Source organism: Kitasatospora sp. NPDC003701 (assembly GCF_053587085.1).
This window is the reverse complement of record NZ_JBSFNM010000060.1, coordinates 1-56430: the sequence shown is the minus strand read 5'-3', so window position 1 is coordinate 56430 and position 56430 is coordinate 1. Positions and strand designations below refer to the sequence as shown.

53 protein-coding genes (1 of these 53 only partly in view) are annotated in these 56430 nt (G+C 72.1%); 24 read left to right on the top strand and 29 right to left on the bottom strand.

Annotated elements, in window-relative coordinates:
• Positions 1-132, bottom strand: the start of a protein-coding gene (locus tag ACWDRR_RS36205) for an alpha/beta hydrolase family protein (protein WP_449776521.1). It extends 1023 nt beyond the left edge of the window; only the first 132 of its 1155 coding nucleotides appear in the window; it begins with the start codon at positions 130-132; its stop codon lies off the left edge, out of view.
• Between the two features lie 224 nt (positions 133-356).
• The gene (locus tag ACWDRR_RS36200; protein ID WP_449776520.1) at positions 357-1085 is read right to left on the bottom strand and encodes a FadR/GntR family transcriptional regulator; all 729 of its coding nucleotides are present in this window, start codon (positions 1083-1085) and stop codon (positions 357-359) included.
• A gap of 434 nt (positions 1086-1519) precedes the next feature.
• Here ACWDRR_RS36200 and ACWDRR_RS36195 point away from each other — a divergent pair, with 434 nt between their 5' ends.
• From ACWDRR_RS36195 to ACWDRR_RS36175, 5 genes are read left to right on the top strand one after another with little or no spacing between them, the layout of a single operon-like run.
• The gene (locus ACWDRR_RS36195; protein ID WP_449776523.1) at positions 1520-2986 is read left to right on the top strand and encodes an amino acid permease; all 1467 of its coding nucleotides are present in this window, start codon (positions 1520-1522) and stop codon (positions 2984-2986) included.
• Positions 2983-4341, top strand: a complete 1359-nt coding sequence (locus tag ACWDRR_RS36190; RefSeq protein ID WP_449776519.1) for a glutamine synthetase family protein — start codon at positions 2983-2985, stop codon at positions 4339-4341. The genes ACWDRR_RS36195 and ACWDRR_RS36190 overlap by 4 nt, the downstream gene beginning before the upstream one ends.
• Positions 4338-5039 (top strand): gamma-glutamyl-gamma-aminobutyrate hydrolase family protein, encoded by a 702-nt coding sequence (locus ACWDRR_RS36185; protein ID WP_449776518.1) that lies wholly within the window; start codon positions 4338-4340, stop codon positions 5037-5039. Before ACWDRR_RS36190 ends, ACWDRR_RS36185 begins: the two co-directional genes overlap by 4 nt.
• Complete coding sequence (locus tag ACWDRR_RS36180) at positions 5036-6409, top strand: aldehyde dehydrogenase family protein (protein ID WP_449776517.1); 1374 nt, start codon at positions 5036-5038, stop codon at positions 6407-6409. The genes ACWDRR_RS36185 and ACWDRR_RS36180 overlap by 4 nt, the downstream gene beginning before the upstream one ends.
• The gene (locus tag ACWDRR_RS36175; RefSeq protein WP_449776516.1) at positions 6406-7188 is read left to right on the top strand and encodes a 3-oxoacyl-ACP reductase; all 783 of its coding nucleotides are present in this window, start codon (positions 6406-6408) and stop codon (positions 7186-7188) included. The genes ACWDRR_RS36180 and ACWDRR_RS36175 overlap by 4 nt, the downstream gene beginning before the upstream one ends.
• 156 nt (positions 7189-7344) lie before the next feature.
• Here the strand turns inward: ACWDRR_RS36175 and ACWDRR_RS36170 are convergent, their stop codons facing one another.
• Positions 7345-9795: an RICIN domain-containing protein gene (locus ACWDRR_RS36170; protein ID WP_449776515.1), complete on the bottom strand. Its 2451-nt coding sequence runs from the start codon at positions 9793-9795 to the stop codon at positions 7345-7347.
• A gap of 127 nt (positions 9796-9922) precedes the next feature.
• Entirely contained in the window at positions 9923-10129 is a 207-nt protein-coding gene (locus ACWDRR_RS36165; protein WP_449776514.1) for a hypothetical protein, read from the bottom strand.
• 515 nt (positions 10130-10644) lie between these two features.
• Here ACWDRR_RS36165 and ACWDRR_RS36160 point away from each other — a divergent pair.
• Together ACWDRR_RS36160 and ACWDRR_RS36155 are read left to right on the top strand one after the other, a co-directional pair.
• Complete coding sequence (locus ACWDRR_RS36160) at positions 10645-10950, top strand: hypothetical protein (RefSeq protein ID WP_449776513.1); 306 nt, start codon at positions 10645-10647, stop codon at positions 10948-10950.
• 146 nt (positions 10951-11096) lie between these two features.
• Positions 11097-11453 carry a hypothetical protein gene (locus ACWDRR_RS36155; protein ID WP_449776512.1) on the top strand — a complete coding sequence of 119 codons (357 nt, stop codon included), beginning with the start codon at positions 11097-11099 and terminating at the stop codon, positions 11451-11453.
• A gap of 113 nt (positions 11454-11566) precedes the next feature.
• Here ACWDRR_RS36155 and ACWDRR_RS36150 read toward each other — a convergent pair whose 3' ends face one another.
• Positions 11567-12811 carry an MFS transporter gene (locus tag ACWDRR_RS36150; RefSeq protein ID WP_449776511.1) on the bottom strand — a complete coding sequence of 415 codons (1245 nt, stop codon included), beginning with the start codon at positions 12809-12811 and terminating at the stop codon, positions 11567-11569.
• A gap of 126 nt (positions 12812-12937) precedes the next feature.
• Here ACWDRR_RS36150 and ACWDRR_RS36145 point away from each other — a divergent pair, with 126 nt between their 5' ends.
• Together ACWDRR_RS36145 and ACWDRR_RS36140 are read left to right on the top strand one after the other, a co-directional pair.
• Positions 12938-13495 carry a CGNR zinc finger domain-containing protein gene (locus ACWDRR_RS36145; RefSeq protein WP_449776510.1) on the top strand — a complete coding sequence of 186 codons (558 nt, stop codon included), beginning with the start codon at positions 12938-12940 and terminating at the stop codon, positions 13493-13495.
• A 188-nt stretch (positions 13496-13683) separates the two neighbouring features.
• A complete protein-coding gene (locus ACWDRR_RS36140; RefSeq protein ID WP_449776509.1) occupies positions 13684-14589 on the top strand; it encodes a hypothetical protein in 906 nt (301 codons plus the stop codon).
• Between the two features lie 22 nt (positions 14590-14611).
• Here the strand turns inward: ACWDRR_RS36140 and ACWDRR_RS36135 are convergent, their stop codons facing one another.
• The 4 genes from ACWDRR_RS36135 to ACWDRR_RS36120 all read right to left on the bottom strand — a co-directional run bounded on the left by ACWDRR_RS36135 (position 14612) and on the right by ACWDRR_RS36120 (position 17146).
• Positions 14612-15034, bottom strand: coding sequence for a hypothetical protein (locus ACWDRR_RS36135; protein ID WP_449776508.1), 423 nt, complete (start codon positions 15032-15034; stop codon positions 14612-14614).
• Positions 15031-15864, bottom strand: a complete 834-nt coding sequence (locus tag ACWDRR_RS36130; RefSeq protein WP_449776507.1) for an IS5 family transposase — start codon at positions 15862-15864, stop codon at positions 15031-15033. Before ACWDRR_RS36130 ends, ACWDRR_RS36135 begins: the two co-directional genes overlap by 4 nt.
• Before the next feature lie 246 nt (positions 15865-16110).
• Positions 16111-16317: a hypothetical protein gene (locus ACWDRR_RS36125; protein WP_449776506.1), complete on the bottom strand. Its 207-nt coding sequence runs from the start codon at positions 16315-16317 to the stop codon at positions 16111-16113.
• A 79-nt stretch (positions 16318-16396) separates the two neighbouring features.
• Entirely contained in the window at positions 16397-17146 is a 750-nt protein-coding gene (locus ACWDRR_RS36120; RefSeq protein WP_449776505.1) for a hypothetical protein, read from the bottom strand.
• Between the two features lie 516 nt (positions 17147-17662).
• On the opposite strand from ACWDRR_RS36120, the gene ACWDRR_RS36115 reads away from it, so the two are divergent.
• The 3 genes from ACWDRR_RS36115 to ACWDRR_RS36105 all read left to right on the top strand — a co-directional run bounded on the left by ACWDRR_RS36115 (position 17663) and on the right by ACWDRR_RS36105 (position 20075).
• Positions 17663-18649 carry a hypothetical protein gene (locus ACWDRR_RS36115; RefSeq protein WP_449776504.1) on the top strand — a complete coding sequence of 329 codons (987 nt, stop codon included), beginning with the start codon at positions 17663-17665 and terminating at the stop codon, positions 18647-18649.
• A gap of 40 nt (positions 18650-18689) precedes the next feature.
• Positions 18690-19697: a TauD/TfdA family dioxygenase gene (locus ACWDRR_RS36110; RefSeq protein ID WP_449776503.1), complete on the top strand. Its 1008-nt coding sequence runs from the start codon at positions 18690-18692 to the stop codon at positions 19695-19697.
• A gap of 165 nt (positions 19698-19862) precedes the next feature.
• Complete coding sequence (locus ACWDRR_RS36105) at positions 19863-20075, top strand: hypothetical protein (protein WP_449776502.1); 213 nt, start codon at positions 19863-19865, stop codon at positions 20073-20075.
• 144 nt (positions 20076-20219) lie between these two features.
• Here the strand turns inward: ACWDRR_RS36105 and ACWDRR_RS36100 are convergent, their stop codons facing one another.
• The gene (locus tag ACWDRR_RS36100; protein WP_449776501.1) at positions 20220-21536 is read right to left on the bottom strand and encodes a helix-turn-helix transcriptional regulator; all 1317 of its coding nucleotides are present in this window, start codon (positions 21534-21536) and stop codon (positions 20220-20222) included.
• 156 nt (positions 21537-21692) lie between these two features.
• Between ACWDRR_RS36100 and ACWDRR_RS36095 the strand changes: the two genes are divergently transcribed.
• Genes ACWDRR_RS36095 through ACWDRR_RS36085 form a run of 3 tightly spaced genes read left to right on the top strand, consistent with a single transcriptional unit; the run spans position 21693 to position 24372 of the window.
• Entirely contained in the window at positions 21693-22685 is a 993-nt protein-coding gene (locus ACWDRR_RS36095; RefSeq protein WP_449776500.1) for a Gfo/Idh/MocA family protein, read from the top strand.
• Positions 22682-23935, top strand: a complete 1254-nt coding sequence (locus ACWDRR_RS36090; protein ID WP_449776499.1) for a DegT/DnrJ/EryC1/StrS family aminotransferase — start codon at positions 22682-22684, stop codon at positions 23933-23935. The genes ACWDRR_RS36095 and ACWDRR_RS36090 overlap by 4 nt, the downstream gene beginning before the upstream one ends.
• Positions 23932-24372 (top strand): NUDIX domain-containing protein, encoded by a 441-nt coding sequence (locus ACWDRR_RS36085; RefSeq protein ID WP_449776498.1) that lies wholly within the window; start codon positions 23932-23934, stop codon positions 24370-24372. The genes ACWDRR_RS36090 and ACWDRR_RS36085 overlap by 4 nt, the downstream gene beginning before the upstream one ends.
• Positions 24373-24504: 132 nt before the next feature.
• Here the strand turns inward: ACWDRR_RS36085 and ACWDRR_RS36080 are convergent, their stop codons facing one another.
• The 3 genes from ACWDRR_RS36080 to ACWDRR_RS36070 form a co-directional block, all read right to left on the bottom strand.
• The gene (locus tag ACWDRR_RS36080) at positions 24505-25377 is read right to left on the bottom strand and encodes a hypothetical protein (protein WP_449776497.1); all 873 of its coding nucleotides are present in this window, start codon (positions 25375-25377) and stop codon (positions 24505-24507) included.
• Positions 25374-26123 (bottom strand): MerR family transcriptional regulator, encoded by a 750-nt coding sequence (locus ACWDRR_RS36075; RefSeq protein WP_449776496.1) that lies wholly within the window; start codon positions 26121-26123, stop codon positions 25374-25376. Before ACWDRR_RS36075 ends, ACWDRR_RS36080 begins: the two co-directional genes overlap by 4 nt.
• A gap of 337 nt (positions 26124-26460) precedes the next feature.
• Positions 26461-27432, bottom strand: coding sequence for a GlxA family transcriptional regulator (locus ACWDRR_RS36070; RefSeq protein WP_449776495.1), 972 nt, complete (start codon positions 27430-27432; stop codon positions 26461-26463).
• A gap of 265 nt (positions 27433-27697) precedes the next feature.
• Between ACWDRR_RS36070 and ACWDRR_RS36065 the strand changes: the two genes are divergently transcribed.
• On the top strand, positions 27698-28744 hold the full coding sequence (locus tag ACWDRR_RS36065; RefSeq protein ID WP_449776494.1) for a nuclear transport factor 2 family protein: 1047 nt from the start codon (positions 27698-27700) through the stop codon (positions 28742-28744).
• Positions 28745-28892: 148 nt separating this feature from the next.
• On the opposite strand, the gene ACWDRR_RS36060 is transcribed toward ACWDRR_RS36065, so the two are convergent.
• Both ACWDRR_RS36060 and ACWDRR_RS36055 read right to left on the bottom strand, forming a co-directional pair.
• Positions 28893-29312 carry a nuclear transport factor 2 family protein gene (locus ACWDRR_RS36060; RefSeq protein WP_449776493.1) on the bottom strand — a complete coding sequence of 140 codons (420 nt, stop codon included), beginning with the start codon at positions 29310-29312 and terminating at the stop codon, positions 28893-28895.
• A 378-nt stretch (positions 29313-29690) separates the two neighbouring features.
• Positions 29691-30839 carry a lactonase family protein gene (locus tag ACWDRR_RS36055; protein ID WP_449776492.1) on the bottom strand — a complete coding sequence of 383 codons (1149 nt, stop codon included), beginning with the start codon at positions 30837-30839 and terminating at the stop codon, positions 29691-29693.
• 784 nt (positions 30840-31623) lie between these two features.
• On the opposite strand from ACWDRR_RS36055, the gene ACWDRR_RS36050 reads away from it, so the two are divergent.
• Both ACWDRR_RS36050 and ACWDRR_RS36045 read left to right on the top strand, forming a co-directional pair.
• On the top strand, positions 31624-32154 hold the full coding sequence (locus ACWDRR_RS36050; RefSeq protein WP_449776491.1) for a hypothetical protein: 531 nt from the start codon (positions 31624-31626) through the stop codon (positions 32152-32154).
• A 313-nt stretch (positions 32155-32467) separates the two neighbouring features.
• On the top strand, positions 32468-34765 hold the full coding sequence (locus ACWDRR_RS36045; protein WP_449776490.1) for a helix-turn-helix domain-containing protein: 2298 nt from the start codon (positions 32468-32470) through the stop codon (positions 34763-34765).
• 77 nt (positions 34766-34842) lie between these two features.
• Here the strand turns inward: ACWDRR_RS36045 and ACWDRR_RS36040 are convergent, their stop codons facing one another.
• Positions 34843-37626, bottom strand: coding sequence for a helix-turn-helix transcriptional regulator (locus ACWDRR_RS36040; protein ID WP_449776489.1), 2784 nt, complete (start codon positions 37624-37626; stop codon positions 34843-34845).
• Between the two features lie 211 nt (positions 37627-37837).
• Here ACWDRR_RS36040 and ACWDRR_RS36035 point away from each other — a divergent pair, with 211 nt between their 5' ends.
• The gene (locus tag ACWDRR_RS36035) at positions 37838-38524 is read left to right on the top strand and encodes an alpha/beta fold hydrolase (RefSeq protein WP_449776488.1); all 687 of its coding nucleotides are present in this window, start codon (positions 37838-37840) and stop codon (positions 38522-38524) included.
• 116 nt (positions 38525-38640) lie between these two features.
• A complete protein-coding gene (locus ACWDRR_RS36030; RefSeq protein WP_449776487.1) occupies positions 38641-39489 on the top strand; it encodes an alpha/beta fold hydrolase in 849 nt (282 codons plus the stop codon).
• A gap of 188 nt (positions 39490-39677) precedes the next feature.
• Here ACWDRR_RS36030 and ACWDRR_RS36025 read toward each other — a convergent pair whose 3' ends face one another.
• On the bottom strand, positions 39678-40499 hold the full coding sequence (locus tag ACWDRR_RS36025) for a DUF1259 domain-containing protein (protein WP_449776486.1): 822 nt from the start codon (positions 40497-40499) through the stop codon (positions 39678-39680).
• A 708-nt stretch (positions 40500-41207) separates the two neighbouring features.
• On the opposite strand from ACWDRR_RS36025, the gene ACWDRR_RS36020 reads away from it, so the two are divergent.
• From ACWDRR_RS36020 to ACWDRR_RS36010, 3 genes are all read left to right on the top strand, one after another.
• Positions 41208-41792, top strand: a complete 585-nt coding sequence (locus tag ACWDRR_RS36020; RefSeq protein ID WP_449776485.1) for a TetR/AcrR family transcriptional regulator — start codon at positions 41208-41210, stop codon at positions 41790-41792.
• Positions 41793-41875: 83 nt separating this feature from the next.
• The gene (locus ACWDRR_RS36015; protein ID WP_449776484.1) at positions 41876-42856 is read left to right on the top strand and encodes a zinc-binding dehydrogenase; all 981 of its coding nucleotides are present in this window, start codon (positions 41876-41878) and stop codon (positions 42854-42856) included.
• Positions 42857-43223: 367 nt separating this feature from the next.
• Complete coding sequence (locus ACWDRR_RS36010) at positions 43224-44222, top strand: LacI family DNA-binding transcriptional regulator (RefSeq protein WP_449776483.1); 999 nt, start codon at positions 43224-43226, stop codon at positions 44220-44222.
• A 37-nt stretch (positions 44223-44259) separates the two neighbouring features.
• Here the strand turns inward: ACWDRR_RS36010 and ACWDRR_RS36005 are convergent, their stop codons facing one another.
• From ACWDRR_RS36005 to bla, 12 genes are all read right to left on the bottom strand, one after another.
• Complete coding sequence (locus ACWDRR_RS36005) at positions 44260-44664, bottom strand: nuclear transport factor 2 family protein (RefSeq protein WP_449776482.1); 405 nt, start codon at positions 44662-44664, stop codon at positions 44260-44262.
• A 484-nt stretch (positions 44665-45148) separates the two neighbouring features.
• On the bottom strand, positions 45149-45721 hold the full coding sequence (locus ACWDRR_RS36000) for a flagellin N-terminal helical domain-containing protein (RefSeq protein WP_449776481.1): 573 nt from the start codon (positions 45719-45721) through the stop codon (positions 45149-45151).
• 269 nt (positions 45722-45990) lie between these two features.
• Positions 45991-46161 (bottom strand): hypothetical protein, encoded by a 171-nt coding sequence (locus ACWDRR_RS35995; protein ID WP_449776480.1) that lies wholly within the window; start codon positions 46159-46161, stop codon positions 45991-45993.
• A 48-nt stretch (positions 46162-46209) separates the two neighbouring features.
• Positions 46210-47379, bottom strand: coding sequence for a GDSL-type esterase/lipase family protein (locus ACWDRR_RS35990; RefSeq protein ID WP_449776479.1), 1170 nt, complete (start codon positions 47377-47379; stop codon positions 46210-46212).
• Between the two features lie 403 nt (positions 47380-47782).
• Positions 47783-48634: a serine hydrolase gene (locus tag ACWDRR_RS35985; RefSeq protein WP_449776478.1), complete on the bottom strand. Its 852-nt coding sequence runs from the start codon at positions 48632-48634 to the stop codon at positions 47783-47785.
• Positions 48635-49018: 384 nt separating this feature from the next.
• Complete coding sequence (locus ACWDRR_RS35980) at positions 49019-49948, bottom strand: hypothetical protein (protein ID WP_449776477.1); 930 nt, start codon at positions 49946-49948, stop codon at positions 49019-49021.
• A 344-nt stretch (positions 49949-50292) separates the two neighbouring features.
• Positions 50293-51021: a hypothetical protein gene (locus ACWDRR_RS35975; protein ID WP_449776476.1), complete on the bottom strand. Its 729-nt coding sequence runs from the start codon at positions 51019-51021 to the stop codon at positions 50293-50295.
• Between the two features lie 427 nt (positions 51022-51448).
• Positions 51449-52582 carry a trypco2 family protein gene (locus ACWDRR_RS35970; RefSeq protein WP_449776475.1) on the bottom strand — a complete coding sequence of 378 codons (1134 nt, stop codon included), beginning with the start codon at positions 52580-52582 and terminating at the stop codon, positions 51449-51451.
• Positions 52572-53510, bottom strand: a complete 939-nt coding sequence (locus tag ACWDRR_RS35965; RefSeq protein WP_449776474.1) for a caspase family protein — start codon at positions 53508-53510, stop codon at positions 52572-52574. The genes ACWDRR_RS35970 and ACWDRR_RS35965 overlap by 11 nt, the downstream gene beginning before the upstream one ends.
• A gap of 7 nt (positions 53511-53517) precedes the next feature.
• The gene (locus ACWDRR_RS35960) at positions 53518-53871 is read right to left on the bottom strand and encodes an effector-associated constant component EACC1 (RefSeq protein WP_449776473.1); all 354 of its coding nucleotides are present in this window, start codon (positions 53869-53871) and stop codon (positions 53518-53520) included.
• A 183-nt stretch (positions 53872-54054) separates the two neighbouring features.
• Positions 54055-54279 (bottom strand): hypothetical protein, encoded by a 225-nt coding sequence (locus ACWDRR_RS35955; RefSeq protein ID WP_449776472.1) that lies wholly within the window; start codon positions 54277-54279, stop codon positions 54055-54057.
• 258 nt (positions 54280-54537) lie between these two features.
• Positions 54538-55461, bottom strand: a complete 924-nt coding sequence (bla, locus tag ACWDRR_RS35950; protein WP_449776471.1) for a class A beta-lactamase — start codon at positions 55459-55461, stop codon at positions 54538-54540.
• Positions 55462-55736: 275 nt separating this feature from the next.
• On the opposite strand from bla, the gene ACWDRR_RS35945 reads away from it, so the two are divergent.
• Positions 55737-56430 (top strand): phospholipid carrier-dependent glycosyltransferase (locus tag ACWDRR_RS35945; protein ID WP_449776470.1); only part of this gene is annotated, 694 nt, incomplete at its 3' end.

Sequence of the window (56430 nt, the reverse complement as noted above, 5' to 3'; positions counted from 1 at the left end):
GGTGGATCGCGAGGCCGCGACACCCGGTGGGGCCGGTGCCGCGAGGGCCGTTCCCGCCCCGGCGAGCGGGAGCAGGAGTGGTACGGCGAGCGCGGTGGCGATGGCGCGAGCGGCGGTCCGCAGGTGCTTCATGGCATGTCACGCTAGGTGCCCACGGCGGCGGTTGACGTCGCCTCAGATGCGGACGGTCCCGTCATCCCGCAGGGGGAGAGGGTCAACCCCGGGGAGGAGAGGGGCCGTTCGGTGATGCGTGCCCCGGGCCCGGTGGTGCCGGTGCCCGCCGGATCCGCTCGCCGGAGCCGTTGCTCCGGTGCGGGGGCGAGCTCCGCACCGACCCGTGGCCGATCGGCCGTCGCTCAGCCGAGGAAGGCGCGCAGCAGTGCGGCGGTCGCCTCCAGGTGCTCCTCGGTGGCCCGGCGGGCGGCCGAGGCGTCGCCGGCCAGGATGGCCCGGGTCATCGCCCGGTGCTGGTCGGAGGCGTGGTCGATGTTGCGGCCGAGCATCGGGATGGCGTTGAGCAGGTCGTTGAGCCGGATCCGGGCCTCGGCGATGCCGGCGGCGAGCGAGGGCGAGCCGGTGAGTTCGCCGATCGCCAGGTGGAAGCGGGAGTCGCACTGCCGGTACTCGTCGGGGCTCGCGCCGTCCGCGTCGGTGAGCCGTTGCCGCAGGTAGGCCTGCTGTTCGTCGGTCAGGTCGCGGCGGGCGGCGAGTTCGGCCGCGCCGACCTCCAGGACCAGGCGCAGGGTGAGCGCGTCCTCCAGTTCCGCGCCGAGGTCCCGGGCGGCGCGGCGCAGCTCGCCGACGTCGGGTGCGGGCAGCCGGTAGGTGACGAAGGTGCCGCCGTAGCGGCCGCGGCGGGCCTCGACCCAGCCGGCCTGCTGGAGCGAGCGCAGGGCCTCGCGCAGGGTCTCTCGACTGACGTTCAGCCGGGCGGCGAGATCGCGTTCGGCGGGGAGCCGGTCACCGTGGCCGACCACGCCGAGCTTGATCGCCTGGAGGATCCGCTCGACGGTCTCCTCGAAGGCGTTGCCGGTGCGGACGGGTCGGAAGACGCTGTCGAGCTGCCGGTCCACCTGTGCCTCCACGGGGTGATCGTACCCGGGGGCCGGTGGAACCCGGTCGGGGGAGTGCTCTTGACGTCGGGGTGGCCAGGGGTGAACGATGCTGCACACGGCTCCAATGGTCTGCTTTCGGGCCATTGGAGCGCAAGGGTGGCGCACCACGACGACGTGGGCGCCCGTGCCGGTCCCCGCCTCATTCCCCAGGGGTGCGCATGACGTCCGAAGAACAGGTCGGCTCCAGCCCGGCCGACCAACCTGTCAGAGCAGTGTTTCCCGCCGATTCCAAGACCGTTTCCGCCACCGCGCCCGTCACCGCATCCGCCTCCGCATCCGCAGTCGGGGCGCCCGCCTCCGCACCGGTCGCCACCGCGCCCGCCTCCGCATCCGTCGCCCCCGGGCTGTCCGAGGACGAGCAGCGGCTGCGCGAGCTCGGCTACACCCAGGAGCTGGCCCGCTCGATGTCGGGCTTCTCCAACTTCGCGGTCTCCTTCTCCATCGTCTCGATCCTCTCCGGGTGCCTCACCCTCTACGGAATGGGGATGAACACCGGCGGCCCCGCCATGATCGTCTGGGGCTGGCCGCTGGTCGGGCTGATGACCCTCTGCGTCGGCCTCGCGATGGCGGAGATCTGTTCCAGCTACCCGACCGCGGGCGGGCTCTACTACTGGGCCGCCCAACTGTCCCGCCGCAAGGGGCCCGCCGCCTCCTGGTTCACCGGCTGGTTCAACTTCATGGGCCAGGTGGCCGTCACCGCGGGCGTCGACTACGGAGCGGCCTTCTTCACCAACGCCTTCCTCGACCTCCAGTTCGGGTTCGCCGCCACGACCGCCCACACCGTGGAGATCTTCGCGGTGATCCTGCTGCTGCACGGGCTGCTCAACACCCGGGGCGTCCGGCTGGTGGCCCTGTTCAACACGGTCAGCGTCTGGTGGCACCTGGTCGGCGTGGCGGTGATCGTGGGCGCGCTGGCCCTGCTGCCCAGCCACCACGCCCCGGCGTCCTTCGTGTTCACCGAGTTCGTCAACAACACCGGCTTCCGGAACAACTTCTACGTCGGCATGCTCGGTCTGCTGCTCGCCCAGTACACCCTGACCGGCTACGACGCCTCCGCGCACATGACGGAGGAGACCCACGACGCAGCCCGCTCCGGACCGCGCGGCATCGTCAACGCCATCGTGGTCTCGCTGGTGGCCGGCTGGATCCTCCTGCTCGGCATCACCTTCGCGATCCAGGACTACGCGGGGGCGCTCGGCAGCTCCACCGGCGTCCCGCCCGCGCAGATCTTCATCGACGCGATCGGCCAGACCGGAGCCAAGCTGCTCCTGCTGATCGTGATCGGTGCCCAGTTCTTCTGCGGGATGGCCTCGGTCACCGCCAACTCCCGGATGATCTACGCCTTCTCGCGAGACGGCGCGCTGCCCGGCTCCCGGCTCTGGCACCGGATCGACCCCCGCACCCAGACCCCTACCAACGCCGTCTGGCTGGCCACCGGCGGCGCCCTGCTGCTCGGGCTGCCGGCCCTGTGGAACACCACCGCCTACACCGCCGTCACCTCGATCTCGGTGATCGGCCTCTACCTCTCCTACGTGATCCCGGTGTACCTGCGGCTGCGCCAGGGCCGGGCGTTCCCCCGCGGTCCCTGGCACCTCGGCCGCTGGAGCGGGGTCGTCGGCAGCGTCGCGGTCGGCTGGACCGCCGTGATCACCGTGCTGTTCATGCTGCCGACCGCCAGTCCCGTCACCGCCGCCGGCTTCAACTACACCCCCGTGGCGGTCGCCGTGGTCCTCGGGTTCGCCGGCCTCTGGTGGCTGGCCTCCGCCCGGCACTGGTTCACCGGCCCCCGGATCCAGGACGCCCCCGCGACCGGCAGCCAGGAACTGCCGGTCGGGAAGAACTCCCCGGCCGACGAATTGGAGACCTCATGACCGCCTCCCGGCTCACCCTCGACCGGCTGGAGGCGCTGGTCGCCGACGGCAGCGTCGACACCGTCGTGCTGGCCATGACCGACATGCAGGGCCGTCTGCAGGGCAAGCGGATCGCCGCCGAGTACTTCCTCAGCGACGTCGTCCCCAACTCGGCCGAGAGCTGCGGGTACCTGCTCGCCGTCGACATCGACATGAACACCGTGGACGGCTACCGGATCTCGTCCTGGGACAGCGGCTACGGCGACTTCGTCCTCACCCCCGACCTCACCACCCTGCGGGCCGTGCCCTGGCACCCCGCCACCGTCATGGTCCAGTGCGACGTGCACCACCACGACGGCCGACCGGTCAGCGTCTCCCCGCGGCAGATCCTGCGGCGCCAGCTGGACCGGCTGGCCGCCCACGGCTGGCACGCCTACGTCGGCACCGAACTGGAGTTCATCGTCTTCCGGGACAGCTACGAGCAGGCCTGGGACAAGGACTACCACGGGCTCACCCCGGTCAACCAGTACAACGTCGACTACTCCATCCTCGGCACCTCGCGGATCGAGCCGCTGCTGCGCCGGCTGCGCAACAGCATGGCGGGCGCCGGGCTCACCGTGGAGTCCGCCAAGGGCGAGTGCAACCCGGGCCAGCACGAGATCGCCTTCAAGTACGGCGAGGCGCTCACCACCTGCGACGACCACGCCGTATACAAGACCGGAGCCAAGGAGATCGCCGCGCAGGAGGGGGTCAGCCTCACCTTCATGGCCAAGTACAACGAGCGCGAGGGCAACTCCTGCCACATCCACCTCAGCCTGCGCGACGAGCAGGGACGGTCGGTGATGGCGGGCGACGGCCCGCACGGCTTCTCCCGCACCATGGAGCACTTCCTGGCCGGCCAACTCGCCTGCCTGGCGGACTTCGCACTGCTGCTCGCCCCGACCGTGAACGCCTACAAGCGGTACGTGCCGGGCAGCTTCGCCCCGACCGCCATCGCCTGGGGCCGCGACAACCGCACCTGCGCGCTGCGGGTGGTCGGCCACGGCCCCTCGCTGAGGTTCGAGAACCGGGTCCCCGGCGGGGACGTCAACCCGTACCTCGCGGTCGCCGCCCTGATCGCGGCCGGCCTGTACGGGATCGAGCGGCAGCTGCCGCTGGAGCCGGAGTTCACCGGCAACGCGTACGCCTCCGACGCACCCCGGGTGCCGTCCGGGCTGCGCGACGCGATCGACGCGTTCGAGCGCAGCAAGCCCGCCGCCGAGGCCTTCGGCACCGACGTCGTCGAGCACTACACCCACGCCGGCCGGACCGAACTGGCCGCCTACGAAGCGGCGGTGACCGACTGGGAGCGGCGCCGCGGATTCGAGCGGCTGTGACCGTGCGCCCGCTGATCGGCATCACCAGCTACCTGGACGAGGCGGCCTGGGGCGTCTGGCGCCAGCCGGCGGCCGTCCTGCCGCAGACCTACCTCGACGCCGTCTCCCGGGCCGGCGGCACCCCCGTCCTGCTCCCGCCCCAGGCCGGCGGCGTCGAACGGCTGATCGGCGCGCTCGACGGGCTGCTGCTCGCCGGCGGCGCCGACATCGACCCCGCCCGCTACGGGGCCGACCCCCACCCGCGCACCGGCCGACCCCAACCGCACCGGGACGGCTGGGAGCTGGAGCTCCTGGCCGCGGCCCTCGACCGCGACCTGCCGGTCCTCGGCGTCTGCCGCGGCCTGCAACTGCTCAACGTGGCCCTCGGCGGCGACCTGGTCCAGCACCTGCCGGACGAGAGCCACCAGACCCTGCCGGCCAGCTACCTCCGGCAGGAGGTGGTGACCAGGCCCGACAGCGTGATCGGCGGGATCCTCGGGCCCACGGCGCAGGTCTCGTGCTACCACCACCAGGCGGTCGGCCGGGTCGCCGGCGGCCTGCTGGCCACCGCCTGGAGCGCCGACGAGACCGTCGAGGCGCTCGAACTGCCCGGCCGCACCTTCACCGTGGCCGTCCAGTGGCACCCCGAGACCGACCCGGACGACCCCCGACTGTTCGAGGCGTTCACCGCGGCCAGCCGCAAGGAGGCAAGCAGATGACCGAACCCGACCCCTACCAGGTGATCAACCCGGCCACCGAGGAGGTGATCACCACCGTCGAACTGGCCTCGCTCGCCGAGACCGACGCCGCGATCGCGCGGGCCGGAGCCGCCTTCGAGACCTGGCGCCGGGTCGCTCCCGCCGACCGGGCCCGGCTGCTGCGCGCCTTCGCCGCCGCCGTCGACGCCGACCGGGAACACCTGGCGGCCCTGGAGGTCGCCAACGCCGGCCACACCGTGGGCAACGCCCGCTGGGAGGCCGGCAACGCCCGGGACGTGATCGAGTACTACGCCGCCGCCCCCGAGCGGCTGTTCGGCCGGCAGATCCCGGTCGCCGGCGGCCTGGACATCACCTTCCAGGAACCGCTCGGCGTGGTCGGTGTCATCGTGCCGTGGAACTTCCCGATGCCGATCGCGGCCTGGGCCCTGGCCCCGGCACTCGCGGCCGGCAACACCGTCATCGTCAAACCGGCCGAGCTCACCCCGCTCACCGCGCTGCGGCTCGGCGAACTCGCCCTGCAGGCGGGCCTGCCCGAGGGCGTCCTGCAGATCCTGCCCGGGCGCGGCACGGTGGTCGGACAGCGCTTCGTCACCCACCCCGCCGTCCGCAAGGTGGTCTTCACCGGGTCCACCGCCGTCGGCCGGTCGGTGATGGCGGGCTGTGCGGCCCAGGTCAAGCCGGTCACCCTCGAACTCGGCGGCAAGAGCGCCAACATCGTCTTCGCCGACGCCGACCTGGCCAGGGCCGCCGCCACCGCGCCCTACGCGGTCTTCGACAACGCCGGACAGGACTGCTGCGCCCGCTCGCGGATCCTGGTCGAGGCGTCCGTGCACGAGGAGTTCATGGCGCTGCTGGAGACCGCCGTGCGCGGGGTGCGGGTCGGCGACCCGGCCGACGAGAAGACCGAGATGGGGCCGCTGATCTCGGCCGCCCACCGGGCCCGGGTGGCCTCCTACGTCCCCGACGACTCCGCGGTCGCGTTCCGCGGCACCGCCCCCGACGGCCCGGGCTTCTGGTACCCGCCGACCGTGCTGGCACCCGTGCGGCACGACGACCGGGCCTTCACCGAGGAGATCTTCGGGCCGGTGGTGGCCGTGGTCCCATTCCGCGGCGAGGAGGAGGCGGTGCGCATCGCCAACTCCACCGACTACGGCCTGTCCGGTTCGATCTGGACCAGGGACGTCGGCCGGGCGCTGCGGGTCTCCCGCGCGGTGGAGGCGGGCAACCTCTCCGTCAACTCGCACTCCTCGGTGCGCTACTCGACCCCGTTCGGCGGGTTCAAGCAGTCCGGACTGGGCCGTGAGCTCGGGCCGGACGCCCTCGACGCCTTCACTCAGACCAAGAACGTCTTCATCTCCACGGAGGAATGATGAGCATGACCGAGCGACTTGACGGCCGGGTGGCGGTCATCACCGGCGCGGGCAGCGGCATCGGCCTGGCCACCGCCAAGCGGTTCGCCGCCGAGGGCGCCAAGGTGGTCTGCGTCGACCTCGACGAGGAGTCCGGCAGCAAGGCGGCCAACGAGGTCGGCGGCCTGTTCGTGCAGGCCGACGTGACCGACAAGGACGCGGTCGAGGCGATGTACCAGCAGGCCGTCGACCACTACGGCCGGCTGGACATCGCCTTCAACAACGCCGGGATCTCGCCGCCCGACGACGACTCCATCCTGACCACCGAACTGGACGCCTGGCGGCGGGTCCAGGAGGTCAACCTGACCAGCGTCTACCTGTGCTGCAAGTACGCCATCCCGCACATGCGACGCCAGGGCAAGGGCTCGATCATCAACACCGCCTCGTTCGTCGCGGTGATGGGCGCGGCCACCTCGCAGATCTCCTACAGCGCCTCCAAGGGCGGCGTGCTCGCGATGTCCCGCGAGCTGGGTGTGCAGTTCGCCCGGGAGGGCATCCGGGTCAACGCGCTCTGCCCGGGGCCGGTCAACACCCCGCTGCTGCAGGAGCTGTTCGCCAAGGACCCGGAGCGGGCCGCCCGCCGGCTGGTGCACATCCCGCTCGGCCGGTTCGCCGAACCGGAGGAGATCGCCGCCGCCGTCGCCTTCCTGGCCAGCGACGACTCCTCGTTCATGACCGCCAACACCTTCCTGGTGGACGGCGGCATCTCGGGCGCGTACGTCACTCCGGAGTGGCAGTAGCCGCTGCCGGTACGCCGCCGGGGCCGCGCTCGTCGGCGGCCCCGGCGTTCCGCCGCACCCCGCGAACCGTGGGGTGCGGCGGCGTACCGGGGCCGTCGCGCGGGCTCCGGAGCCACCGACAGCGCCCGGAGCCCGGCGGGGGACCCCGACCGGTGGTCAGCCGATCTTGAAGCGCTGCCCGGCGCCCGAGCCGCACGGCTCCTGCACCAGCGCGGCCCCGGGCGTCACGGAGTTCGCGGCGACGGCCAGGCACTTGCCGCTGTGCCGGGCCACCAGGGCCGAGAAGCCGCCGCCGGTCGGGCGGACGGACCACTCCTGGTTCCACGCCCCGCTGCACCCGTACTGCACCACCGGGGCGCCGTCCGCCGTCGACTCGTCCGCCACGTCCAGGCACTGCCCGCTGTGGCGCACCACCACGGACACCTGGCCGGGGCTGCCGGCCCGCAACGACCACTGCTGGGCCTCGGATCCGCTGCAGCCGGACTGGACGACGGCGGCACCGGCCGCGCCCGTGTCACCGGCCACCCCGGCGCACAGGCCGCCGCGCCGCACCGTCACCGGCCGCCACACGTCCTCGGCCGCGCTGCGCACGGACCAGGACTGGTTGCTCCCGGTGGTGGCCGGCCAGACGCCCACCGGCGCGCCGTCCCACCGGGCGGCGTCCCCGACGTCGAGCAGGAGCCCGGTGGCCTTGTTGACGAACGTGCCCCGCCCGTCGCCGGTGGTGGAACGCATCCACTGCTGCTTGGCCGCGTTGCCCGGCGCGGCGAAGCCGAGGACGCCCGCGGTCACCGCGAGGGCCTTGCCCGTGGCGGCGTTGGTGATCCGGTAGGCGGCCGTGCTGTCCCAGCCGCCGCCGACCCGGGTGATGTTCCACTGCTGCCCGGCGTCGGCCGGGTCCGGGACGCGCTGGACGGGGCCCTCCTGCGCGGACGGGCCCGCCGCGAGGGCCAGGCCGCTGTTCTCGTTCCGCAACTGCCGCGCGTCACCGGTCGGCGTGGTCGCCGTCGAGGCGTTCACCCCGACCGTGCCGGGGAGGACGAAGGTGGTGACCGACCCGGGGCCGACGGTCGTGGTCACCGTGGCGGCGGCCGTGACGGTCAGGTCCGCCTCGCGCTGCACGTTCTTGCCGGCGTCGGTGGTGTAGCGCTGGACGGCCGTGCCGGCGCCCGGCTTCTGGAAGCCGGCCAGGTCCAGGGTGAGGGTCTGCGGCGCGCCGGTGGAGTTGGTGTGGACGACCACCGCGCCCGCGTCGCCCGGCCGGAGGGCGGCGAGGGTGTCGGCGGAGTTGGTGTTGATGACGCGGGCGCCGGGCCGGACGAACCTGGTGTAGTTCGCCATCGCCCAGTACTTCTTGTTCTTGCGGACGGGCTCGGCGGCCGGGTCGTCGGGCGTCAGGTCCACCTGGATGACGCCCCAGTTCGAGTTCTCGTGGGCCGGGGTCATGTTCTCGTAGTCCTCGACGGCCTGCCACATGACCCACGCCCGGGGTTCGAGCTCCGTGAGGTCGCCCGTGATGCGGCGGGAGAGGTCCATGGCGGGCGCCATGTCGGTGAAGCTCTGCGGGCCGAGGCCGCCGAGGTCGACCTCCGACATCCACAGCGGCTTGCCCGCGCCCTTGGCGATGTCCCGGGCTCCCGTGCGTCCCTGGGTGCCGTAGGTGTGGACGTTGAGCCGGCCGATCGCCGAGCGCGTCGCCACCGGGTAAGAGTTCCAGTCGTCGCGGAACATGACCGGGTCGGTCTCGTCCATCGCCGCCACCGGGGTGGCCAGGCCCGCCGCGTCGAGCGCGCCGCGCAGGCTGCCGATCATGCGCGCCTGGGCGGCGTGGTCCCAGTGGGACCCCTCCTGCGGGCCGCCCGCGCGCCAGTAGCCCGTGCCGGGCTCGTTGACCGGCGACAGGGAGCCGAAGGTGACGCCGGTCGAGTCCTGCACCCGCTTGACCGCCCCGGCCAGGTAGGCGGCGAAGCGGTCGTACTGGTCGGCGCGCAGGTTGTTCTCCCAGCTGTTGACCGCGCCGGAGACCAGGCCGCTGTTCGTCATGAAGTACGGGGCGGAGTTGGAGTACGCCTCGAAGGTGTCGGCGCCGCGGCTCTTCGCGGCGGTGAGCCACCAGCGCTGGTTGGCGTCGGCGTCGGCCTTCCAGTGGTCCGGGTCGTTCGGGTTCCACCAGTTGGCGGGCTCGGCACCGCCGTTGGGGCCGCCCGGCTGCGGGGCGTCCTGCGCAGGGCGGTTCCAGTGACCGGGAACGGCCGCGCCGGGCCGCATGTAGGGCACCGTCTCGGGGCTGTCGCCGCCGCCGATGTTGTAGCGGGCCACGGTGAGGCCGAGGCCGTCGGCGCCGAAGAGCTCGTCGGCCAGCTGGTTGCGGCGGTCGTCGGGCCAGCCGCCGGTGACGTTGGCGAACCAGCCCAGCGAGGTGCCCCAGCCCTGGAACGGCTGCTGCTGGTAGGAGGGGTCGAGCCGGACGGTGCGATGGGCGGCCGCTTCGGCGGCGGCCGCCGCCGGCTGCGGGGGCACGAGCAGACCGGCACCGGCCGCCGCGACCGCCACGGCGAGACAGCTGCGGGCCGTACGGTGTCGGCTCTTCTTGGAACGGGGGGCCATCGGTCCTCCAGGTGCGGGGGCAGGCAGACGAACGGCACGCCCCTCGGGCGAGGAGGGGCGGGCCGGCGGGTGGGGTGTGTGCCGGTGGTGCGGGCCCGGCCCGGGTGGGGGCCGGGTCGTGTGTGGGTCAGACCGTGACGGTCCGGCAGCCGGTCTGCCGGGTGTCACCGGTGCCGCAGGTGCCGCAGGTCCGCCGTGCGAGCGCGGCACTGTGGTCGGCGGCCCGGTTCACGAGGTCCGGGCCGGAGTGCTCCGGGTCGGAGAGCTCCGGCCCGGCTGCCAGGGCGTCGGGCAGGGCGTCGGGCAGGGCCGGGGCGGCGGCGCCGGCGGCCATTCGCAAACACAGCATTCCTACTCGTGCCTTCGTTCGCCGATGCGTCGTCGGGCAGCTCTCGGTACGGCAGGCCGGTCGGCCCGCAGGTGCCGACGGCACGTGGGTGGGCCGCGCCGGCCTGCCGCGGTGGTGGGGGTTCGAACGCATCGTGGGTGGGGGTGGCCCGATGGTCGGTGGAGCGCGTTCATCGCCGATGTTCGCGCAAACAATCGGAGTGATGAGAGTGTTGGAGGGATGTTCGATTGTGTCAAGGGTTCTGACCGATTCACCGAGTCGCGAGCTTTTGGGCAGGCGTCCCACCTTGGCGTCTCGCCCCAACATCAGTCACTCGTAAGCCGGTTGTCGCGGCGGACCGGTCACGCCGCGTGGCCGGCTGGGCGTCCAACTCTGTTGTTCCATGTTGATTTACGTTCTGGTGGGTAACTGGCAGGATGGGCGGCATGACCCCGTCCTGCCGCCGAAGACCGCTCCGCCTCAATGGCCCGCCGCCGCGCCGGTCGCAGCGGTGTGTGCAGGTGTCCGTTGGCTCGTCGGGCCCGTGGCGCGACTTCGGCGACACCCGGCCGCCGGACGTGCGGCGGCCGGTGCTGCGCCGGGCGTTCGAGGGGAGGTGCGGACCGCCGTGCGGGAGGGCGGGGGAGGGCTTCGGCCGGCTGTTCGCGCAGCAATTCCGGCCGCACCGGGGCGAGTTGTTCATCGCCGATCCGGACCGCCGTACCTCGCGCGGCCGAGCCCGGCGGGCGACGACCAGGCCGAGGGTCGCCTGCCCGACCTGGTTCGGCCAGGCGTTCACCGCCGAGTCCGGCGCGACCACCAGGTAGGGGACCAACTCCCGTGCGGCGCACGGGAACCATGGGCTTGTCGCCGGTCATCCTGCTGCCGCTGTCTTCGGTGAACCCCGAGGCGGGCGGCCGGTTCCGGTGCTGGGTCCGCGGGTCGATGGCCACCAAGGCGAAGCGCGCACGCGATGAGCTGGAGGAGATCCGCCGCCAGCAAGCAGTCGATCGTCGAGGCGCTGGTCGGCACCTGCCGCATCCTGCTGCGGCTGGTGGACACTGATGGCCCCGCGCAGACGGCCCGGGCGAAGGCCGGCGGGCTGACCGAAGAGACGCCGGACGCGCTGGAGGGCCTGGGCGAGGAGTCCACGCCCGGTGAGGTGTCGCGGCGGTTGGAGCGGAAGGTCCCGACCTGGCCCCGGAGGCGTACGACCCGCACCTGGACGTCGACTTCACCGAGCTCGACCCGCACGACCCGGCCGCGGCGCCCTGACGGTCCGTCCCGGGAGCGGGGTGGCACCGGACGGGCCGGTGCCGCCGGTGACTGACCGCTTCAACCTCCTGGTGCAGAAACCTGGGGAGCGCGGCGCCTGCGTACTGGAGCGACATGTCGTCGGCCGGCCCGGGCTTCCCGACACCCTGGGCCGAGAGGGCCACCGCGTTATCGTGGTGCGGCGGGTGCAGCGGCCTTCGGTGAGGCGTCCTGCCCGATGGGGTCGGCGGGCGAATCCTGGCGGAGTGTTGATGAGTTGCGGTCTGCATCACGTCTGACCACGGCGTACAGCACGGCTCCTGCCGCCTGCAGGGCAGCGATGCCGGTCAGATACCAGTGCGCGGTGCTGGCGGTGGACAGTCCACCGAGGGCGGAGCCGATGGCGGCGGCGGAGATCTTCAGCCCGGCGCCGATGGTGAAGACCTGCGTGCGCCGTTGCGGCGGGGAGTGATCAGCGCGAATGCGCAGAGTCGCGGTCAGCACGAGGCCGTCCCCGGCACCGGCGGCGGCGAAACAGGCCGCTGCGACGGGGACGGCGGGGACCAGCGCCGCGGCGGCGAGGCAGATACCGGTGGCGAGCAAGCCGATGACGGCCAACCGCTGCGGCGGCACCGTGCGCCGCAGTCGGGTGATGCCGAGTGTCCCGGTCAGGGCGCCGACCGCGAACACGGTCATCAGCAAGCCGCCTGCTGACGCGTTTCCGAGGCTCATGGCGAGCAGGACGCTGGTCGTGGTGAGTGCGCCGATACCGGTGAAGGTCAGACAGGTCGCGGCCGTGATGGCGCGCAGCTCCCTTTCTCGCCACACCGTCCTCACTCCGTCGGCCAGGTCCCGACCCAGTCGCGCCGTTGCCGTCTGCGGGCCTTCGGCGTGCAGCGGGAGCAGTGGTGTCAGCACGCAAGCGCATGCCGCGGCTGTCGACAGTACGAGCATCGCCGTGGCCGGGGAGAGCGTGGAGGCGACAAGCCCGGCGGTTCCAGGGCCGGCGACGGCAGCGGCGTTGTAGATCACGGCGTCCCACGCGTATGCGCGGTCCCGCTGCGGGCCGGCCGGTGCCAGCCGCGTGATCAGGCTGGAGAGTCCGCCGGAGACGATCGGCCCGCAACAGCCGCCGGCCGCAGCGACGGCGAGGACCAGGGGAAGGGGTATGCGGCCGATGCCGGTCGCCAGCGCGGAGATCGCCAGGGCGAAGCCGGCGAGCGCGCCGGCGTAGAAGAGCCGGGGCCGGCGGGCACGGGCTGCCAGTGCGCCGGTGAGCGGGGCCGCGAAGACGTGCGGGGCCGTCCAGGCGGTCAGAACGAACGCCCCGTGCGCGGCGCTGCCGGTGCGGTGCACGGCCAGCATGACCACCGCCACGGCCGTGCCCTCGTCGGCCATCCGCGCGAAGAACGCGGTCACCAGATATCGCAGCACTCTCGACCGTCCTGACATCGCCACCTCCAGTGAGTAACGGCATATTGTCGAAAGACGTTACAGTGGGGGATGCCGCCGTACCAGGCGGCCGACCACCGCCCAGGCCGGGGATCAAGGAGCGCAGACGTGAGGACCCAGGGCTTCCAGGCCGCCCAGCGCCTGATCGACCTCGCCAACGCCGTACGAGCCCACCCCGGCCTGCCTCGCGAGGTCGCGGTGCCGCTCCTGGCAAGCCATGGGGAGGGTCCGCAGGACTTGACCGAAACGGCCCTGTCCGACGCGGATCTGCGGGAGCTCGGGGACGCCGCCCTGCGGATGGCCGGCATCCTCGCCGAGGACGACACCGATAGGGCGGCCGTCGCCATCAACGAGATGCTGGCCGAGCACGCCGCCGCCCCCCGCCTGTCCCGGCACGACGGTCACCCCTGGCACCTGCACGTCGATCGAAGCGACGCAGGATGGGCCGACTGGTTCCTGGCCGCCGGCTGCCTGGCCCTGGCCCAGATCCTCACCGAGCACGGTCGGGCCACTTGGGGCGAATGCGCGGCCTCCGACTGCCGCAACCTCTACCTCGGCACCGGTCCGGGCAGCCCACGCCGCTACTGCTCGACCACCTGCGCATCCCGCGCCCGTGTTGCCGAACACCGCCGGCGCAAGCAGACGCGCGCCCCGTCTCACGAATGAACAGTTGCGAGAGTTCTGAGAGGGCGATACGCAAGTTGATGTCCGGTTCGTAACTGGGGGTTGAGTGAGGTTGGCGGGTCGGGTGTCCGCGTGAGGGGTCAGGGGCCAGGCTGGGTGATCATGTCCCGCGATCCGGAGCGAGTCTGGTCAATGTGAGCCCGTCGGCGTGTTGTGGCACCATCCCAGCTGTGGATGACCGTACGGATGACGCGGACTGGTCCGGCTTGTTCCATGCCTCGGGCCCCGCTAGCGACACGCCGCGGCGTCTGGCAGCCCTCCTCGGCGACGATGCGAAGGCTTTCGTCGACGGGTACTCGCACCTGTGGTCGGAGACGCTTCGCCGCGAGGGCAAGGCCTGGCCTGCGACGGCGCCCACCGCGATGCTTGTCGTCGAGCTCCTGGATAATCCGCTGCTGGGGCCCGGCGATCCCTCGCTGCCTGATGCCATGCTCGCCTATTTGTACGCGATCGGCGCCGCCGGCGACCTCAGCGACCGGGCCGTGGAGATCCGTGCTCGGGTCAAGGACCGCGCACTGGAGTTGCGGGCCTGGACTGTCGAGTACGTGTCGGCCAATTCGGATGGCAGGGCTCGGATGTGGCAGGACGGCACGGGGCTGGGTGAACTCGTCCTCGATCAGGCGGCGCTCGCCTGCTTCGATGTGGTTCCCGTGCTCCTGCGGCGAACACTGCCGTACCTCGCGTCGGAACGTGCCAGTCGCAGGACATGTGCCGCCGCAGCTGTTGGGTCACTGGCACGGCATCCCGCGGCCTCCGCCCAACGTTCTGAGCTGCTGAAACAGTTGACGTTGATGGCCCGGGCCGCCGATTCCTCGTACGACCTGGCGACGATTGTGATCGCCATCGGCCACCTCGGCGGCGACACCCGCCCCTGGCTAACTGACCCGCATGCAGGCGTTCGGGCCTGCGCGGCCCTGGCGCCCGACCTTGCCAGCGACGACACAGCAGAGCAGGTGCTCGTGGAACTGGAGCGGTCGCCGCAAGCGTTCTTCAAGTCCTTTGGCGACCTGGCTCCACCCCTGCAGCTTCAGTTCAAGTCGCTCCAGGATCTGCTCACAGGGCTACGCGCGAGCTGATGCCCGGTGTCCGCGAGGGGGGTTACGGCCGCCGCAGGGCGAACAGCCCCTGCTCGGTCTCGGCCAGGATTCCCCTCTCGGTGAGCCGCTTGAGCTTCAGGCGGACGTTGTTGATGTTGCTGGGCGCGATCTCCACGTCCATCGCCTCACACACCGCCCGCGCCCGCAGCGGTGAAGCGGTCGCGGCGAACACCGCCATGATCTGCTGATAGGCCGGATGGTCCGGCAGTTTCGGGGCCGACGGCTCGGACGATCGTGAATCGGGCAGCTCCAGCAGCGTCTTGCGGGTGATCCGGATCTCCTGGGCGGCGGTGTCGAACCCGTCCAACAAAGCTGTCAGCTCCGCGATCTTCTCCCGGGTCGCCTCGGCCTGCGCGGCGATCTGCCGCTCTCGCTCCTCCAGTCGCACCAGGAGCGCCCCCAAACTCAGCTCTCCGCCGGTCATGCTCCACGCCAGGCGGGGGTGGAGGTGCCGGTCAGCATGCGCGACATCCGGTCGCTTATCGCCCAGTACACCCGTGATTCGGCCGAGGCGGTACGGTGCTCGTAGTCACGCACCGGCCTCCGGTGCAGCATCAAGATCCCGTTCGTCTGCTCCACGATCCACCGCTTGTGCTGCGGGACGAACCCGGCGCTGGCCGGGTTTCGCTCGACGACCTCAACCTCGATGCCCACCTTCGGCCCGTGGTCCACAACGGTCTTCTTGAACCCCTGGTCCACCAGGGCCTTCTTCACGGTGCCACCGGCGCCTGCTGCGACCTTGTCGAGCAGGGCCGTGCCGAAGGCGTTGTCGTGGACGGAGGCGGCCAGCACCACCACCGCAATCACGAGGCCCAGCACGTCGACGGCGAGTCCCCGCTTGCGACCTGGCACCTTCTTGTTCGCGTCCCGTCCGGTGGTGCCGGCCGGGACCCCCGCGGCGGCGTGCAAGCTCTGGGTGTCGAGCACCACCAGGCTGGGGTCGGCTAATCGGCCCCTCTTCTCCCGGACCTGCCAGCGCAGCAGGTCGTGGATTGTCTGGTCAGTGCCGTCGTCGCGCCACTTGTAGAAGTAGTACTTCACCGCACCGGCGGGCGGCAGGTCGTGGGGGAGGTAGTCCCACTGGCAACCGGTCCGGGACTGGTAGAGCAGGGCGTTGACGATCTCCCGCATGTCGTAGTTGCCCTGGTGGCCGCTGACTGATGGACGCCGGGCCTTCCACGAGATAACCACGGGCTCGATCAGAGACCAGCGCTCGTCGGATAAGTCGCTCTTGTAGGACTGGCGGTCGCTCACGGGTGACACTTCAGCACGCCCGAGCCTCCCGAGCAGCGGAAACCGGCGATGCCACACGTTCCGGTGACGTCAGATACGACATCACGTTACATACCGCCCTCTGAGAGACCCCCGAAACGCCTGGTACGCCGAGAGCGCCATCAGCCGCCGCCTCGTCCAACCGTTCCTGCGCTGGTCCATGGACCACCACGCGATGCCCCGCCCGAGAGTGCCCACGGTCCACACCGATGACCCGGCCCCGATCAGTCAGCACCAGCGCATCGCCCTGATCCGCAAGGTCATGGCCGGCGACGAGCTCCCGCCCATGGAGCGGGTCGCCGCCGCACCGATCCTGCTCCAGGCCCCCAGCCCATCCGGCGTCCGGTCCGGCTCGCCATCCACGACGTCCGGCACGAAGCCGATCAGGTCGCACTCCGGCTCGGCGATCCACCCACCCCAGCCGTTGCCGCTCAAGCGGGAGGAACCTGGAAGAGGTACGCCCCCGGCGAGCACACACCGGGAGGTCAGGGGCTGGCTTGCTTCGGTCGGCGGTCTACCGGCTGCGATCGACACGGACCGCGAACAAGCGAGTGCCTGCCCCGATCCCGACTTCCTCCAGACTGCGGTCGTCCTTCGGGCCCGATCCATTGGCCCGACTCCACGAGGTCCCGATGTCCTTGAATGTCTTGCTGGTCGCCGGGTCGTGGAGGAGCCATTGGCTGCCATAGGAGTATGCGTCCACATGGTCATTGATCGTCATGTAGATCGTGTCAAGCAGGTGAGAAACCGTCACCGACTCCACCGGGAAGGTGAGAACCCGGACCTGCTCGTCCGGCGCGACGAGGCCACCCAGATCGACCTCCACCGAGCGCCGCTGGAAGTCCTCCCGAGCAGCACGGACCGTTGCCTCGATCAGTGCCTCCGGCTTCTCGCGATCCGTAGGCAGCAGGCGGGGGATGACGACCTCCTCGACAGCACTCCTGACGGCGGCCTCGACGTTCTGCACGTTCCGGCTTGCTGACACCGCCGTCACGTATGCCTCGATGCTCGGGGGGTTGGGATAGTCCTTTGGTGCATACAGAACAATCGGCCTGGTGAGGAGGATGCGGAAGAACGTAGCGGCCACTGCGGAGGGAAAAGCCACGGAGAAGATCGCGAGCATGCCCTGAATCCACCCGTGGGCTTGAGTCGCCGCCACTCCAACGGTCACCTCGGCCAAACCGAGGAACAGGGAGATGATCCAGAGCGGATTGAGTACGCGCTCGGATGCGCCTTCAGTCGATGGTTCGCTTGCTTCCGCCATCGCAGCCCCTCCGAGGTCCTGACTCAACGTGCTCTCACCGTAGCGGGAAGGCCATCAGGACGGAGCGCAAAGGATCGATCGGGACCGGAGACGTTGCACACGGTTGCTCAACGAGCCGTCAGGCCCAGGAACACCGGTCACTCGATCACAGACTCCTACCGGTGCCGGACCCCTTCAGCGCCGATCCGGACCGCCGTACCTCGCGCGGCCGAGCCCGGCGGGCGACGACCAGGCCGAGGCCGCCTGCCCGACCTGGCTCGGCCGGGCGTCCACCGCCGGGTCCGCCGCGACCGCCAGGTGGGGGGTCAACTCCCTTGCGGCGCACGGGAATGATCTCGAGGATCGGGGTTTTGTTTGGCGTGTTCCTGGCAAAGTACTTCAACCATGGGCTTGTTGCCGGTTGTCGGTCATCCTGCTGTCGCTGTCTTCCGTGAACCCCGAGGCGGGCGGCCGGTCCCGGTGCTGGGTCCGCGGGTCGATGCCGAGGCGAGGCGCACCGCGCGCGTGCTGGCCGCGGTGGCGACCCACGCCGGGCCTGTCGAGCGCACCGCCGGGCTGCGGCAGGCGGCAGCGGCTGCCGGTGAGTTGGTGACCGCGCTGACGGCACTGGCTCCGGCCGTGGCCGGTGAGGGACTGCCGGCGGAGTCGATCAGCCAGTCGTACTTCCGGGTCCGTGAGGTGGAGCTGTCGGACCAGCAGGCCGCCCTGCACGGCGCCCTGGCCCTCCACCGGGGGCTGGAAGACCTGTGCGATGCTCCGCTGTCGGGCGCCGACCTGGCGCTGGAGATGACCGGGATGCGGCAGTCGGTGCTCGACCTCACCGGCGCGGCACCGGGTGCGGACCCGGACTCCCTCCCGTCGCCGGCCGCCCCCGGGCCGATGGTGAGGGCCCCCTCGGAGAGCCTGTGGAGCGCCCGCTGGCTCATCGGACACCAGGTCCATGTCCTGTTCAACATCTGCGCCGCGGTCGCCGTGGCCGACGCCACCCGCCATCTGCGGCACGGCGACCACGATGCCGCGCTGCCGCGGCTGGCGGACGCGACGGTGTACGTGCGCGGATTCCCCGCGGCCATGACCCACGCCAGCACGATCCCGGCCGACTACTACATGGCGGAGATCCGCCACACCATGGCGCCCCCGTCGGTCGACGTCCCGTTGAGCGGACGCCAGCATCGCGGATACAAGCTCTTCCGAGCGGCGATGAAGGACCTGCTGACGGTCGTCCCCGACTCCTACGAGCACCTGGCGGCCCGCGCCCCCGAGCTGGCCGAGGCACGGGGCGCCCTCCTGGAAGCCGACATCGTCGACAGCGAACGGCACGTCACCCTCGCCTACTCGATGGTGCACCTGCGTCGTTCCATCGCTCAGAAACCCGAAGGCCCGGACAACGCCGTCGCCGAACTACGGCTCATGCGCCACCGCCGCGCGGCCCAGTACGCCCCCCTGATCCGATTCGGGGACCACTACATCGCCGACGCCGTGGCCCGCCTGCGCCACACGTGAGTCCGCGCGTCCGCTGCCCACACCCCGGCAGGAGAGCCCGATGCCCGAGACGACACCCGACTCCACCGGAAGCACCGCCGCCGCCGACTGGGTACTGGACCCGGCCGATGCCGACACCTGCGAGAAGCTGGCCCGCGACCTGTCCGCCGGCGGGCACGAGCAGGTCGACAGCCCCGCGTGGGTGGCACGGGCCCGGGACGCCTGGGAGGACCTCCCGCCACTGCTCCGCCGCAGGGTGAGCCAATTCCGGCGGCACTCCGGCCCGCACGGCACCCTGGTGATCGGCGGCCTGCCCGTGGATCGGGCGGCCCTGCCCGCGACACCGACCGTACCCGGCTCGGTCCAGCGCCGCGTCACCGTCCCGGCCGCGATGCTCACCATGGTGGCCTGCGGGCTCGGCGAGCCCCTCGCCTACCTGGCCGAGAAGTCCGGCGCCCTCGTGCAGGACGTCGTCCCCGTACCCGGACAGGAGACCTTCCACGGCAACGCCGGATCGGTGCCGCTGTCCTTCCACACCGAGAACGGCTTCCACCCGCACCCACCCGACTACGTGGTCTTCCTGTGCCTGCGCGCCGACCACGACCGGATCGCCGGCATGCGCACCGCAGGCATCCGCCAGGCTCTGCCACTCCTCACCCCGGCCGCCCGCCAGGCCCTGTTCGCACCGGAGTTCATCACCACCCCACCACCCTCCTTCGCCCCCGGCGCCGCCACGAGCGGGCCCGCTGCCGAGCCCCGGCCGGTGCTGTCGGGAGCAGCCGAGGACCCCGACATCCACATGGCCCAACTCGTCACCACCCCGCTCACCTCCCGGGCCACCGCGGCGCTGAACGAATTCGCCCGCGCCTGCGAGGCGACCGCCCGCACGCTGCGCCTGACCCCCGGCGACCTGGTCATCATCGACAACCGCGTCACCGTCCACGGCCGCACCGCCTTCCACCCCCGTTACGACGGAGCGGACCGCTGGCTGCAACGCACCTACGTCACCACCGACCTGCGCCGCTCCCGCGACCACCGCCCCCAGGACGGCCACGTACTGGACCGGTGAACTGGAGCAGTCCACGGCGGTACTCGGCGCCGCCGCCGGCGTGGCCCGGTTACCCGTCCGGACCGGGCCGTCGGGGACGGTGAGGCGGGATTTAATGTCTGCGATCAAGGCGGCGGACGCCGTATGGTCATGAACCTCCCAAGGGGGAGAGGAGGTTCACCAGAGATGGGACTGTTCAAGGACACGCCGCCCCGCGAGCATCCTGAGTACACGCAACTGCGCTTCATGGCAGCCGGATCACCGTCGTGGTGGAAGCAGAACCGGCACAAGGTCCTGGCGATCGCAGGACTCCTCGCCGGGCTCTGGCTCGCCGGACACCACCAGGACGCCGCACCCAAGACGTGCGCCCCTGCGAGCACATCCAGCACCTCTCGCTGACAGCGGCGCGGAGCCCGGCCCCCCGACCCGCATGGGGCCGGGGGGCCGGGCTCCGCAGAATGGCGCTTGGCAGCGTCTTGACGACGGCGACTCGGAACATCCTCTCCCGGCCGCCGATCACCGCGACTCTGATCTGAGCGCCTGTCACGCAGCTCGCACGCGCTCGATGAGATCGGCGACGCCGTCAACCCGGCGGTACGGTCTGAACGCCGGTGCGAGTTCGCGGACCAGGGTGATGCACCGCTCAGCGCCGATGCGGGTGGCCAGATCGAGGGATTCGGTGGCGACGGCGAGGGCCTGCTCGACGTCGTTGGACTGCAGGAAACCCTTGGCCTGGTAGGTCAGGAAGATGCCACGCGTCTTGTCCCGGGCCTTGGGCAGGAGGGCCAGGCCCTCGGCCATCCTGACGTGCGCCTCGTCGGCCCGGCCGAGATCGAGCAGGCACTGGCCGGAGTCGACCGCGAGGTCCGCGGGGCTCATCCACGCGCACCAGCCTGGCGCGGGGTCGGTGGCCCGCGTCGACAGTGCGGTCTCGGCGTCGGACAGATCGCGGTGGCACGCGGAGCGTTCGCCGAGCGCGGCGTAGGCCCTGGCCCGCCGGAGGAACAGCAGCGACCGGGCGGTGGGGTGCTTGGTAGCGGACAGTGCGTGGCCGAGCTGGTCCACCGAGATGTCCGGTTGGCCGATCCAGTTCGACTGGTAGGCGAAGTCGGAGAGCACACCGGCGCCGAAGTCGCGGTCACCTGCGGCGTTGGCGGCTTGCAAGGCCCCTGCCCAGAGCTTTCCCGCGGCGAAGTGCTTGCCCTGGTCGAAGCGGTACCAGCCGCAGGTGGTGGCCAGTGACGCGGCCAGGAGGTGCAGCCGCTTGGCGACGGGCTCGGCGTGGCCGCCGCCCTCGATCAGGTCGGTGACGGTGGCGAGATGGGCGTCCATCAGCTTGATCGTGTGCTGGCGCTGTTCGGTGGGCAGCGTCGTCAGCTTCGCGCTGGTTTCCTCCAGCCAGTCCACGAGCCCGGGGTCCACGGCCGTCCTGCCGTCGAGGGCGGACGTCAGGCGATCGGGCTCGATCGTGGCCCACTGGGCGGCGAGGCCGGCCAGCGAGACGGCACTGAAGGTCATGAAGCTGCGGCGGTCCATGGCGGCTCTCTGTGCATCTCGAAGTGCTTGGACGGTGTACGCCGATCCCAGTGGCAGCGGAAGCTCACGGCCGGGCAGCCAATCGGGCCACCCGAACAGCTCCATGTCGGCGATCGGAACGTCGAAGGCTTCCGCGATCAGGATCTGAGAGTCCAGGTTCGGCTGCTTGCGCCAGTTCTCCCACCGGCTGACGGCCGTCTTGTCCGCGCCGGAGCGGAGCCCGTGCTTGCGGGCGGCCCGGTCGAGGGACACGACGAGGTCGCTCTGTGACCACCCGCGCAGTTCACGGGCGTAGGCGAGGGGGTGCCGGATCGGGTCGTCCACGGGGCCAATTCCATCATCGACAGTGACAGGCAGCCTACTGCGCACGAGCGCGGGACAACCCCGGGACTACAGACAATGCCTGTCCAGGCAAGCGGAGTTGGCGCTGTACTCGACACGCATCGACAAGTTCCCTCACGAAGCGGAAGGAGTCAGCCCATGAAACGACGCGCGGCGGTCATCGGCCTCGGACACCAGGCACTCGAAGACCACCTTCCCGGCCTGCTCGCCTCCAACCGGGCCGAGTTGGTAGCGGTCTGCGACAACGACCCGGACGCGCTGCGGGCCCAGCAGGACACGCACCACGTCCCGGGCTTCACCCGGGCCGCCGACCTGCTGGACGACGTGGCGCCGGACTTCGTCATCGTCGCGGTCCCGCACCGCGCCGGCCGGGCCGTGATCGAGGACTGCGCCGTCCGAGGCGTGCACGTCCTCAAGGAGAAGCCGTTCGCCACCTCCCTGCCGGAGGCACGCGAGCTCGCCTCGATCTGCCGGCAGGCCCAGGTGGAGCTGATGGTCACGCTGCAACGACGCTTCAACCCGCTCCACGCGTCCGTGGTCCAGCTCCTGGACCAGATCGGCACCCCGTTCCTCGTCGACGGCCAGTACACCTTCCACACCGACAACCCCGGCGCGGGCTGGCGCGGAGACGTCAGCCAGGCCGGCGGCGGCTGCATCATCGACATGGGCTACCACATCGTCGACCTGCTGCTGTGGTACTTCGGGATGCCCAACCGGATCATGGCCGACTTCTCGACCGCCGCGCTGCCCGACGGCCGGTACGACGCCGAGGACACCGCCGTCATCCAGCTCGGCTACGACAACGACCTGTACGGCACCGTGCTCCTGTCCCGCTGGATGGCCCCGAAGACCGAGAAGCTGCACGTGGTCGGCACCCTCGGCTCCGTCCTGCTGACGAAGGGCCGGGTCCAGCGCCTCGATGTGCACGGCAAGGTCGTCGACGAGCTGTCGCGCCCGCAAGCCCCGTCCAGCGCGGCCACCGCCCAGATCGACTACTTCTGCCGGGTCCTGGACGGCGAACGCCCCAACACCGCCGGGCCCGAACAGCACCTGGGCCACATGGCCTTCATCGCGTCCTGCTACGAGTCCAAGGCCGCCGGCCGTTACATCGACCCCAAGGAGATGCTGTGACGAACAACCTCGCCCTGCTGGGCGGCGAGCCCGCGGTGACCGTGGCCGGCACGCACTTCGAGTGGCCGCCGATGGACGACACCACCGAGAGCAAGGTCGTCGCCCAGCTCCGCTCGGCCATCTCCGTCCCCGGCCGCTCGGGCATCGTCGCCGTCCTGGAGGACGCCCTCCAGGACTACTTCGGGGTCCGCCACGCGGTCACCTTCAGCTCCGGCACCGCGGCCCTGCACGCCACCTACGACGCCGCCAGGATCAAGGCCGGGGACGAGGTGATCGTCCCCGCCTGGACCTTCCACGCCACAGCCTCGCCGCTGTTCCATCTGCGGGCGGTGCCCGTTCTGGTCGAGACCGGCCCGGACGGCAATATCGACCCCACGGCGATCGAGGACGCGATCACTCCGCGCACCCGCGCCATCATGGTCACCCACCTGTGGGGCAGGCCGGCCGCGATGCTCGCCCTCCAGGCCATCGCCAAGACGTACGACCTCCTCCTGCTGGAGGACGGCTCCCACGCCCACGGCGCCTCCCACGGGGGCAGGAAGGTCGGCACCTTCGGCCTGGCCGGCGCGTTCTCGCTCAACGGCCCCAAGCCGCTGTCCGGCGGCGAGGGCGGGTTCGTCCTCACGGACGACGACGACACGTACTACCGGCTCCTGACGTTCGGCCACTACAACAGGCGCGCCAAGTCCGAGATCCCGGCCGAGCACCCGCTCGCGAAGTACGCGGTCACCGGGTCCGGCCTGAAGCTCCGGATCCACCCGCTGGCCGCCGCCATCGCGCACGACCAGCTCGGCCGCCTCGACGGCTACCTCGCCGGACGGGCGGAGATCGCCCGCTACCTGACCGAGGAGTTCGCCCGGACTCCCGGGCTTGAGGTCATCCCGATGCCCGAAGGGGTGGTCCCTTCCTGGTACGGGTTGACGCTCACCTACCGCCCCCAGGAGCTCGGTGGCCTCAGCGTCGAGCGGTTCCACCGGGCCCTGGTCGCCGAGGGCGCGGTCGGGTTCGACCGGCCGGGCTCCACCTGCCCCATGAACCAGCTACCGCTGTACCAGAGCCCGGCCATGCTGTTCCCCGGCCACCCGCACGCTCACCGCCGCTACCGGGCAGGGGACTTCCCGGTCGCCGAGCACACCCACGCGCACACGATCAAGCTCCCGGTCTGGCATCGTGAACAGGATCGTCCGCTGGCCGGGCAGTACATCCGCGCGGCCGTCAAGGTGAGCGACCACCACAAGGAGCTGCTGTGAACTCTCCCTTCGCCGACCCCACGTTCGAGGACACGATCCGCGCCGCCGCCGAGACGGACGGGGTGGAACGGTTCGTCGTGGCCGCCGTGATCGCCGACGGCGGCCGCATGCTGTTCCTGCGGCGCCCGGCCGGCGAGTTCATGGCCGGCCTGTGGGAGCTGCCGTCGGGCAAGGTCGAGAAGGGCGAGGGCATCGAGCAGGCCCTGCTGCGGGAGGTCGACGAGGAGACCGGCCTGCGGATCGACGCGGTCGAGAAGTACCTCGGGCATTTCGACTACACCTCCGGCAGCGGTGCCCTCACCCGGCAGCTGACCTTCGAGGTCACCGTCACCCGGACCGGCCCGGTCACCCTCACCGAGCACGACGCGCACGAGTGGGCCGGGCCCGACGAGATCCCCGCCGTCAGCGACGCGGTACGGGAACTCGTCACCCGCTGATCGTGCACCGCGAGCCCATCGGCCAGGCCCGCGTAGACGGACACGACGCCTCGTCCCGGCCCGGAGGGGTGGGAACACCCCCGTCGTGATCGGGGGGTCCACACCGGCCGGTACCGCGTCGGCCGGTTCGCGTCAGGCCGTCGTGGGCGCCCCCGGGGCGGGTGGAGGGGTGGTTCGCGCCCGGGTGACGGCGTCGTGGAGGGCCTTCGGATCGTCGGCGTGCACCCTGATCACCCGTACGAGCCGGGGAGCGCCGAGGAACGTCGGCGCATCGACCGGTTCGGCCAGTTCGAGGGTGAGGGAGGTCTGGGAGCCGACGGTCAGGTTCAGCTCGCCGTCCCTCTTCTCGTGGGTGAACAGCGTCTCGCGCCGGACGGAGGCAATCCGGGCGACGGGAACCCGGATGTCGACATGGGCGGCCTGCCGGACGCGCAGGACGCCCTCGGCCAGGACGTGCGGCCGGGTGACGGCGGCCGCGTGCATGCCGAGGACGAACAGGACGGTGTAGACGTCGACGACCAGGAAGACGGCGTGGACGACGGGCCAGTCGGTGAGCAGGTACGACAGGGCGACCGTCTCGGCCGCGCACACGAACGCGAAGCCGTACGCCACGGCGGCCTGGTCGCGGGCGTGGGGGAACGCTTCGCCGGCCTCGCCGACACCGTGCGGACGGCGTGCCACCCACCGGACCAGGCTCGCCATGATCCGCGCCTCGTGCGCCACGTACCGCGCCACACGCCGGGGTACGAGCAGCGCGAACGCCCGGCGCCGGGAGAGCCCGAGCCGCCGCAGCCGCAGCCAGACGTACGCCTCGGCGCCGAGGAGGACCAGCAGGAGCAGCCTGCCGCCGAGCAGCACGGTGTCGGGCACCGGTGCCCCGCCGATCAGGCAGCCGGCCAGCACGAGCTGGGCGGGCACCGCGACGGCGCGGAGCCTCCGCAGTACCGGCCCCCGCGCGGGGGAGTCGGGCCGGGGCGGGAAGTCCCGGATCTCCGGCGTCGTCATGGTCGTTCGTCCCGTCGTTGCTCCACGAGTTCGATGGCACGGCGCACCGCCGCCGATTGGGCCGGTGCCAGGTCGGCGAAGATGACGTCCGCCAGACCGCCGCCGGCCTTGGCCGAGAGGTGCACGACCAGGTCGTCGGGCAGCAGGGCCGCCAGCGCGGTGGCGGCCCTGGCCACCCGGGGGTCGTCCGGCTCCTCGCCCTCGAGGGCGTCCAGCAGGCCGTACACCTCGCCCGCGTGCTCCTCCAGCCCCTGCAGGACCTCCATCAGCCGGACGCGCTCCGCCTCGGGGAGCACGGTGTCGAGGAGGGCCAGGACCTCCCGGTCCTTCACGGCCATCGGCGAGTCCGGCATCTCGCCGATGCCCGCCAGCAACCCGGTGAGCTGCGGCGAGAGCGGTCCTTCGGCGGCCAGTCGCCCGCCCCGCGCCTCGGCCAGCAGCGCGGCGAGCCGTCGCCGTCTCTCCCGGATGACCGCTTCCTGCCGGCCGAGGTCGTCGTCCAGCTCCTGGAGGACCTCGACCAGCTCCCGACCCTCGTCGTCCGCGAGGACGTCGCGCACCTCGTCGAGGCCGAGGCCGAGCTCGGTCAGGCGCCGGATCCGGGCGAGCAGGACGGCGTCCCGGATGTCGTACTCGCGGTAGCCGTTGCTCCGCCGGACGGGTTCGGGCAGCAGCCCGAGATGGTGGTAGTGCCGCACGGCCCGAGGGGTGACCCCGATGAGCGCGGCGATCTCGCCGATTCGCATGACTGCAGTAGAAACCCTGACGCTGCGGCAAGGTCAAGGAGGCTCCGGCGGCGGGCGCTGCGCCCGGCAGGGCGTGCCGGAAGGGCCGGGGGAGCCCGCCCGGGGGCTTCTCGACCTCGTCACGGCGTAGGGGCGGCTACCGGGTGGCAGCCGGCCCGGAGCGACCACCGGGCTCGCGGTGCCGTTCCGGAGCGACCACCGGGCTCGTGGCGCCGTCCCGGACGGGACACCGGGACGACCACCGCCGCCGAGAAGGACACGGCCCTGCTGCGCGCGGCGTACCGGACGGCGGACGGCGGTGAACCCGACGCCTGCGTGGAGCTGGTGACGGAGGACGTCAAGGGCTGTTCGCGGCAGTTGGGTTGAACGTCTCGCGGTAGGTGCGCGGCGGTACCCCGACGTGTGCCTTGAAGAGGGTCCGGAAGTTGGCCGGCGTGCCCAGGCCGCAGCGCCGCGCCACCGCTTCGACCGTCAGGTCGCTCGATTCCAGGAGCTCCCGTGCTCGGCCGAGCCTTGCGTCGAGCAGCCAGCGCATGGGCGGTCGGCCGGTGTCGGCGTGGAAGCGACGGATGAGCGTGCGGCGGGACATCCCGGCCCGGCGCGCCAACTGGTCGACGGTGAGCGGCTGGTGCAGGTGGCGCAGGGCCCACTCGTACACCGGCGCCGGTCCGCCGGCGGCGTCCGCGGTCACCGGAAGGTCGGCGAACGGGGCCTGGCCGCCGGTGCGATGGGGGGCGGTGACCAGCAGGCGGGCCCGCTGGTTCGCCAGGCGGGCGCCGTGATCGCGGCGGACGAGGTGCAGGGACAGGTCGAGGCCCGCCGTGACGCCGCCCGAAGTCAGCACCTGGCCCTCGTCGATGTACAGCGCCTCCGGCCGCACCGCCACCCGCGGGTACTGCCCGGCCAGCGCTGCGGCGTACCGCCAGTGTGTGGTCGCCCGGCGGCCGTCCAGCAGACCGGCGGCGGCGAGGGCGAAGGCCCCCAGGCAGATGGACACCATGCGGCTGCCACGGGCCGCCGCCGCCACGAGCGCGTCGGTGACCGCGGCGGAGGGTGGATCGGGCTCCAGGTACCCCGGGACCATCACGGTGTCCGCGGTCTCCAGGGCCTCCAACCCGGCGGCGACGGACAACAGCGGGCCGCCGTGCATCGAGACCAGCCCGGGTCGTTCCGTGCACAGCGTCATCGAGTACGGCCCGTCCGGCCAACTCCCGAAGACCTGCAACGGAATCCCGATGTCGAGTGCGAGGACGTTCTCGAGCGCCACCACGACCACGTGGTGGGTGCCGCCGGGGGTCGGATGTCCCATGGCACGATCCTATCGCTGCCTGGCATGCGTGCCACTGACTCCCTCGCCCTGTTCGCGCCTACGGTCAGTGCGTGACCGATGGAGGCGCTCTCCCGCCGTCACCGCCGGGCGCGGTGGTGGAGCAGCCGGCCGGCAGCGTCCGGGGGACTGCGGCCTCCCTGCCGGCCAGGCACGACGTACCTCAAGGCGAATCCTCCGAGGCCCGCCGACCGGCGATCACGCCGTCCCGTCCGGGCCCTGCAGAAGCGAACGAAAGAGAGCTCCCGTGACCACCGACGCACCCCTGCCCGTCTTCGAGCGGCTCAGCCTCCCGGACACGCGCCTCGCCCGGGACAGCTACGCCTACGCGGCGACGGCCACACCCGCCTTCGTCCTCCACCACAGCGTCCGCAGCTACGTCTTCGCCCGCGCCCACGCGCGCCACCAGGATCTGCGCGCCGGCACCGACTACGACGACGAGCTGCTGTTCGTCAGCTGCGTCCTGCACGACATCGGGCTGAGCGAGGAGGGCAACGGCGACCAGCGTTTCGAGGTCGACGGTGCCGACACCGCGGCGGCGTTCCTCCGCGAACGCGGTGTGGAGGAACGCCGCATCGCCATCGCCTGGGACGCCATCGCGCTGCACACGTCGGAAGGCATCGCCGTGCGGAAGGGCGCCGAGGTGGCGCTGGCACAGGCCGGCATCGGTACCGACATCCTCGGAGTCCGGCGCGAGAGCCTTCCGGCCGGCCTCGCCGACGAGGTGCACGCCCTGCTCCCTCGCATGGACCTGGCCTACGCGCTGAGCGACGCGATCGTCGCCCAGGCCAGGCCCAAGCCGCAGAAGGCGTCCCCGATGAGCTTCCCCGGAACGCTGCTGCGCCACCACCTGCCCCATGGTGCTCAGCCCGGCTGGTACGACCTGCTGGCCGCGGCAGGCTGGGGCGACCAGCCCGTCGACGCCGTCGCCCGGCGCCGCGCGGAGACGCCGGAGCAGGTGGGGGTGATGTTCATGGAGTACCTGGAGGCCGGTGACCTTGAGGGTCTCCTGTCGCTGTACGAGCCGAACGCGCACTTCGTCCCCGCCCCGGGCACCCACCTGGTGGGCACCGAGGCCATCCGGAAGGCCCTGCAGCGGCTGATCGACACCGGTGCCCGTCTCGAGCTCGAGCTGCGCGACATCCGGCAGGTGGACGACGTCGCCCTGGTGTCGAACACCGCCACCCTGACGGGCGTCGGCGTCGAGCCGGTGGTCTCCACGACCACGGAGGTCCTCCGACGCCGGCCGGACGGCGGCTGGGCGCACGTCGTGGACGACCCGTTCTTCGGCTGACCCGGTTCTCGGGAGCCTTGCGGCCCGGCGCCGGTGCGGGCGCCCGCCCGGTCGACGACCCGGTCGGCGACGGCCTTCCCGTTGCGGCCGGGGCGGGTGCTGCCGAGGATCACGGCGATCCTGAGGGTGTTCACGAGTGGCTCCTCGCTCAGGCCAGCCCGAGCTGGGCGGCGATGACGGAGCCCTCCGCGTAGCAGTCGAACCGCTTGATCTTGCCGTCGACCAGCTCGAACACGTCGCAGCACGGGGCGTCCATCCGCCTGCCGGTCGGCGGAATCGTGCCCGAGGGCAGTTCGAGCGGCCCCAGGTGGGTCCCCTGCAGGCGCAGCTGCACGATGACCACGTCGCCGGTCACGTAGAACCGGCCGAGTTCACGGTGCATGTCGGGGAACGCCTTCGCGTAGACCTCGACGGTCTTCCCCAACTCGGCCGCGCCCCGGTAGGTGAACGGGATGGACTCGTCGGTGAAGGTCCCGTCCTCGGTGAAGGCGGCGACCCACCCGGCGACGTCCTTGTCCTCGGCGGCCTGGTAGGCGTTGCGAATGATCTTCTCGTTGTCCAGTGACATGTCGGTTCTCCTGATCCGTGCCACGTGAAGGTGACGAGGCGGCGCCCGGAGTGGCGCCCTTCACGTATTCACTTTAACCTTCAAGTCACTCGGGCGCACTAGGTTCAGGACGACGTCATCTTTGGTGCGGTCCAGGGGCCGACGAGTGCAGGCTGCAACTTGACGGGTCAAGCCATCGGCGCGTGGGTGAGCCGGTCCGCTGCAGGATGCGCTCGGCGCCCTGGCCGGGCTGGCGCAGCCGCCCGCCGGGGCAGGACGGCGGCCGGTGGCCGCACACGAACGCCTCCCGGGCGGGGCCGACGGATCCCGTTGCGGATCCAGGGTCAGTCGGAAGGCGGGTCGGACCCCGCCGGGAGACGCTCACGGACGTCCTCGGCGTCAGAAGGCGACGATGCCTTCGCCACCGGCTCCGCCCGGCACGGTCCGGGAGCCCAGCGGGGTGAGTGATCCGTCGTCGTTGACGGCGAACTCGTCGACGATGCCGTTGACCCCGGTCTGGGCGTAGAGGTAGTGCCCGTCGGAGGAGACCGCGGCGTCGACGGTGCCGGGATTCGTCGGCGTGTTGCCCAGGGCGGTCAGCCGGCGGCCGTGGTCGGAGGTCCGGAAGCCGCTGAGGGTCGAGCTGCCCGCGTTGGAGGCGTAGAGCAGGTCGCGGACGGCGACGATCCAGCAGGTGGCGGACTGGCCGGTGGGCGCGAACGCCTCCTGCGAGGCGGTGCCGTCCGGGTGGACGGCGAACGTCGCGACGGCGTTCGTCCCGGCCTCGGCCAGGAACAGGCCGTGCCCGCCGTTGGGGACGAACGCGAACGGCACGGCGCCCGGCAGGTTCGTGACGACGGGCGAGTCGGCGGGGGCGCCGGAGTGGTCCAGGTTGAAGACCAGGAGGTTGCTGCCGTTCGCCTTGGTGGTGACGACGAGCTGGGACCCGTCGCCGGTGAAGCCCACCTGCCCGGGGGTGTTGGTGAACTGGGGCGTGGCGTCCGGGTCGAGCCCCAGGCAGCGGTTCCAATCGGCCCGCTCGTCCAGACGGCCGTCGTGGACGGTGTAGCCCTGGATCGAGCCGCCGTCCAGGGCGTTGAGCACGTACACGACGTCGTCGTGCACGGCGACGCTGACCGGGAAGCGGCCGCCGGAGCCGACGACCTGCCGCAGGGCGAGGCGGTCGCCGTCCACGGAGAACACGGAGACGGTGTCGCTGCCGGCGTTGACGGCGTACAGCAGGGCGTGGCGCGGGTCGTAGGTCAGGGACCCCTGGGAGGCGAGGTGGTCGGCGACCGACCCGGCGAGGACGCCGCCGAGGCCGTGGGTGTCGTAGGCGGCCGTCTGGGCGAGCTGCCCGTCGTCCGCGCGGTGGTAGGCGATGATCCGGTTGCCCGCGGGGTCGTCGGTCTGGACGAAGACCGCGTGGTGGCCGCCGAGGGGGTGTTCGCCGCCGCCGCGTGCCGCCGCGGACACGGACGGAGCGCATACGGCGGCTGTGGCGAGCGCGGTCGCGACGGCCACGCCGATTCGGGTGATCTTCTGCACGATGTTCTTCCTCCATGGGGACCGGTGTCGACGTCTCGCCGGAGGCCTGCGTCTCTGGTCGAGCCGGGTTCGGGCAGCATGGCCACGAGTGGAGACGGGGTGGACGAGGGGTGTGGTCGGGTACCGGCGATGCCGACGGGCCTGGCCGGCCGCCCGTGCTCCGCCCCTCGCCGACACGGTATGTGACGATCCGTCAGAAACCGTGGAAATGCTCTGCCGCGGCATCGCCGCGCCGCGTGTGGCGGTCGCTCGTCCCGTCATGCCTGCTCACGCGCGCAAACCGGTGCGGCGCCGCGCAGCCGCTCCCAGCCGGCCGATGCGCTGCCGGTCGGTGCCGACCGCCCTGCCGGTGGTGCCCAGGGCCGGCCCAGGCCCGGCCGTGCTGCTGTCACAGGAGGAGGACGGCGACGGTGGTGGCGAGGAGAAGCGGGGGCGAGCGGGCCCGGGAGGTGCGGGCGGCGATCGCGGTCAGACTGCGGGGACGGTGGTGGTGGCGTCCAGTGCCGAGCGCGGCGTGATGGGGTGAGCGGGGTTCCGGCTCGGGGAGCGGTGGAGGTCCGAGGTGACCCGTCACGTCGGCGGCTGCCGGCCGCAGCGGCTGCGGCAACTCGGCCGAGCGCTCGCTCCGGAGGGGTGGCCGATGCCGCCGGCGGGACTCCGTTCGTGGGCACCTGGTCAGCTGTTCGGTTCCGGGCGGTTGCGCACGCCGGTGGCGGCTGCGCAGGTTGATTCCGTCAGTGATTCGCTGACGAACGAATCGATCGAGCGAAGGAATCCGGACACCATGAAGCACATAGGGGCCCGCAGGCGGCTGGCCGCCGCGGTGGTACTGCTCGCCGCGGCGGGAACGCTCGCGCAGACCGGTACGGCACAGGCGGCGCCACGGGCGGCGGGGCAGTGCGGCGGCAACGTCGCGGACTACACCTACCCGGCGCGGGCGTTCCAGTTCGACGGCGCGATCAGCAAGTGGCTCGGGGTGTCGGCCGTCCGGTTCAACGACGACATGTCGCTGACCGTGACGTCGAACACCGCGGACTCGACGGTCTCCGGTGGGTGGGAGCTGCACGATCCGAACGGGCCGAACGAGGCGAAGGCCGGGGTGGTGACCTTCTACACCACGGTCTCGCCCCCCGTGCAGGGGGACGGGGTGGCCAGCATCTACTGGTACGTCGGGTACCCGAACTGCAACCCGACCACCGCGGACCCGGCGAAGAAGCTCTTCCAGATCATCGGGGACGTGCAGACGCAGCCGGTCTACGAGGACGGCAGTTACGGTCCGTTGAGCAAGATCAACGGTTTCCAGGCCGATCGCTGAGCCCGGCAGTCGGTGGAGTCGCGGGCCGGTTCCGGGAGTTCGCGCCCCGGGCGGGGTTGCCGGGGCCGGCCCGTGGCGTCACCTCGGTGGGGCGGGGGTGCCGAGGGGGTCAGATCCTGCGCTCCTCCGCACACGGTCGGGGGACGGCGGTCGGGCGAACGGCGTCGACGGCCAGGCGGTGGTGCGGCGGGCCCGACGGACCGCCGGTGGCGGCAACAGGCCGCGTACCGCCCCGATTCGTTGTCGGACCTTCGCCGTTGGGCGTCCTCGACTAGAGTCGGGCCATTGATCCGCACGGGAGGGGGCCGCCGGGATGGCACGTGCTGACGGGCACACGGAGCACTCCGGGGACACGTTCGCCGCAGAGCTGCGGCGGTTGCGACAGCGGGCGCGGCTCACGCTGGAGGCACTGGCGGAGTCCTCCGGGATCAGCGTCCGGGCGATCGGCGGGCTGGAGCGGGGGCACAGCCTGGGGCCGCAGCGCAGGACGGTCACGGCGCTGGCTGACGGGCTGGGGCTGGGGGAGGCGGACCGGGTCCGTCTGGAGCGGCTCGCGGAGGCCGGGCGTCCGCGGCCGGTGACCGCACCGGCCGGCTGGTGCGTTCCGCCCCGGGAGCTCCCGGATTTCGCGGGGCGGGAGCCTGAGTTGGCCCGTCTCGCCTCGCTGGCGACGGCGGGCTCAGGGGTGCCGGTCTCGGTGCTGTCCGGCCCGGGCGGCGTCGGCAAGACCACCCTCGCGGTGCGGGCCGCGCGGCTGATCGCCGACTCGCGCGGTCTCGACGTGCTCTACGTCAACCTGCGCGGGCTGGATCCCGAGCCGTTGGGGGCGCACGCGGCGCTGTTCCGTCTGCTCAAGGCGCTGGCAGTCGCGGACCGGGACATCCACGACGAGGTCGACGGCCGGTCCGGGCAGTTCCGCACGCTGTTCGAGCAGCATCCCGCCGTCCTGATCCTGGACAACGCCCGGGACGAGGAGCAGGTGCGTCCCTTGCTTCCCGGCACGGGGGCGGGGCTCGTGCTGGTGACCAGCCGTCGACTGCTGACCGGGCTGGAGGGCGTCCACCGGCTGCCGGTGCCGACACTGGAGGCCACGGAGGGGCGGCGGCTGCTGGCGTCGATCATCGGTGACGTCGACGGCCCGCGCGGCGAGGGCCTCGACGAACTGGTCGCGGTGTGCGGCGGGCTGCCGCTGGCGCTGCGCATCGTCGGCAACCGGCTGGCCACCCGACCGGCTTGGACCGCAAGGGAGTTGGCAAACCGGCTGGCCGACTCCGGACGGCGTCTGGAGCAGATCCGGGCCGGCGACCTGCAGATCACGGCGGCGTTCCGGATGTCGTTCGACCAGCTGAGCATGGCGGCCCGGTGCCTGTGCCGCCGGCTCGCTCTGGTCCCGGGCCCGGACTTCGACGTGGCCCTGGCCTCGGTCCTGGGCGGAGCACGGCCGCCGCGGGCCGCGGAGCTGCTGGACACCGAGGACGTGCTGGAGGAACTGCACGAGCTGGGACTGCTGTCCCAGTCCGACGACGGCCGGTACGGGTTCCACGACCTGATCCGGCTGTTCGCCGCCGAGCGCCTCGCGGCGGAGGAGGACCCGGCCGAGCGCGCGGCCCTGACGCGGACGATGGTCGAATGGCTGCTGGAGGTGACGGCCGCCGCCGGTCTGTGGTTCGACCCCGATCACGGTGCCGAGCCGGTGCACTGGCGGCATCCGGTGGACCTGTCCACCTCGGAGGCGGCTGCGTCCTGGCTGCGGGCGGAGTCCGACAACTGGTTCGGCGCGGTCCGCATCGCCGCCGCGCAGGGCTGGGACCACCTCGCCGTCGAGACCGCGGACGCGGTGCACTGGTTCTCCAACCACTGGATGCTGTGGGCCCATTGGCGCGAGCTGTTCACGCTGTCCGCCGCGGCCGCGGAGCGGGCCGGTGACCCGGTCGCGCACGCGACGCAGCTGTACAACCTGTCCTGGGCCACGGCCCAGCACGGCGAGACCGAGCAGGCCGTGGCGTCCGCTCTCGAGGCGGCGCGGATCGCCGAACAGGCCGGCGCGGAACGTCAGCAGGCCTGGGCCCTGTACTTCGCGGCGCGGGCGCTCACGACCACCGATCCCGCCGCCTCGCTGCCGTACGCCCAGCAGTCGGAGCGGCTGTTCGCCCGGGTCGGCGACTGGACGGGCCGCACCAGCGTGCTGATGTCGGTGGCCGTCACGCAGCTGAGCCTCGGTGAACCCGGCGCGGCGATCGAGCAGCTCCAGGTGGGACTCGAGATCGCCCGCCGCCCGCCGGCGGGCGAGGCCTGGCAGACCGTCGCCGACGTTCTGCTGACCTCCGGTCACTTCTACCTGGCCACGGCGCACCAGGCGGTCCAGCAGTACGACCTGGCCGAGGCGGCCTACCGGACCGCCGCCGACAACGCCGCCCGCACCGGCATGACACTCCACCAGGGCCGCGTCCAGCTGAAGCTGGCCCAGCTCCAGCACCAGCAGGGCCGGCTCACCGAGGCCACCTCGACCTTGGAGGCGGCGCGAGAGCGGTTCACCGCGGCGGACGCCACCGCGGAGATCGCGGCGACGGAGGAGCTGCTGAAGGCATGGAGCGGCACGGACGGCGGCTGAGGCGCCCCCGCCCCGCGCTGCCACGCGGGCCCGCCCCGCCCTGCGCTGCCACGCGGCCCCGCCCCGGGGCGAAGGCCCTAGCGGACCGGAGGTCCCGCCTGCTCCAGTGCGTCGCGGAGGGCGGCCCGACTGGTGATCCCGAGTTTGGGGAAGACCTGGTAGAGGTGGGTGGAGACGGTGCGGGGCGACAGGCCGAGCTGGACGCCGATCTGCTTGTTGGAGAGTCCTCGGGCGGCGAGGCGGGCGATCTCCCACTGCTGGGGAGTCAGCAGGCCGCGCTCCCCGGTGCCGCGGGCCGGTGCACCGCAGGCGCGCAGTTCGGCCCGGGCGCGGACGGCCCAGGGCGCGGCACCGAGCCAGTCGAAGGTCTCGACCGCAGCGGTGAGGAGGTCCCGGGCCCGGGCAGGTGCCTTGGTGCGGCGCAGCCGTTCGCCGTAGTAGAGACGGATCCGCGCCTGTTCGAACGGCCAGCGCCCGGTGCCGTCGACCGCCAGCGCCTCCCGGTACCGGGACACGGCCTCGCCGTCGTCCTCGGCGGCGAGGCCGGCCGCGGCGAGCACCACCATCTCCAGCCGCGGCGAGGCGGTGTGCAGGCCTGCGGCCCGCGCGGCGGCCACCTGGCTCAGCGCCTGCTCGCGCCGCCCGGTGCGCACCGCGGCCTCGGCGGCGTCCAGGAAGACCCACAGGGCCTGCCCGACGAACGGAGCCAGCGTCCCCGGCGCGGAGATGACGGCCAAGTGCCGGTACGCCTGCTCGAATTCGCCCCGCGTCAGGGCGATCGTGGCCCGGACCTGTGCGGCGTACCGGCGTACGGCCTCGGCCCGCCGGGCACCGGCCCACTGGTCCATCCGGTCGGCAAGACGGCGGGCCGCGTCGAACTCGCCACAGGCTGCGGAGACGCAGCCGAGGGTGAACGTCGCCGTCCACGACCGCAACGGGTGGTCGAACTCCTCGCACAGGTCCAGTGCCTCCCGGCACAGGCGGCGCGCCTGCGGCCACTGTCCGGAGAACCACGCTTGGCTGCTCAGCAGGGACAGGGCCTGGATCGCCGGGAGGATGTTGTCGCCCCTGCTGCCACCGGCCGCCATCCGGCGCAGCGGCTCGTCGACCAGATTCAGGCGGTCGCCGTAGGCGCAGGCCGTGGCCACCTTCAGGATCCGGACCGGATCGCGCTCGCCGGTCAGCGCCGCGGCGGCGACGTCGAGCCGCTCCCAGTCCGCCCTCCGGGCCCGCACCGGGTCCCCGAACACGGTCCGCATCAGGTGGAGGGTGTCCGGGACCGGGTCGAGACCGGCCGCCAACGCATCGAACTCCGCCCACAGTTCGGGGCGCCCTCCGAACACGCAGACCATGAGCAGGACCGCGAGCGCCTCCGGCACGGCCGCGTCGGGGTGGTGGGCCGACCGCCGCTGCTGGGTGATGGCCCCGCCGAGCAGCCGGAAGGCCGTGTCGACGTCGCCGTGGCTGTTGAGCAGGAACACCGAGGCGGCCATCGCCGCAGGCAGTGAGTCGGCCTCGGGGTCGGCCCGGCGGGCGTCCTCCAGCAGGTGGGGGACCTCCCGCAGGATCCCGGTCAGGCTGGCTCCGACGTAGGCCGCCTTGGCCAGCAGACGGGCCCGTTCCGCTCCGGTCGGGCTCAGTTCGGCGGCGCGCACCAGGGCCCCCGCCGCGTTCGGCCCGTCGCCCCGGCGGGCGCTGACCTCGGCGGCCTCCTCCAGCAGGGCCGCGATCTCCGGGTCGGGTTCGATCGAGGCCCTCGCCAGGTGCCAGGCCCGCTGCTCGGGCACGCCGATCCACGCCTCGGCCAGCGCGCGGTGGACGCTGCGCCGCTGATCGCTGGCCGCCAGGTCGACCACGGCCGAGCGGATGAGCGAGTGCCGGAAGGCCAGCCGGCCGGTGGCGTCGTCGATGTGGACCAGTTGCACGCGCTCGGCCGGCGCCAGGTGCTTGAGGCCGCAGCGGCCGGCCACGGCGCGCCGCACGACCTGCAGGTTGCCGCTGCCCTCCAGCGCCGCGACCAGCAGCAGGTGCCTGGTGGGGGCCGGCAGGGTCTCGATGCGGGCGGCGAAGGCCGCCTGCAGCCGCTGGGTCAGCGGGATGCGCTGCGGCAACGGCGCCGCCGCGGTGCGCTGCGGGTCGGTGAGGGCGGCGGGGAGCTCCAGCAGGGCCAGCGGATTCCCCTCGGCATCGGCGATCAGCCGGCGCCGGACCCGCGCGGCCAGCGCCGGGAACCGGTGGGTGAGCAGTTCCTCGGAGTCGGCCGGGCTCAGCGGGCTCAGTTCGTGGACCGGCAGGCCGACGTGGTCGAAGAAGCTCTCCTCCCCCGGTCTGGCGGCGCACACCAACCCCGTGCCGGTCCCGGCGAGCCGGCGTGCGACCCGTTCCAGGACGGCGGCGCTGGAGCGGTCGAACCACTGCACGTCGTCGAGCACCAGCAGGCCGGGCCGGACGGTGGACAGGCTCTTGAGCAGCAGGACCACGGCCTCGGCGACCGTGTCGGGGCCGTGGGCGATCCCCGGTTCGAGCCCCAGCGCCGCGGCCAGGACCGGTGCCCCGGTCACGGCGTCGCGCAGCTCGGGCGTGGCCGTCAGCAGCAGCGCCAGGACCGAGTAGCGGGCCTGGGCGCGGTACTGGACGCCGGTGGCCCGCAGCACCCGCAGCCCGCGGGCTGTTGCCCCGGCGGCCGCGGCGCCCAGCAGGGCCGTCTTGCCCACACCGGGCTCGCCCAGCAGCACCACGGATCCACCCGTATCCGGGATACCGGCGATGAAGTCGTCGAACCGCGCCAGGTCCGGCGACCGGCCGACCAGTGTCCCGTGCGGAGTGTCGGGTGTCGTGCCCGGGGCCGATTCGTCGAGCATGGTGCCGTGCCTCCACCGCAGGTGTTCGGGATGCCTTCATTGAAGTCGTCGGACAGGTCGGCGAGCCAGGCAGAACCACGGGCAAAAGTGCCGTGGCGCATCGTCAGTACGCGACGCCACTACGTCAGATGACGGGAGCGGAGCCGGTGTCGGCGCTCGTACCGTCACAGGCGGGACCGGATGTCCGGCCCCGCACAGGATTGGAGGAGCGATGGACCAGACCCGCGGCAGTGTCGTACTCGTTCACGGAGGCTTCGTGGACGGCTCCGGGTGGCAAGGCGTCTACGACGTGCTGAAGGCCGACGGCTATCACGTGGCCGTCGTCCAGAACCCCACCCTCTCCCTGGAGGGTGACGTGGCCACCACCCACCAGGTGATCGAGGGCGTGCCCGGTCCCGTCACCCTGGTCGGGCATTCCTACGGTGGCGCGGTCATCACCGAGGCCGGCACGCACGAGAAGGTGGCGGCACTGGTCTACATCGCCGCGTTCGCCCCCGACAAGGGCGAGTCGGTCGCCACCCTGATCGCCGACCCTGCGCCCGGTGCCCCGGTGCCGCCGATCCTGCCGCCGGTCGACGGCTTCCTGTTCCTGGACCGGGACAGGTTCCCCGAGTCCTTCGCCGGCGACCTGCCGACGGCACAGGCCCGCTTCATGGCCGACTCCCAGGTCCCCTGGGGCGTGGACGCCCTCAACGGCGCGGTGTCCCAGCCGGCCTGGCGCTTCAAGCCGTCCTGGTACCTGGTCGCCGCCGACGACCGCATGATCCCGCCGCCGGCCCAGCACGCGATGGCCGAGCGGATCGGTGCCACCACCGTCGAGGCACCCGGCAGCCACTCGGTCTACCTCTCCCAGGTCGCGGCCACCGCCGACGTGATCAAGAAGGCCGCGCGCGGCTGACCCCGGCCCGGCGGTCCCCCGATCCGACGTGACCATCGGATCCAAGGTGACCCCCCGATCCGACGTGACCAGCCGATCCAACGTGACCCCCCCGATCCAACGTGACAAGGAGTCCCATGAGTACGGAGTTTTCCCGCCGCACGATGCTCGCCGCAGGAGCGGCGCTGGCCGGATCGGCCGCGCTGACGGCAGGTGCCGGAGGGACGGCCGCCGCCGCGGCCCCGAGCGGCCCCGATGAGAGGAAGCCCGGGGTGAAACCCACCATCGTCCTGGTGCACGGCGGCTACGCCGACTCCTCCTGCTGGAACGCCACCATCGGCGAGCTGCAGCACAAGGGCTACACCACCATCTGCGGAGCCAACCCGCTGCGCGGCATCCCGACCGACGCCCCCTACATCGCCAGCCTGCTGGACAGCATCACCGGACCGGTCGTGCTGGTCGCCCACTCCATGGGCGGAACGGTCATCACCAACGCAGCCGCCGGGAAGGCGAACGTCAAGGCCCTGGTGTACGTCGCCGCGTTCGTGCCCGACGTGGGCGAGACGCAGGGCGAGCTCATCGGGAAGTTCCCCGGCAGCGAGGTCCTTCCGGTGAGTGTCCCGGTGCCGTACACCAAGGCCGACGGCACGACCGGGACCGACTTCTACCTCGGCAAGAACGGCCAGGCCGCCTTCGCCGCCGACATCTCCGCGGCCGAGTTCCGGATCCTCCAGGCCACGCAGCGGCCGTTCGACGCCGACTCCTTCACCTTCCCGACGACGGCCGCGGCCTGGCGGACGATCCCGTCCTGGGGCCTGGTCGCCGGCCGCGACAAGGCGATCCCGCCCGCCTGCGAGCGCTGGATGTACGCCCGTGCCAACGCCCGCAAGGTCGTCGAGGTGCCGACCTCCTCCCACGTCGTGATGCTCAGCCACCCCAGGATCGTCGCCGGCCTCATCGACGACGCCGCCAGGGCGATCGGCTGACCCGTCAGCGAGCCGCAGGGGCGGCCACCGCCGTTCCCTCCGCAGGCCGGCACCGAGCCGGCCTGCGGAGGGACAGCCGCAGCGAAGCGGCGGCAGCCGCCGACGGGGCCGGGGGTGAACCCAAGGGGTCTGTCCGGGCGGTTCGACGGGGGAGAGGAAGGCCCGGGTGGTGCGGCTGGCGATCGCGGTCAGGCTGCGGGGACGGTGTTGGTGGCGTCCAGGGCCGAGCGCAGCGTGCGGGCCAGGGCCACACCGTCGTCGAGCGCCCAGAAGTGGGCGAAGAAGAGGCGGGGGTCTTCCGTGAGGCCGTGGTTGTGGAGCTCGACGATGTCGATCCCGCCGCGCCGCAGCGCTTTCAGTACGTTCTGGACCTCGCCGGCGGTCATGGCGAAGTCGCCGTTGACCGCGGCCCGGCCGTTGCCGACCGGCTGGAAGCTGATGAGGGTGGTCATGCCCGTGGCCGGGGGCAGGACGCGTCCGTGGTCGGTGACCGTTTCCCGGCGGTTGAAGGTGAACCGGTGGATTCCGCTGTCGTTGAGGCCTTTCGCGTTCAGCGCGTCCTCGATGGCGGCGGTGTCCAGGTCGACCTCCGGCTGCGAGACGGCCGGTGCGGTGGAGGGCGTCGTCGTGACGGCCAGCGCGGCTCTCACGCCGCGGGCCAGGGCCAGGGGGTCGAGCGCGTGTCCGTGGAAGTGGGCCCACCACATGGTCGGCTCGTGGGCGAGCAGGTGCTTGTGGACCGCGGTCAGCTCCAGCCCGCCCGCGTGCAGCGCGTCGACGGCGGGCTGCAGTTCGGCCTCGGTGACCGACAGGCTGCCCATCAGCAGTGTCCCGCCGTCCTCGTAGCGGGTGAACGCGGCGTAGGAGCCCACCAACAGCCGGACGCCGTAGGTGGTCACCGGCAGTTCCTGGCGGGTGAAGCGCACGCGGTAGACCGATTCGTCCGCCATCGTGCCCGGCCGGCCCAGGAGATCGGCCACCCCGGTCCAGTCCGCCGCCGTCGTCGGCACCGACAGTACCGTCTGCCGCCGGGCGGGTTCCGCCGCGGCCGCCCTCGGAGCGGGTCCCATCAGCGCCGGCGCCGCGGCCGCCGCGGCCAGCAGCCGCCGACGTGACGGGTTGCCCCGGACATCCACCGCTCCCCGTGCCGGAACCCCGCTCACCAGATCAGCTCCTCCGCCAGACAGCCGGTCAGGACCATGAAACCGGGCGGGGCCGCCGAACCACTGAAGCGCCACGCCGTACCGGCCGCACCGGTGTCGGGGAACCCGAGGCGGGGCCGGGCCGGGCCGAGGACAACGTCCAGGGCGGCGACCCGGGGGAGAACGAGGCACAGCAGCGGTGACCGTCCACGGGCCCCAGTCGAACCCCTTGGACCGGGCCCGGCCGGGAACGGGCGGGAGCTGGTGGGCCCGGGAGGCGGATCAGTCGGTGCTCACCGGTACTCGGCGGGCCCGTCGTCGTCGGCATCGCGGTCTGCCCCTGCGGAGCCGAGACGGCTCATCTCCAGGAGACCGCAGAACGCCGCCCGCTGCACCCTCTCACCCGGCCGGGCCGGTCCGGTCCGCGCCCCTTCCTGCTCCAGAGGCCGGCGCGGGGCCCAGGGCGTCCACGGCGCCGCCCTACGGCCGGTGCGGCGAAGGGCGGGTGATCGGCCTGCTCGGCCTGTGGCTCGGGTGACCCTTGTTCTTGAATGGTCGCTCATGTATGTTCCTTCCATGCCCAGGCCCCGCGAGTTCGACCCCGACACCGTGCTCGACCAGGCGATGCTGCGGTTCTGGGAGCGCGGGTACCGGGCCACGTCCATCGAGGACCTGGTGAAGGCCACGGGGGTCAAGCCCGGCAGCATCTACAGCGCGTTCCCCGGCGGCAAGCACGCACTCTTCGTGAAGTCCCTGGAGCGCTACTCGAAGCTGGTCGTGCCGCAGAAGCTGGGCGAGCTGGCGGCGCCGGGCGCGTCGGTGGCGCAGGTGCGCGGCTACTTCGACGGGCTGGTGCGCGACCTGCTCAGCCCCGAAGGGCGCCAGGGCTGCCTCCTGGTCAACACGGCGATCGAGAACGCCGCCGAGGACGACGAGGCGGCGGCGGTCGTGCGCGGCCACCTGGCGCGGCTGGAGCAGTGCATGACCCACGCCCTGGAGAACGCCGTCCGCCGGGGTGAGGTGCGAGCCTCGCTGGATGCGGGGGGCAGCGCCAAGCTGCTGGTCGCGACCTGTCAGGGGCTCATGGTCGTCGGCAAGGCGAACCCCGACGAGGCGGTCCTGCGGGCGATCGTCGACAACGCGTTCGTCACACTCGCCTGACGGTACGACGATCGGGCCACCGTGGGCGGTGGCCCTTTCGTCGGCCCAATACTTGAATGACTACTCAAGAACGAGGTTCGGACATGAAGGCCATTGTCATCTCCACCCACGGCGGCCCCGAGGTGCTCACCGTCACCGAACTGCCCGACCCGGTGGCCGCGCCCGGCGAGATCCTCATCAGGGTCAAGGCGTTCGGCCTCAACCATGCCGAGGCGTACATGCGCAGCGGCGCCTGGGGCCCGGTGGCCGCCGTTCCGGGCATCGAGTGCGCCGGCCTGGTCGAGGCCGACCCCTCGGGTGAACTCCCCGTCGGAACGCGGGTGGTGGCGATACTCGGCGGGATGGGACGGACCCGCAACGGCAGCTACGCGGAACTGGTGAGCGTCCCCGCCACCAATGTGGTGGTCGTGAACTCGCGGCTGCCCTGGGCCGATCTGGCCGCGGTGCCCGAGGTGTACGCGACGGCGTACAGTGCCCTGCACGGCAACCTCGCCCTGCAGCCGGGCGAGACGCTGCTGGTCCGCGGTGCGACCTCCTCCCTCGGACAGGCGGCGGTCAACCTCGGCGTGCAGTACGGAGCGAGCGTGCTCGCCACGACCCGCAACCCGGTGCACGCGGTCCTGCTCAAGGAACTCGGGGCCGCCGACGTCCTGATCGACGACGGCCGGCTGGCGGTGGAGGTCGACCGGCGGGGCGTTGTCGTCGACGCGCTGCTCGACATCGTGGGCAACACCGTGCTGCGTGACTCGCTGGCCGCGGTCGGTCCGCGCGGGCGGGTCTGCCAGGCCGGCTTCCTCGGCGGATTCGCGCCGGTGGCGGACTTCGACCCGATCGCCGACCTGCCCAGCGGCGTCCGGCTGAGCTTCTTCGGCAGCGCCTTCGTCCTGGGAACCCCGGCATACCCCCTCTCGGACATCCCGTTGGACGCGATCTACGCCCAGGTCGAGGCCGGTGCCCTGAATGCCCGCCCCACCCGGGTCTTCCGGTTCGACGAGATCGTCGAGGCCCATCGGGTGATGGAGGCGGGCCGGGCCCTGGGAAAGATGGTCGTTACCCTCGACTGATTCGCTCGCGGACCCCGCGACACCCGGCAGGCGGGCGGGCGACCCGCCGGCCTGTCGGTCTGCCGGGTGTCGCGCCCGCGGTGCGGGGACGTTCGTGAAGCGTGAGGCCGGATCCTCCGGTGCCGGTGCGGGCAGGTGGCGACACAGGGTTCCCGGTCCGGCCGGCGCGCCACGCCAGGAGGCCGCGTTCCCCCGGTGACCACCGTCGGGGCCGGCGACGGGCCCCGCCAGCGGCAGGCGCGGCAGGAAGCGGGCTCCGGTGGGGGAGCCGGCGAGTTCGACGGTGCCCTGGTGGTGGGAAGACGTCGTCACGTGCTGGAACGTTCCAGCACGTGCTTGCCGAGTACCGCGCCTAGACTTCGCTGCTGTGACCAGCCGATCCGTGACCCTGCACGATGTTGCCCGCGCCGCCGGGGTGTCCAAGAGCACCGTCTCCAACGTGCTGGTCGGCTCCGGCCGGGTGGCCGAAGCGACCCGGGACCACGTGCGCGCCGTCGCCGCCGAGCTCGGTTACCGGCCCAACAGCGCCGCGCGCCGGCTGCGGCGGGCCAGCACCGGCGCCGTCGGCCTGCACCTGCCGAAGACCGCCACCAGGCTCGCCTACTACATGAACCTCGCGTTCGGCGCCGTCGAACGGGCCCAGCAGGACGGCCTGGACCTGGTGCTGCTGGCCCCCGACACCGGCTCGGCCGGCGGACTGGCCTCGCGGGTCGACGGCCTGCTCGTCATCGACCCCGAGGTCGGCGACCCCGTCGTACCGGCCCTGCTGGACGCGGGCGTCCCGGTCGTCACCGGAGAGCGCTACCTCGGCGCCGGCACGCCGCCGACCGGCTCGGTGGTCTGCGACAACGCGGCCTCCCTGACCGCTCTTCTCGACCACCTCCACGAGCGCGGCGCCCTGCGCCCCGCCCTGCTCGCCCCCGCCGCCGACTCCGACTGGGCCGCCGCCCTGCACGCCGCCGCGCTCGCCTGGGGCCGCCGGCACGAGGTCGACGTCGTGGTGCACACCGTCCCGTTCGCGGCCACCGTCGCCGAGGCGGAACAGGCCACCGCGGAACTGCTGTCCCGCCGGCCCGGCGTCGACGCGGTCGTCTGCGCGCCGGACGGAGCCTCACCTGGGGTGCTCCGGGCGGCGGCCACGGCCGGTCGGCGGGTCGGGACGGACCTGCTGGTGGCCTCGTGCGTCGACGGTGTCGTGGCGGCCGGCGCCCGGCCCGGCGTCACGGCGGTGGACCTGCGCCCGGCGGACTACGGCCGGGCCTGCGCGGAGCTGCTGAGCGACCTGCTGTCCGGCGCGGCGGAGCCGGGCACCGTACGCCACCACTCCTGGACGATCGAGGTGCGGGACTCCACCGCCGGGGCATGAGCACGGGCCCCGGCGGGGTGTCGCCGGCGCGGAGCGGTCAGGAGCGGAACGCCGCTTCGGTCTGCGCGGTGTCCTCGGTGCCGCGGTAGAAGACGATCTTCCCGTCACGGAAGGTGAACCGGTGGTGGAGATCCATCGCCAGCACCTTCCCGCTGGCCCGGTGCGTGGCCCGCATGCGCACGACGGTCAGGACGTCGGTGTCGTTCGCGGCGAGGGACACCGGGGTGAACTCCTCGACTTCCATGGTCGAACCGAATTGCTCGAAGAAGTCGGCGACCTCGTCCTTCCCGTGGCGGGCGCCGTACCACGGCGCTGCGGTGGACGTGGTCTCCGAGGCCCAGTCGACGGCATCGTCCAGCCTGGCGAGGATCGCCGGCAGGTCGCCGCTGCCGAACGCCGCGTAGACCGATCTGATCGTCTCGATCATGCTCTGCTCGTTCACCGGACACCTCGCTCCGGTCGACGTCACCCTCTCGTTCCATGCTAGGGCCTGTGCGACGTTGTGATCAGGCGAGCGGTCGCACGAGGTCGCGGCGCCGAGCCGGCTCCGGGTGGCGCCCCCGGCGCCCGTACCGGCAGTGGACCCGTTTCGCTGCGGCCGGGTTCGCTGCCGCCGGTCAGGTTGACCGGATCATAGGATTTGGTGAGGCTGTCGACTCTGGGGCACAGGGGTCGGCGGCGCGGGCACCCATTGGCGCCGGCCCTGAAGACGTGCCGTCGACGGTCCGCTGTTGCGTGTTCGGTGGTGCGACCCTGCGGATGGCGGCGTCCCGTCTCCCGCACGCCGGTTGACTGCTGAGCAGGGCTATGCGTCGCGTAGGTGTCCGCGACGGGCGGCCCGTGGCCTCCGGGCCTCCGGGCCTCCAAACGAACTGCCCCCGGCCAAGAGGGCCGGGGGCAGGGGGCTTCGGCGAGAAACGGGGGGCTCAGCTCTCCTGGTCGGCTTCGTCCAGGGGCGCCTCGGCGAGGGTTTCGACGACCTCGCCGGAGGGGGAGATGGAGTTGATGTAGCTGGGGAGAGCGTTGCTGAGGTCCTGGGCCAGAGTGTCGATGTCCAGACCGAGGAACTGCGCGAGGTTCGCGAGGTAGTCCGCGCCGAGGGTTTCGGTGATCTCGTCGGCGTTGACAGCCTCGTTGGCGCCGCTGCCCAGCCAGCTCGATGTCTGGGGCAGGACGGCGGCGATCTGGTTCACGTCGGCGGAGGGATCCCAGACCTCCGTGGTGGTGCTGGCCTCCGCAATCGCCGTCTTCACCTTCTCGGCGCTGAGGCTGTCGCCGGCCGCCAGCGCGGCGAGCGGCAGGTTGATGCCGGACAGGCGAGGGCCTGCGATCCGGGTGGACATGCTGTCGGAGATCGCCAGGCCGGCGGCGTCGTCCTTGGAGCTGTTGATCCTCTTCCCGGAGGCGAGACGCTCCGCGGCGACGCCCATGGCGCTTCCGGTGATGTTGAGGTAGTTCTGCGTGGTCAAGGACATGATGTTGGTGTTGAGGGTCAGCATGAGAGCTCCACCAGTCTGGTCGGGGACTGAGCTGCCAGAATCCCAGCTTGTCCACGATCCTGTCAGCGAGTTGACGTTCTCTCACTCAAAGTGACCGTGGTGCCTGCCGCTACAGCCGTGCTGCGGTCCCGGGCCGGGTCCGGTGATGCCGAGACCAGGGCGGTGGGTGTTGCCGGGTTGTCCTCACAGCCGTGGCCTCCGCCACCACCTCCCGAGCCGCCCGCGCCTCCGCCACCCGTCTCACCTCGGCCCACCCTTCCGGGTTCGGGTCACGGCACGCTGAGGTCCCTGCTCAACCACCTCTCGGGGCGCATGCGGAAGACCACGCGCTCACCGCCGTACCTCGCTGCCGCGATCTCGACGCAGCGGTCGACCAGTTCGGGAGCGAGATAGTGGGCCGCCACCTGTCCGGCCGACACCTCGGCGCCACGTGCCCACACGCCGACAATCCGTCCCCTGGCAGACCGACGACACCGCCCGCCAGAGCGCTACTCGTCGGTCGACCGCGTTTGCGGTCGGCTGTGGAACGGGCCCCGGTCGGCGAAGGCGTGGGCGGCGAAGCGTTCTCCCATCCGGCGGTACGCGGCCGCGGACGGGTGCAGCCCGTCGGGGAGGTCCTCCACCTCGGTGGGGCCGAGCAGTTCGCGTCCGTCGAGGTAGTGCAGGTGGGGGTCGCGGGTTTGCCTGGCCGCCACGATCCTGGCCAGCTCGTCACGGACCACCTGCAGTGACAGCGCCCCACCGGCCGCATCGGCCGGGTCCCCCAGAGCCTTGATCCTCCCGTCCCGGCCCACCGCGGTCGGGCCGGGACACCCGTCGAGGGCCGGGCAGCTCACCGGTGAGACCACCAGCAGCGGGGTGTCCGGGTGCCCGTCCCGGATCGTGTCCAGGAATCCGTGCACCGCCGGGCCGAAGGTGCGCAGCCGGAAGGTGGCCCGGGCCACGATGTTGACGCCCGTCTTGAAGCTGATCAAGTCGGCGGGGATGTCGCGGATCGTCCGGGCGACGTAGGGGTCCAGCATGTCGTTGCCCGGCTGGCTGAGGTTGGTCACCTCCACGCCGCCGAGCGACGCCGCCACCACCGGCCAGGTGCCGGTGGGGCCGTCGGCTTCGAGGCAGTGGCTGATGGAGCTTCCGTGGTGCACCCATCGGGGGCGGCCGTCGGGCAGGGGCGCCAGGACCTCGCCGTCGGCGCGGAGCGCCACCAGTTCGGTGGGCGTCTGCTGCGGCAGCCACAGCTCGATGGTCTTCATCCCGGCCGGCAACGCGTCGAAACGTACCGTTCCCGGCTCGCCCGGTATCAGCCGCTGGGTGGTTCCGGGGCCCGCCATCCGCACCACATGGCCCAAGGGCGCTCGGCGCCGTCCGGCAGGAGCACCGTCCACCCTCAGTTCCAGCATTCCGGTCGGCCGAGGCTCCGGGTCACCGTCGAGCTGCCCCGTGGAGGTGAGCACCTCGAACTCGAGCACCCGCGCGTCGGTGCGGAACACCAGCCGCACCCCCGAAGGCATCACCGTCCCTCCGTAGACCGACGGGTCCTGGTACTGCGCCTTGGTCCACGCCGGCAGCCGGCGCGGCATCACCCCCGCGGGTGTCGCCTCCAGGTCCAGCGCACCCCGTATCTCGACCGGCCCGTCCACCAGCGGATACTCGCGCATCGCCACCGTCACCATTCCTCAGCTCTGTCCGTCCGGCCGAATCGGTGCTCGACCGGAACCATCGGGCCTCCCACGGACTCCAGTGTCCTGCACCGGAGATCCGTCGTCGGAGCCGTTGTTGCTGTCGGACGAGGAGCGTGCGGCGCTCACGCGGTGGGCCCGCAGAGCGACGCGCCCCCGGGCGTCGGCTCTGGGGGCACGGATCGTCCTGGCCTGCGACGGCCCCGATGTGCCCTCGATCATCGGTGTGGCAAGGGAGTCGGAGATCACCGCGGACACGGTCCGCACGTGACGGCGGCGGTTCCTCGTCGAGCAGCAGATGGGTGACCAGGACGATGATCACCCCGGCTCGGAACGCCAGCGAAACCACCTGAGCGGCCGGGATCGGACGCCCGACCGGTCGTCAGCCGCCGGCCGCTCGTAGGACGCCGTCGTGGCGAGCGGCCGTCCGGTCGGCCGGCCCCCGGCCCAGTGTGTGGCGCCGGGCCCAGTAACCGGCGGAGATCCGGGCCAGCAGCCGGGCGGCCGGGTCGTCGACCGCCTGCCCGGAGGCCAGCGGACCGGAGTAGCAGACGGCGATGCTGTACGGCGGCGCGTCCTGCGGGTACACGATGCCGCCGCTGTGCCGGACCCCGGGGAGCCAGCCGTTCTTGAAGGCGACCCGGGTGCCGGGCGGCAGGCCGGCGGCGAGGTCGACCCGGTGTGCGTTGGCGGCCAGCACGTCGAGCAGCTCCGGCGGCAGCCGCCGCAGCAGTCGGGCCAGATCCGCGGCGGTCACCACATTGACGATCCCCGCCGCCTGTGCGCCGAGGTCGTCGATGCCGCGACCGGTGACGCTGTGCCTGGCCCGTGCCAGGTGCCACTCCTCGGCGACGGCGTCCAGCCCGACGTGGGCGAGGCAGAGGTTGGTGGCGAGGTTCGACGAGTGCACGATCATGCGCTCGGACAGCCACCGCAGGGTGCGCCGCGCCCCCAGCGCCCGCCACGGTTCGGGATCGTCGTCCCGCTCCCGGAGGACGGCGAACCGGGGCCCGTACGTCGCCGAGACGAACGAGTTGTGCACCGGTACCGGGGCGTCGAGGTCCTGTCCGCTGCGGTGCAGCGCCGCCAGGACGGCCACCTTCATCGTGCTGGCCGCGAGATGGGGCGTGTCGGGGTTCAGCGTTCGCGCCGTCGCCGCGCCGAGCGGGGCCACGTGCACCGACAGCACACTCCCGCCGGGCGGCAGGCCCAAGGCGGTAGGCGCCTGCCCCACGCGTGGTGGCACCTCTTCGCGCACCACTGCACCTCCGCTCCGCGATTCCGGCAGGTGTCCAGTCAGGCACTCGCCCCTCGTGCGCAGCAGGGCGCACTCACGGCGCACCGCAGCACCGGTCCCCTCCTGCCCGGCGCCGGGACTCTCGCCGTCATCGGCGCGGACGTGGAACAGCGGCGACCACCACCGCCCCGAGCGCCCGAAGACAGAGGGAAGTGACGCCATGCAGATCCCGCGGGAAGGAGGCTCCAGCGTCGATCCCATCGGCGGTCTCCCGGCTCGCGGCGGTCCGGCGCGCAGCCTGACCGTCGCGCCGGCGCCGGTCCCGGTGGCGCCGGCGCGACGGGACGGTTCGAAGCGGCCCCACCGTCGCCCGTCAGGCGTTCATGATCGGTACCCGTCGTGATACCTGCGAAGCCGGGGGGTGCGTATGGCGGGCAGCCCGACCAGGGTGTCTCCGAAGGCGCGGTGGTGGGGCGTCAGCGGGTACGAGGGGTGCGGTGGCAGGGGGTAGTCGTCACGAAGGACGCCCCGGGGGAGTACTCCCGTGGAGGGGATCGGCGAGGTTTCGCCCGGGTGGGTGAGGTACGCCCAGACTCCGCTGTCCAGCGGTACCACAGCCGCCTCGTCGCCGGGCGGGCGCCAGGGCGCGCCCGTGAGGGGGTGACGAGGGACGAGGAGGACATCGGGACGAGGCGGGAACACGCGGATTCCGGGGCCGGCCAGCCCCACCGAGCGGGTGTCGGGCCCGGCGGGGAGGTACCGGCCGACGGCGTGGCCCAGCAGGTCGGCGACGGGGCCGACGGGGAGTGTCACCGGGCGGTTCCCGGTGGCTACCACGAGGTGGGCCAGCGCGACCCCGACCGCGGCCTCCCAGCGGCGGCTCCACGACCCGTCGGGTTCGACGGGTGGGACACGGTGCTCGGTGCGCCGCAGGTCGTTCCAACCGGGAGGCGGACCGGCCGGGAGTCCCGAGGGACGGCGTACGACCGCGTCGGGCTCCAGCCACACCGCCTGCCACAATCCGCAGTCGTCCATGCGGGTCGCCACGGCCTGCCCGCACCCCTCGCACGCCAGGTTGGGCCCGGCCCGGCCGTCCACACCCCGGCAGTACCCCTCACACTTCTCGGGGATCAGGGCCATGGACCGGGAGTCGCCGGGGGCGATGACGATCCTGTTCCGCGCGCCGAACGAGACGGAGTACACCGGCGCGTACACGCCCTGCCGGGCAGCCGCATCCTCTCCGACGTCCTCCCACAACCGCCAGGGCGGCCCGGTGGGCCGTGGGTCGACGGCGTACGTCGCGGGCTCCATCAGCGGAGGGTGAAGTTCCTCCCAGCCCCCGTGGTGGGTGTGGACGGGGAGGGCGACCCGGGACACCGGCGCCGTCAGCTCGGTGCGGCACCCTGCACACGCGAACACGTCCAAACAAGCTCCCCTCGCTTCCGTTCCCCGCGGATTGTGCCTCGCTCGCGGCGGAGGATCCAACGGATTTCGGAACGGTGCCGGGGCTTCTCTTCGGAGGGCGCGGGCGCCCGCGCCGCCGTGTCGTCCTTCCTTCCTGGAACGCGGATGGGCCCGTCCTCTCCGGGCGGAACCGCCGATCCACCGTGTCGGGCCACCTGCGATCGCAGATCCGGCCCTGCCATGCCACGGAGTCAGTCACCCGAGGAGCGCTCCGCGAGGGCCAGGGCGAGGGTGAACAGGTGGTGCAGGTGGGTGTTGCCGGTGCGGCGGGCCTCAAGCAGCGCGCCACGGAGGTTCATGGTCGCGGCGAGGCGAAGTCCGGTCAGGGGGCGCTGTAGGACCGCGCCGGCGTGGTCGAGATCGTGCAGCCGGCTGTGCCAGTCGACGTCACGGCGGCGCCGCGGCTCGCCGACGGCCAGTTGTCCCGCGTAGGCGACGCACCGGCCGTCGGGGGAGGTGGCGATGAGGCTGAGGTGCTCGGCGCCCGTGAGGGCGGGTGGGGCCGGCCTCGGGGTTAGGGTGTCGGGGTCGAGGAAGTGGACGCGCCCCTCGCCGGGGCCTTGCCTCCGACGACGTCCCACTCCGGTACGGGGAACAGGTGCCGCATGCGCGGCGTGTCCCGTTCGACGAGGGACCGCATGCGGTGGCCGCCGAGCTGCCACAGGGTCAGCCCGCGGCAGGAGCAGCAGCCCGGCGGTACCGTCCGGGCGCAGGTCCTGGCTGCCGGGCGGCGGAAGGACGCCGCCCGGGCTGCTCGCCCGCGAGCTCCGGGTGCGCGCGCAGCGCTCCTGCAGCCTCAGCTGCCAGCCCGACAGCAGGCTGCGCCGGGCCGCCGCCGCGTCGTCGGCCCGCGCCACGAGCGCGGCGTCGCCGTCCAGCTGCGCCGCGACCAGCGCGATCCGGGCGTCTGCGGCCGGCATGGCCTCCGGCCCGCCCCCTCGGGCGCCGTGCCCTCGTCGGGCTGCGCCACGGTGCCGTCCGACGAGTCGGTGCTGGCACGCCCGAAGAGCCTCAGCACGCCGGTCCGGGTGGCCTGCCAGGCGTCCGTGGCCATCGCCCCGACCAGAGCGGTCGATCCTGCGGTGGCCAGCGCCACCAGTGATTCCGCCAGCATGCCCCCGCCGATCCACCGTATCCGTCCTTCCGGCTTCCGGCGTCCATGCCGCCACCGATCCCCGTGCAGGAAACGACAGTTGCGCAACTTCGGCAGGACCTTCCTGCGCGCCCCACGGCGCTCGTGCTGCTCGCCGGTGGAGCCTCGGCGAACACCGCTGGGACGGCCATGGCGAGCCGCCGCTGGGCACTGGTTGCTCGTCCCTGATTGCCGGGTGCGGCCGGGGATGCTGCTCAGATGTCCAAGTCCCTGCCGCCACTACCCCCGATCAGGAGGTCGCCATCGAGTCTGGACGTGGGAGTCAGCGTCAGTCGCATGCGGTGCAGGCCCGGCCGAGGACTGGCACCTGCGGCCGTGTCCGTGACGACGAGCAGGGTGACGCCGTTCTTGGCGCGAGCGTCCACGGAGATCGACACCGTCAGGTCCAGCTCGATCGGTCCGACCTTGAAGCCGACAGCGCTGTCCGAGCTCCGTGCGGCCGCTTCCTCGACCTGCAGCCGTACGGCCTGGACGACGTCAGGCAGGGGAATCAGCGGTTGGTTGCTCATGGTTTGGCGCTCTCCTGTCTCTTCCGGTCCAACTGCTTCGAGCGGGCAGTCGGCGGGTTCCTGACTGGTTGGTCTCGCATCGAAGTCGGCGTCGGCCGATGCGGCGAGTGCCGTCAGCCGGTGCAGCAAGGCGTCCGACTTCACGTCTCCGGGCTGCAGCCCCATGGCATCTGCAACTGCTCTCCTCGCGGTCAGCGACCGGACGAAGCCGACGACCACGGTGCGGTCACCTCCGTTGAGCAGCGAGTTGTACACGCCGTTGGCCTCGTCCAGCCCGGCCAGGGCCTCCTCATCGCGGCCGGCGGTGTGGAGGACCACGGCACGGTTGTGCAGTGCGCGGGCCAGGAGCGCGCCGTGGCGCCCCCGGTCCGATTCGGCCAGCACTCGGTGGCCCTCGACAGCCGCGTCGACGAGATCGAGCGCCTCCACCATCCGTCCTTGGGCGCTGCGGACAGCCGAGAGCAGTTCGCGGGCGGCCAGGGCCAGGGTGCCGGCACGGTCCGCCGGCAGGCTGTCGGCCATTCCGACGCACTCGTCGAGGACCGCGCCGGCTTCATCCCTCGCTCCGACGCGTACCAGGACCGACCCCAGGGCCAGCAGCGCCTCGACAACCTCCCGGGGGCCGGCCCAGGAACGCTGCCAGGCTGTCAGTTCCTGGGCAAGAAGGAGAGCCTGCTCGCTCTCGTCGTTCTCCAGGAAGGCGTCGACGGCTGTACGGAGGGCATCGGCGAACCCGGGGCCGGCGCCCTCGGGGCTCTCCACGGCCTGATCGCGCAGCGAGCCCAGGTAACGCAGTACCTGGTCCGTCCTAGCTCCCATCGTGATCGCTCCTCAGATTGTGCCAGCCCGCCTCCAGGAAGAGCCGCACCACGGAAATGGCCGACTCGCTGTCGGGGAACTCGAACATCCCCAACGGGCTGTCCCACCTCACCGGTTGCACGGTGGGCGGCTCCGGTTGGGGCGCGTCGACGGGAGCCCTGTCCGGGTGCGGCTGCTCGGGATCGACGAGGAGCAAACGGTGGGCATCACCCTGTACGGCGATCAGCGGTGTGTGATCCAGCCTGGCCTGCGCCATGCGCTCCTTGGTCGCCCTGAAGACGGCCCCCAGCTCCTGTCCGCCGGAGTTGGATCCGGCTTCCAGGGCTCTGAGGAAGTGGCCGGAGAAGGCGGTGTAGCCGGAGTCGTCGGAGTCACGGGACGGTTCCTCCGGCCCACTCGACGAGATGACGCACACCCCCTCGGCGTCACCGGGGAGGAAGATCGTCACTTCCTTCTCGGTGAGCCGCATGCCGGTGTCGGCGCCGAGGACCCCGGTCGTGGCAATCCCGCTGAAACAGCAGTCGAGGATGACGATGCGGAGCGCCGCGGATGAGCCCCGCATGATCCGCCGAACCGTCTGGTAGCGGATCCCGGTTGTCTCGATCGACTTCGGGGAGGATGTCGTGGAGGCGAGGTAGAGGTCCTCCTCGATCTTCCAACCGTGGCCCACGTAGTAGAAGAGCAGTACGTCGTGTGCCTGCTCGGACGTCATCTCCAGCATGGCCCTGATGCCGTCGCCGGCCTTGGGGTTGGAGAGCAGGTGGAACCGCTCCTGCGGGAACCCGCGTTCGCCGCCGGGCGACAGAGCACGCCTCAAGCCGTCCAGGTTGTTCAGGGCATTGGGCACAGGACCGAAGCCGTTGCTCTCGGGGTAATCGGCGACCCCGACGAGAAGTGCGGCTGAGTTGGCGAAATCGGGCAAGCGCACCGGGCGATCACTCCGGGCCGAGCCGCCGGACGGCTTCCTCCACTGCGGCGGCGTCTGCGCCCGTGACGGTGACCGACGCACCGTCACGCTCGACGGTCACGGTGACGGTCGGGGATTTGGTCGACCGCCACTGCGCAATCGAGACACCCAACGAGGCCGCGCTGAAGCCGGTGCCGAGCACCAACTGGATGATGTCCATCGCAGTGCCGAGCTGCCCAGGTGCGGGTGGTTGGCGCAGCAACTGCGGCCGGGCGTGTGTGCGGGCGGCGTCGTTGTTGAGCAACGATCTGTGCAGACTCTCCGCCAGCAGCTGGGAGGCCGGGCCGCCCTCCTGAGCCGCCAGGGTGATGGTGATGTCCACAGAATCTCCGAGCGGGGTCGGACGCCGAGTAGGTCGCGAGCCACTATCGCACGGGCGACGATGAGGGGTGGTGGGAACGTTGGATTTGCCGGGGATCGCTGGTAGCCGGCGCTCGCAAACACGAACGAGCGGCTGGCCGGCAAGCTCGCCCGCACCAAACCGCGTTGGTGGAGTCGGGAAGCGTCACCGGCCGGCCCCGTCCGCGCACACGGCCAAGGGCGACGAGGGCCGGCGTCTGCGCCGTGAGCTCGCCGCGCTTCGCGGTCCGGCCCAGGCCATGGACAAGGCCAGTGGGCCGGCGCCTCCGGCGCCGGCCCACTGCACCGCATCCGCCAGCCAGCCCTTGGCCTCCTGGATCGCCCAGTCGTACTCGTCCATCGGCACAGGCCACTCGATCCGAAGGTCCATGACCGAATCCTGCCGCAGATGTCACACCAGGGTGGTCAGTTGGGCGGCGATCCACGGCAGGAGACGTGTGGGGCCCGGTCGACCGCGTATCGGCCCTGCGGGTTCCTCTCGAACTCCGCCTCCCGGTCAGGATCATCCATGCCCTGACCGGCCACCTGCGGTTGCGGACACCATGGGTGACGGTGGCGCTGACGGCTCTGAGGGACGGCGACGGCAAGGCCGCCGATGCCCCGGGTGGAGACGAGGGACCTTGAGGCGTCAGGTGAGGGCCGGTGCCAGCAGGGCGGCGGTCCTCGCGAGCAGTGGTTCGTCGGCCGGGGCGTCGGCGTCCGGTTGGGTGGACAGGACGGCCAGGACGAGGGGCGTACCGTCCGCGGTCCAGGCGATGCCGACGTCGTTGGTGGAGCCGTAGTCGCCGGTGCCGGTCTTGTCGGCGAGGGTCCAGTCCTCGGGGAGTCCGGCGCGCAGGCGGGCGGCGCCGGTGGTGTTGGCGAGCAGCCACGTGGTCAGCTGCCGCCGGTCCCGCGGGGCGAGCGCGTTCCCGAGGACCAGCTTGAGGTGGCTGCGCCCGATGGCGGCCGGGCTGGTGGTGTCCGTCGTACGTCCCGGTTCGGCGGAGTTGAGCTCCGGCTCCCACCGGTCGAGCCGCGTCACGTGGTCGCCGATGGACCGGCAGAAGCGGGTGATCGCCGTGGGGCCGCCGAGCTCGCGGAGCAGGAGGTTGTCGGCGGCGTTGTCGCTGTAGTCGAGTGCGGCGGCGCACAACTCGGCGACGGTCATGCCGTTCGCGAGGTGCTCGGGCGTGCCCGTGATCGGGGCGTAGCCCGACTTGGTGACGTCCTCGCCGGTGTAGCGGATCCGCCTGGCGAGGAACTCGCCGTTGCGGTCGAGGTCCCTCAGCACCGCGGCGACGGTGATGGTCTTGTGCACCGAGCAGATCGGGAAGAGCTCGTCGGCGCGGTAGGTCACGCTCCTGCCCGTGACCGCGTTCCGCGCGAACACCCCCAGCCGGGCGCCGTGTTCGCGTTCGAGGTCGGCCAGCGCCCGGGTGGTGGCGTGCTCGCCCGGTGACGCGCCGGCCGCGTGGGCCGGCCCACCCGTGGACGCGGCTGAGGCCAGTACCGTCCCGGCGCCGAGGGCGAGTACCGCGCGCCGGCTCGGGCGTCCCGCGAAGGTCTTCACGATCGTTGTCCTCCTCTGTCGGTGTATGCGAACAGTATGTGCCGCATTCGCTTCGAAGTCAGGCCAAGGAAAAGCGGGGGCGGTCTGCTTGAGGGTGCGTCGGCGTTCAGCGCGGGAGTGGTGGCCGAGGTCGGGGCCGGTGTCGCCCGCTCGTCCATGGGGCTCGGTCCCGGTGCCGCCCGCTCGCGCGCCGGGCCCGCCGTGGGCCGCTGCTCGGCGCCGTCGCAACGTACTCTTCTGGACATCATATGCAGTTAGCCGATATATGTAGCTGCATGACACAACGCTTCGTGCGACAGTCGACCCTGCCTCGGCCCGTCGCCCTCGAAGAGCACCAGAACGGTCTCGAAGAGCACCAGAACGGTCTCGAAGAGCACCAGAACGGTGCCCGGGAATCCGCAGAGCCCGCCGCCCTCACGAGCGGCCCTTCGGGCCTGCCGGGCCGGGCGGCACTGTGGTTCGAGGAGGCCCGCGGGCGGCGCTGGTTCTGGCCGGCCGCGCTGCTGGCCGGGTACGCGGTGGAGGTCCTCTTCCGGCTGGTGCTGGTCCGGCACCTGAGCTACCCGTCGGTGCACGCGGACGAGGACTCCTATCTCGTGCTGGCCCGGGTGCTGGCCGGGCGGCCGACCACCGAGATGCCGGTCGGCGTGGTGATCCCGGGCGGCTACCCGCTGCTGATCTCGCCGGCCTTCCGGATCGCCGACGGCCCGGTCATGGCCTACCACCTGATCATGGGGATCAACGCGCTGCTGAACGCGCTGGTCTTCCCACTGGCCTACCTGGCGCTGCGCCGGCTGGGCCTGCGCCGGCTGCTGGCGTACGTGTTCGCCGGCGCCACCGCGCTGCTGCCGCCGGTGATCTTCTACTCCGAGTTCGTCATGTCGGACACCGTCCTGCCGGTGCTGATCCTGGCCTGGCTGCTCTGCATGCACGGCTGGCTCAGTGACGGACCGGTCAAGCACCGCTCCT

Coding starts and splice junctions, on each gene's coding strand:
- ACWDRR_RS36195 (WP_449776523.1), top strand. CDS start 1,520: ATGTCGGGCTTCTCCAACTTCGCGGTCTCCTTCTCCATCGTCTCGATC.
- ACWDRR_RS36190 (WP_449776519.1), top strand. CDS start 2,983: ATGACCGCCTCCCGGCTCACCCTCGACCGGCTGGAGGCGCTGGTCGCC.
- ACWDRR_RS36180 (WP_449776517.1), top strand. CDS start 5,036: ATGACCGAACCCGACCCCTACCAGGTGATCAACCCGGCCACCGAGGAG.
- ACWDRR_RS36175 (WP_449776516.1), top strand. CDS start 6,406: ATGATGAGCATGACCGAGCGACTTGACGGCCGGGTGGCGGTCATCACC.
- ACWDRR_RS36170 (WP_449776515.1), bottom strand. CDS start 9,795: ATGGCCCCCCGTTCCAAGAAGAGCCGACACCGTACGGCCCGCAGCTGT.
- ACWDRR_RS36165 (WP_449776514.1), bottom strand. CDS start 10,129: ATGGCCGCCGGCGCCGCCGCCCCGGCCCTGCCCGACGCCCTGCCCGAC.
- ACWDRR_RS36155 (WP_449776512.1), top strand. CDS start 11,097: ATGAGCTGGAGGAGATCCGCCGCCAGCAAGCAGTCGATCGTCGAGGCG.
- ACWDRR_RS36135 (WP_449776508.1), bottom strand. CDS start 15,034: ATGACCGGCGGAGAGCTGAGTTTGGGGGCGCTCCTGGTGCGACTGGAG.
- ACWDRR_RS36120 (WP_449776505.1), bottom strand. CDS start 17,146: ATGGCGGAAGCAAGCGAACCATCGACTGAAGGCGCATCCGAGCGCGTA.
- ACWDRR_RS36110 (WP_449776503.1), top strand. CDS start 18,690: ATGCCCGAGACGACACCCGACTCCACCGGAAGCACCGCCGCCGCCGAC.
- ACWDRR_RS36105 (WP_449776502.1), top strand. CDS start 19,863: ATGGGACTGTTCAAGGACACGCCGCCCCGCGAGCATCCTGAGTACACG.
- ACWDRR_RS36095 (WP_449776500.1), top strand. CDS start 21,693: ATGAAACGACGCGCGGCGGTCATCGGCCTCGGACACCAGGCACTCGAA.
- ACWDRR_RS36080 (WP_449776497.1), bottom strand. CDS start 25,377: ATGACGACGCCGGAGATCCGGGACTTCCCGCCCCGGCCCGACTCCCCC.
- ACWDRR_RS36075 (WP_449776496.1), bottom strand. CDS start 26,123: ATGCGAATCGGCGAGATCGCCGCGCTCATCGGGGTCACCCCTCGGGCC.
- ACWDRR_RS36070 (WP_449776495.1), bottom strand. CDS start 27,432: ATGGGACATCCGACCCCCGGCGGCACCCACCACGTGGTCGTGGTGGCG.
- ACWDRR_RS36060 (WP_449776493.1), bottom strand. CDS start 29,312: ATGTCACTGGACAACGAGAAGATCATTCGCAACGCCTACCAGGCCGCC.
- ACWDRR_RS36050 (WP_449776491.1), top strand. CDS start 31,624: ATGAAGCACATAGGGGCCCGCAGGCGGCTGGCCGCCGCGGTGGTACTG.
- ACWDRR_RS36045 (WP_449776490.1), top strand. CDS start 32,468: ATGGCACGTGCTGACGGGCACACGGAGCACTCCGGGGACACGTTCGCC.
- ACWDRR_RS36040 (WP_449776489.1), bottom strand. CDS start 37,626: ATGCTCGACGAATCGGCCCCGGGCACGACACCCGACACTCCGCACGGG.
- ACWDRR_RS36035 (WP_449776488.1), top strand. CDS start 37,838: ATGGACCAGACCCGCGGCAGTGTCGTACTCGTTCACGGAGGCTTCGTG.
- ACWDRR_RS36030 (WP_449776487.1), top strand. CDS start 38,641: ATGAGTACGGAGTTTTCCCGCCGCACGATGCTCGCCGCAGGAGCGGCG.
- ACWDRR_RS36020 (WP_449776485.1), top strand. CDS start 41,208: ATGCCCAGGCCCCGCGAGTTCGACCCCGACACCGTGCTCGACCAGGCG.
- ACWDRR_RS36015 (WP_449776484.1), top strand. CDS start 41,876: ATGAAGGCCATTGTCATCTCCACCCACGGCGGCCCCGAGGTGCTCACC.
- ACWDRR_RS36000 (WP_449776481.1), bottom strand. CDS start 45,721: ATGCTGACCCTCAACACCAACATCATGTCCTTGACCACGCAGAACTAC.
- ACWDRR_RS35990 (WP_449776479.1), bottom strand. CDS start 47,379: ATGCGCGAGTATCCGCTGGTGGACGGGCCGGTCGAGATACGGGGTGCG.
- ACWDRR_RS35980 (WP_449776477.1), bottom strand. CDS start 49,948: ATGGAGCCCGCGACGTACGCCGTCGACCCACGGCCCACCGGGCCGCCC.
- ACWDRR_RS35975 (WP_449776476.1), bottom strand. CDS start 51,021: ATGCCGGCCGCAGACGCCCGGATCGCGCTGGTCGCGGCGCAGCTGGAC.
- ACWDRR_RS35970 (WP_449776475.1), bottom strand. CDS start 52,582: ATGGGAGCTAGGACGGACCAGGTACTGCGTTACCTGGGCTCGCTGCGC.
- ACWDRR_RS35955 (WP_449776472.1), bottom strand. CDS start 54,279: ATGGACCTTCGGATCGAGTGGCCTGTGCCGATGGACGAGTACGACTGG.